Origin of the sequence: Nocardia macrotermitis (assembly GCF_009604405.1) — a bacterium.
GTDB lineage: Bacteria > Actinomycetota > Actinomycetes > Mycobacteriales > Mycobacteriaceae > Nocardia > Nocardia macrotermitis.
In genome coordinates this window covers 1-57671 of the sequence record NZ_WEGK01000011.1, presented here as the reverse complement: position 1 = coordinate 57671, position 57671 = coordinate 1, and the positions used below count along the sequence as shown (strand labels likewise).

Genomic DNA, 57671 nt, shown 5'->3' with positions numbered 1-57671 from the left:
AGCATCCAGCTGATCGGGAACTCGTAGTCGAGCTCCTTCTTCAACTCGGTCACCACCTGCACCGACTTCAGCGAATTGCCGCCGAGAGCGTAGAAGTCGTCGTCGGCACCCACCCGATCCAGGTCCAGAACCTGACCGAAGGTACGCGCGACCAGCTTCTCCAACCACGACTCCGGCTCCCGGAACTCGCCGACCGGCAGCACCGGATCGGGCAGTCGCGTGCGGTCCAGCTTCCCGGAACTGGTGAGCGGCAACGCATCCAACACCGTCAGCGACGTGGGGACCATATAACTGGGCAGCTCACTCGCCGCATATGCCAGCACTGCGGTCGTATCGACTGCGCTACTCGCCACGGCATCGACCACCCTGCTCCCGGCAGCATCGACCACCCTGCTTCCGGCAGCATCAGCATTCCGGCCTCCCCCAGCATCAGCCGCCCTGCTTCCGACAGCAGCGACCACCCTGCTTCCGGCAGCGCCGACTGCACCGCGCCACGATGCGTCGACGGCTCCGACCACGTCACCCACGCTCGGCACGAGATACCCGACGAGCCGATCCCCGCCACCATTCGAACGCACTGCCGCGACCGCCCGCGCGACGCCGGGATACTCGGCGAGCACCGATTCGATCTCACCGAGCTCGATCCGCAGACCACGCAGTTTCACCTGGAAGTCGGTGCGGCCCAGGTATTCCAGCTCACCATCGCGGCGCCACCGGGCGAGGTCGCCGGTGCGATACAGCCGCTGCCCGTGTCCGAAGGGATCGGGTACGAACCGCTCGGCGCTCAGGCCCGCCCGTGAGTGATAGCCGCGCGCGAGCTGTACGCCCGCGAGGTACAGCTCTCCCGTGACGCCGGGCGGCACCGGTTGCAACCGCCCGTCGAGGACGTAGGCCCGCGCGTTCCACACCGGCGTGCCCATAGGCATACTGCCGCAGTCGGTTTCGCGCACTCGATGCGCGGTCGCGTGCACGGTGAACTCGGTCGGCCCGTACAGATTGTGCAGTTCGACACCGGGTGCCGTCCGCCGCACCGCCGCCACCACCTCGGCGCCGAACGCCTCACCGGCCACCAGCAGCGCACGCAACGAGGTCAGCGATTCCGGTGGGACCGCATCGGCGAAGGCGGCGAGCATCGACGGGACGAAGGAGGTGATCGTGACACGTTGCGCGGCAATGGTTTCAGCGAGGTACGCCGGGTCGGTGTGCCCGTCCGAGCGCGCGATCACCATCCGCGCCCCGGCCACCAATGTCGCGAACAGCTCCCACACCGAGACATCGAATGTCGCCGGAGTCTTGTGCAGCACAACGTCGTCCGGTGTCAGCGCGTAGTTCGCACACATCCATCGCACCTGGTTCACCACCGAACGCTGGGATACCGCAACACCTTTCGGACGTCCGGTAGATCCCGAGGTGAACAGCACGTAGGCGAGATTCTCCGGAAGCAACGGAACGATCCGCTCGGCATCGGTGATCGGCGCGTCATCGAATCCGGCCAGCTCGATCCCGTCCAGACCGGAAAGCTCCAGCACCGGTTCGGCAGTCGCCAGCATGTACGCGACACGCTCCTCCGGAAGATCCGGATCCACCGGCACATACCCGCCACCGGCCGCTTGCACCGCGTACATGGCGATGACCTGATCCAGCGACCGCCGCATCCGCAATGCCACCAGCGACTCCGGACCCACTCCGCGAGCGATCAGCCAACGCGCCAAACGATATACCCGAGAGCCGAATTCACCGTAGGTGAGCGATTCCGAGCCGTGGACGACGGCAGTCCGATCCGCATGCACCCGCACCGACTCGGCGAATACCGAGGCCGGAGTCTCATCCGACGCGAGCACCCGATCAGTCGAATTCCACTGCGTCAGAACATCTTCACGCTCCCGAGCAGCGAGCAGATCCACCCCGTATACCGGTTGCGCCACATCCTCCGCCACCGTGACGAGCACCCGCAGCAGCCGATCCACCATAGACCCCACCGTCGCGGCGTCGAACAGATCGCTCGCATACCGCACGCCGCCACTGATACCGGCCGGCGCACCCGAGGCGTCGTACGAATCCGACACCGTGATCTGAAGATCGAACAGCGCCACATCCACCTCGGCCGCGACACTCGACACCGCCAGCTCCGGCAGCTCGAACCGCGCCTCCGCGACGTTCTGGAACGCCAGCATCACCTGGAACAGCGGATGATGAGCATGCGAACGCACCGGATTCAGCACCTGCACCAGCCGCTCGAACGGAACATCGGAGTGCCCGAATGCGGCGAGATCGGTCTCACCCACGTGCGCGAGCAGTTCGGCGAACGTCATCGCGGGATTCAACCGCGTCCGCAGCACCAGGGTATTGACGAACATCCCGACCAGATCGTCGAGCTCAGGTTCACCGCGCCCCGCGTACGGGGTGCCGATCGCGACATCGTCGGTGTCGGCCAGCCGGGCCAGCGTCGCCGCCAACGCCGCGTGGAACACCATGAACAGCGTCGTATCGTGTTCCCGCGCGACGTGCCGCAGTCGCGCATGCAGGTCGGCATCTACGGTGATGGGCACGCTCGCACCCGCATACGACTGCGCGGGCGGACGCGGCCGGTCGGTCGGCAGTTCCAGCAGCGCGGGCAGATCCGCCAGTTCGGCTGTCCAGTAATCGATCTGGGCACTCAACAGCGATTCGGGATCATCCTCCGAGCCCAGCACCGCCCGCTGCCAGATCGCGTAGTCGGCGTACTGGACCGGCAGCGGAGTCCAGGTCGGCGCCTCACCACGGGTACGAGCGACGTACGCGGACATCATGTCTCGCGCCAGCGGAACCAATGACGCACCGTCGCAACAGATATGGTGCGCGACCACGGCCAGTACCGCGTCGTCCGGCCCGACCCGGAACAGCCGAGCCCGCACCGGAGTATCGATCGTCAGGTCGAACACGGCCGCGGCGAACTCCGACAACGACCGGACCAGTTGCGATTCCGCGGTCGTGACGACCGTCATCGGCGAAATGGCCGCCGCGGCGGGCAGCACGACCTGCGACGGCTCGCCCTCGGCATACGGATAGACCGTGCGCAGAATCTCGTGCCGGTTCAGCACATCCTCGACCGCCGCCCGCAGCGCCTCGGCATCCAATGTTCCGGACAGCCGCAATGCGATCGGAATGCTGTATGCCGCCGAATCGGGCTCGAGCCGGTTCAGGAACCACATCCGCTGCTGCGCGTACGAGAGCGGAATACGTCGGGGACGTTGCTGCGCGGTCAATGCCACCCGGCCGGTGTCGGCGTGCGCCTCGGCGCGGGCGGCGAGCCGCGCGACGGTCGGAGCCTCGAAGATCATCGCCACCGGAATGGTGGCATCCAGCGCCGCGCCGAGCCGCGCGACGACCCGGGTGGCGATCAGGCTGTTGCCACCCAGATCGAAGAAATCGTCGTCGGCACCCACCGGCCCGGTGATCCCGAGCACCTCGGCGAACACCCCGGCCACCACTTCCTCCACCGCAGAAGCCGGGGCGCGGAAGCGCTTGGCCTGCACGATGGGTTCAGGCAGCGCGGCACGATCGAGTTTCCCGTTGGGAGACAACGGAATCCGGTCGAGCACGAGCACCGCGGCGGGAACCAGATACGACGGCAGGGATTCGGCCAACGCCGCACGCAGCCGCTCGGGCGAAATATTCGCACCGGGCCGTGGCACCACATAGGACACCAGCATCTGTCCCGCACCGGTGTCGCGGGACATGGTGACCGTGTAGGCCACCTCCGCACGTGCCCGCAACGCCGCGTCGATCTCGCCCAACTCGACTCGATAGCCACGGATCTTCACCTGGAAGTCGTTGCGCCCCAGGAACTCCAGGTTCCCACTGGAATTCCACCGCACCACGTCGCCGGTGCGGTACATGCGAGATCCCGCATCCCCGAACGGATTCGCCACGAACCGTGCCGCACTCGTCGCGGTCTTGTTGAGATATCCACGCGCCAGCGCCGGTCCCGCGAGATACAGCTCTCCGGCCACACCCACCGGCACCGGACGCAACCGCGCGTCCAGGACCAGCGTCTGGAGTCCGGGCAGCGGCCCACCGATGGTCGGGCGCTCACCCGGCCGCAATCCGTCGGTCGCCGTGGCCACGATGGTGGTCTCGGTGGGACCGTACAGCACCCGGAACTGCCTGGTACCCAGTCGATCTCCGCCTGCCCAGCGGTTCACCAGATCCGCCGGGACCTGGTCGCCGCCGGACATCACGACAGCCAGATCGTCCAGATCTTCCGGATCCACCGAGGCGAGCGCGGCGGGAGTCATGAACGCGTGCGTGACCCGTTGCGTGCGCAGCAGCCGCGCCAGCTCCTCCCCACCATAGACATCCGTCGGTGCGACGACCAGCGCACCTGCTCGACCGACCGCCAGCAGGATCTCCAGCAGCGAGGCGTCGAACGACGGCGAGGCGAAGTGCAGTATCCGTGACACCTCCCCCGGCATACGCTCACCGCTCAGCCCGGCGACGAAATCGGCTGTCCCGGAATGTGTCACGCCGACACCCTTGGGCACACCTGTCGATCCGGAGGTGAACACCACATACGCCAGGTTCTCCGGCCGCAGCGGACGCAGACGCTCGGAGTCCGCGACCGTATCGCCCACCTGCGCATCGATCCGCGCCTCGACATCCGTGTCGTCCAATACGAGCCACTCCACCGTCTCGGGCATCGCGGCGCGCGCGGAGGACACCGTAATCCCCAGCACCGCAGCGGAATCCGACACCATCTGCGCGATGCGACCCGCAGGATAGGCAGGGTCGACCGGAACGTAGGTGGCACCCGTCGCGACCACCGCCCACCAGCCGACAACCGAGTCGGCCGATCGCGGAATCGCCACCAGCACGGGCGTTTCCGGTCCGGCACCATGCGATATCAACAGTCTCGCAATACGATTCGCCCGTGCGTCCAGTTGCGCGTAGGACAATGCGGTATCCCCGGCAACCAGCGCCACACCATCGCGGTTCTCCCGCACGGCTGCGGCGAACAACTCCGGCAGCACCGCGGCCCGCTCCTCGGCAGTACGCACCCCCACCCGCGAGGTCAGCGCCGAACGTTCACGCACATCCAGCCACTCGATATCCCCCACCACAACGCCCGGATCCTCGGCAACCGCCTCCAGCACGCGCATCAACCGCTGGACGATTCCCGCCGCGGTCGCCTCGTCGAACAGGTCCCGCGCATACGACATGATTCCCGAAACACCCTCTGCCGCACCGACTTCACCGGCCTCCTCGGACAACACCAGTTGCAGATCGAACTGACTCGCACCGGTGTCGACCTCCGCCCGCGAGATCCGCACACCGGGCAGCGTCACATCGACCGTCGGCATGTTCTGGAAGGCCAACACCACCTGGAACAGCGGATGCCGGGCCGCGGACCGCTCCGGATTCAGCTCCTCCACGACCCGCTCGAACGGCACATCCGCGTGCTCGAAGGCCAGTAGATCCGTCTCCCGGGCACGCATCAGCAGCTCGGCGAACGGTTCGCCGGTGTCCACCCGGGTCCGCAGCGCCAGGGTGTTCACGAACATGCCGACCAGATCGTCCAGTCCCGCTTCGCCACGGCCCGCGATCGGGGTGCCGATGACCACGTCATCGCTGCCGCCGAGTCGCCCGAGCACCACGGCCAGTGCCGCGTGCATCACCATGAACAGCGAAGTCCCTTGCGCGCGAGCCAGTTCCAGCAGTCGCCCGTGCACGCGCGCGCCGATCCGCACCGGCACCTGCCCGCCCGACAGCGACGCGACGGCCGGACGCGGACGATCCGCCGGAAGATCGATCCGGTCCGGTGCGCCCGAGAGCGCCGAGCGCCAGAACCGCAATTGTTCGGACATCAGCGAGGACGGATCGTCCGCGGCACCGAGCATATCCCGCTGCCAGCAGGCGAAGTCCACGTACTGCACGGTCAGCGGCTCCCACTCCGGGGCCCGGCCGGTGTGCCGAGCGGCGTAGGCCGTCATCACGTCCCGCGCCAGCGGCCCCATCGACTGTCCGTCGCCCGCGATGTGGTGCACCACCAGGACCAGCAGGAATTGCGGTGTGCCGCTGTCCTTCTCGGGATCGAGTTCGAACAGTGCCACCCGCATCGGCACCCGGTCGGTCACATCGAATCCACGGCGGACGAACTCGCCGACCACCTCGGGAACCGAATCTGCCCGCACGCGTACGGATTCGACCGGCACCGTGGGCTCGTCGAGGACCACCTGCCGTGCCTCGCCGGAGATTTCCGGGTAGATCGTACGCAGGACCTCGTGCCGCGCCATCACATCGGCGAGGGCATCGGACAGTGCCGTGGCGTCCAATTGTCCGGCGAGCCGCAGCATTACGGGAATGTTGTAGGCGGCCGAGTCCGGCTCGAGCCGGTTCAGGAACCACATCCGCTGCTGCGCCAGCGACAGCGGCACCGGCTCGGGCCGCGCACCGGGCAGCAGGGGTTGCCGTCGCGCACCTCCGAATGTTCCTGCCAGAGCGGCCAACCGGCCGACGGTGGGCGCCTCGAACACCGACCGCACCGGCACCCGGACGTCCAGCGCCGCACCGATCCGCGCCACCACCGTCGCCGCGCTCAGCGAATCACCACCCAGGGCGAAGAAGTCATCGTCCACACCGACCCGCTCGACATCGAGCACCTCTTCGAACGTCCGCGCCACCAACCGCTCGACATCGGACGTCGGCGCGCGGAATTCCGCTGCGGTGGCGACAGGTTCGGGCAGCCGCGCACGATCGAGCTTCCCGTTCGGGGTCAGCGGCACCTGGTCCAGCACCATCACCGCGGCGGGCACCATATAGCGCGGCAGTGTCGCGGCCAGCGCCGCGCGCAACTCCTCACCCGAGACCCAGGCCCCGGCAGCGGGCACGACGTAGGACACCAGCGCCACCGGCCGCCCGCCGTCGCGGCGCGGCACGGTGACCGCGTACCCGACATCCGCGCGCGCACCCAGCACCGCGTCGATCTCGCCCGGCTCGACCCGGGTGCCGTGTACCTTGACCTGGAAGTCGTTGCGCCCCAGGAACTCCAACTCACCACCGGCGGTACGTCGCACCAGATCACCGGTGCGATACATACGCTGTCCGGGTGCGGCGAACGGGCAGGCGACGAATCGCGCCGAACTCTGCGCGCTCCGGCCGACGTAACCATCGGCCAGCCCCGCACCGAGCAGATACAGCTCACCCACCACACCGTGCGGCACCGCCCGCAACCAGGTGTCCAACACCACGGCCGCAACGGATCCCACCGGTCTGCCGATCGTGATCGGAGCACCGGGCGCCAGCGCGTCACCGGCGGTCGCCCAGATCGTGCTCTCACTCGGCCCGTAGAGGTTGATCATGGTGCGCCCGGGAGCCCACCGCTCGACCAGGTCCGGCCCGACCGGCTCACCGGCCGTCGCCAGTACACACAGCGCGCCGAGCCCGTCGGCCGGAACGGTCGCCAGCGCCGACGGGGTCAGGACGGCGTGTGAAACATGCTCGCGCCCCAGCAGATTCGCCAGCTCGGGTCCGGCGTACACATCGGCCGGTGCGACCACCAGCCGCCCACCCGAACCGTGCGCCATCAGCAACTCGAACACCGAGGCGTCGAAGCTGGGCGAGGCGACCTGCGCGACGACCGACTTCGGGCCGGTGTGCAGGATACGACGCTGTGCCGCAACGAGATCGGCCAGTCCGCGATGACTGACCAGCACACCCTTGGGCAGTCCGGTCGACCCGGAGGTGTAACTCACCCAGGCGGTCTGGTCACGCAGAATCGGTTCACCTCGCTCGATATCGGTGATCGGCCGCGCCGCAGCGGAATTCGTGTCGTCGAGCGGCTCGTCCTGATCCAGCACCAGCCAGTCGACACCGCCCGGCAGACGATCCCGCACGGATTCATCGGTCACTCCGAGCGTGGCCGCCGCATCCGACAGCAGGAATTCGATCCGCTCGGTCGGCAGCACCGGATCGATCGGCAGGAACGCCGCGCCGGTCTTCGCCACGGCCCACAGGGTGAGCACGGCGGCGGGCGATCGCGGCAGTACCGCCGCGACAAGAGTGCCTCGGGAAGCGCCGTGCAGCAACAGGATTCGAGCCAACCGAGTGGATCGCTCATCGAGTTGCCGGTAGGTCAGGGCCAGCGTGCCGTAACGCAGCGCGATCGACTCGGGTTCATCGGCGACGGAAGCGGCGAGTATCCGGTCCAACGTGTCCGGAATCTCGTCCGCACCCCGACGCGGCGGCCACGACAGCGCCGACTCCTCGTGCAACGACAATTCACCCAGTCGCACAACAGTATTCGCGGCAATCCGGCCCAGCAAACCCACCAGTCGATCCAGGATGCACCGCGCCTGCGTGACATCGAATTCCTGATCGTGGAACCGAAGAGTGATCCGAAGCCCCCGCCCGCTCTCATCCTGGGTGGGCTCCACGATCAGACTCAGCGGATACGGCGTCGCATCCACACCGTCGAGGCCATCCACACGCAACCCCGCCGAATCGACCAGCTGCTGCAATGCCGACCGGTCGACGGGGAACGACTGGAACGTGATCGCGGTATCGAAGAGTTCGGACATCCCGACGCTGCGATGGATCTCCGGCAGCCCGATGTGATGGTGATCCAGCATGCGCGCGTGCCGCTCCTGAATGCCGATCAGCAACTCCCGCACCGTCATCGACGGTTCCAGCGGCACCCGCACGGGAATCGTGTTCAGGAACATGCCGAGCGTCTGATCGACCCGCGGCAGCTCCGGCGGCCTGCCCGACACCGACGCACCGAAGATCACATCGGTCTCCCCGGTCAGCATGCGCAGATTCAACGCCCACGCCGCGGATACCACGGTGTTGACCGTGACCGCCGCGTCGGCCGCCACCGCACGGAGTTCCTCGAAGCGATCCGCCGCGACCTCGGCCTCGATCGATCCGGCGGTGAAGGACCCCACCGCATTGCCGCGCGACACCCGCGTAGGCGAGTCCACATCCGAGAACTCCTGTGCCCATGCGGTTCTGGAGACAGAGCTGTCCTGTCGACCCAACCACGCGAGATAGTCTCGATAGGACGGTGCGGGCCCGGCGACCTCGATGTGTGCGGGAGATCCGTAGTAGTCCAACAGTTCTCGCATCAGCAGCGGCATCGACCAGCCGTCCAGGATCACGTGATGATTCGTGACCAGCAGCCGGAAAGCCCCGGAGCCCAATCGAATCAGCGTGAATCGCACGAGCGGCGGCGCCGACAGGTCGAAGCCCGCCGCCGCATCGGCCGCCGCGATGCATTCCGGCGTTCCGTGCGTTTCCGACGCACTCTCGGCGGTGAGATCGATGTCCCGGAAGGAGATCTCGGCATGCTCCAGCACGATCTGGCGCGGACCGGCCGATGTCTCGACGAATCCGGCCCGCAGGATATCGTGCCGGTCGACCACGGCCTGCGCGGCACGACGCAGCCGTTCGGCGTCGAGTTCACCGGAGAAGCTGATCGCCGTCTGCACGGTGTAGTCGTCCCCGGCCTCCGGATCGAACGTCGAATGGAAGTGCACACCGGATTGCATGGGAGACAACGGCCATACCTCGGCCAGATTGTCGTAACGCCGCTCGAGCCGATCGAGATCGTCCGGTGCGAGTTCGACGAGCGGACCATCGGCCGCCTCCACCGTCGCCGTGGCGCCGCCCGCCACGGCGGCCAGCGCGGCAACGGTCCTGGCCTCGAACACATCTCGCGGCGTGAGCAGCAACCCGGCGGACCTGGCCGACGCCACCAACCGCATCGACACGATGCTGTCCCCGCCGAGCGCGAAGAAATTGCTGTCCGCCGACACGGTCTCGAGGTGCAGTACCTCGGCGAAGAGTTCCGCGATGATCCGTTCCGCGGGTGTCGACGGCGGCCTTCCACCATCGGACTCAGGTCCGAAACCACGCTGCCGCAATGCCTTCCGGTCGACCTTGCCGGTCGGCGTGCGCGGCATGTCGTCGAGTTGGACGATCGCTGCCGGGTTCATGTACCGGGGCAAAGTCTGTGCGAGAGTCTCGGTGAGCGTCGCGACATCGACCTGTGTACCCGAGGCGGAGGTCAGGTAGCACACCAGAATCGGCTCTCCCGCAGGACCTTCCGTCACCACAGTCGCAGCGCTGGCCACATCGGAATACCGAGCCACCTGAGCATCGATCTCCCCCGGTTCGATCCGCAGACCGTGAATCTTGACCTGCTGATCCGAACGCCCGAGATACTCCAACTCCGGCCCACTGTGACCGTGCACCCAACGCACGGAATCGCCCGTACGATAGAGCCTTCCACCGCTGCTCGACCACGGATCGGCGACGAAGCGCGCACCCGTCACATCCGGTCGGCCGATGTATCCGCGAGCGAGTCCAGGCCCACGCAGATACAGCTCGCCCGCGACCCCGACTGGAACCGGCCGCAGCCACATATCGAGCACCACCGCGGACATACCGCGAATCGGCCCGCCGATGGTCACCGGCTCACCGGGCGTCAGGACATCCGAGGCCGTGGCCCAGATCGTGGCCTCACTCGGCCCGTAATGGTTCATCAGACGCCGACCGGGTGCCCACCGCCGCACGGTGTCGGGTCCGGTCGCCTCGCCGACGACCGCGAGCGTCGTCAACGACGGAATCCGGGACGGTTCCATCGTATTGAGCACCGACGGCGTGATGATCGCGTGCGAGACATGTTCCGCGCGAATAACTTCCTCCAGATCTTCGCCGCCGTACACCTCCGACGGCGCGATCACCAGACATGCGCCGCTGCCGTGCGCCATGAGCAGTTCCGACACACAGGCGTCGAATCCCGGCGACGCGACCTGCAACACCGCGGCACCGACATCCAGCCCGAACACCTCGATCTGCGCCGCGACGAGATCGGCCAGTCCGCGATGGGTGAGCTGCACCGCCTTCGGCCTGCCGGTCGATCCGGAGGTGTAGATAACGTAGGCGGCATTGTCGGCCGATATCCGGCCCATCTCCGGCAGCGGATCGGGATCTTCCAGGTCGATCGACGCATCCGCCACGAGCCAGTCCACAGTATCCGGAAGACTCTGCGCAACAACACTTGTCGTCAGACCCACAGATGTCCGCACACCGGACAGCAACTCCGCAGTCCGCGCGGCGGGATTTCCCGGATCCAACGGCAGGAACGCAGCACCGGTCCGAGCCACCGCCCAGATCGCGACAACCAATTCGGCAGATCGGGGAATTGCCAGCGCGACAACAGATTCAGCACCCACACCACGCGCGACCAACTGCTGCGCCAAGGCGTCCGCGCGCCGCGCCAACTCCCGATAGGTCCACGTAACAGCACCGGACCGCACAGCCACCGAATCCGGATAGCGCCGCGCAGTCCCCCAAAGTATCTCCCGCAGAAGCATTTCCGCCACGGCCTGATCACCACGCACCGAAAGCAGTTCCGCACCTTCGGAATCACGACACGACGACAACGCGGCAACCGTACGCCCGGGATCACGCACAATCTGCGTGAGCAACAGCTCGAACCGCTCCAGCAGCGCCCGCGCCGCATCGGCATCGAACCGATCCGTCGCGAATTTCAGTGCCACCGTGTAGGTTCCACCACCACCCGCACGCGGCGGCGTGACCTGAAGACTCAACGGATACGGCGTCGCATCGTGCGCATCGATACCGACCAACCGCAACCCTGCGGCACCGAGGTTACGGGTCAACAACTCCCGATCCACCGGGTACGACTCGAGCACCGTCGCGGTGTCGAACATGTCGGCAATCCCGGTGACCCGCTGCAACTCGGCCAGCCCGATATGCTGATGATCCACCATCGCGGCCTGCTCGGACTGCACCCGAACCAGCAGGTCGGACACGGTTTCCCCGGGGTCGAGCCGCACCCGCACGGGCAGTGTGTTGACCAGCAGCCCGACCATCCGCTCCACATCCGGAATCTCCGGCGGACGCTGCGACACGGTGTTCCCGAACACCACATCGGTCCGCCCGGTCAGCACTGCGATCAGCAGCGCCCACGCCACCTGCAACGACGTATTGGCCGTAACACCGTGCGAGCGACCGAGATCCAGAATCGCGGCCGTGGTCGCGGCATCCAGATTCAGGGCGACCTCGTCATTGTCCTCGGACCGCCCGGGACCGCCCGCCACCCGGGTCGGGCTCTCGATCCCGGCGAGCATCTCCCGCCACGCGGCGACGGTCGCGTCCTGATCTCGCTCCCCCAACCACCGCAGATACTCCCGATACGAGCGCGGCGGCGCGAGTTCGCTGGTGTCACAGTCCGATACATACAGCGCGAGCAACTCGTGGATCAACAGCGGCATCGACCAGCCGTCCAGCACGAGATGATGATTGGTGACCAGCAGTCGATACTCACCCGCCCCGACACGCACCAGATGGAACCGGATCAGCGGCGGTCGGGCCGGATCGAACGCGCCCGCCTCCGAGGCTGCCAGCCGTCGCAACACATCGTCCCGCTCGACGGAGTCCGAGATCTCCGCGACACCCGTCTCCTGCCATTCGACCACACTGTCGTCGATCACGATCTGCCTTGGCCCCGAAGCACTTTCGACGAACGCCGTGCGCAAGCTGTCGTGCCGTCCGATGAGCACCTGCGCCGCCCGACGCATCCGCTCACCGTCCACATCCCCGGTGAAGGTGAGCGCGGCCTGCACGATGTAACCGTCCACGCCGTCATCGGCATACATCGAGTGGAACAGCAACCCGGACTGCAACGCGGTCAACGGCCACACATCGCTCATCGACGGGTACTCCCGCAGCCAGCCGTCGATATCGTCCTGCGACACCTCCACCAGCGGGAAATCCGACGGCGTGAACCCCGGCGTGCTGCCGGACCGCACATGATCCGCCAACGCACCCAGCGCCTGCGCCCACAGCCCGGCGAGTTCGCGGACCTGTTCCTGCGGCAGGATCCGCGACGCGAAATCCCAGGTCACATCGAGATGCAGACCATCGGGCCCCGCCTCGGCGATCGCGTTGACGTCCAGTACCGCCGCCAACGCCATCGCCGGATCACTCGTCCCGGTGAGCGCGGTGAATTCGGTGCTGGGCGTCCAGGGACCGGACAGTTCGGTGGCGCCCACCCGCCCGAGATAGTTGAAGCTGATCTGCGGTTCGGGCAGACCCGCCAGCTCGGCGCGCCCGCGCGGGTCGAGGCTGCGCAGCATGTCGAAGCCGATGCCGTTGTCGGGCACCGCGCGCAGCTGTTCCTTCACCTGCTTCAACGCCAGTCCCACGATCTCGCCGCCCGCGAGCGCGTCATCGGGGTCGACACCCTCGAACCCGAGCCGGATCGGATACCGCGTGGTGAACCAGCCCACGGTCGCGCCGAGATCCGCACCCGGCACGGCCTGTTCCTCACGACCGTGCGCCTCGAGCGAGATCAACTCGTCCGACACGGCCATACCGTGCCGTCGACGCCACGCACCCAACGCCAATGCCAACGCCGCCAACAGCGGATCGTTTGCGCCACAGTGGAAACGACGTGGGATCGCGGTCAGCACCGCATCCGCGATCTCCGCCGGAATCCGCTGCCGCACCCGACCCGACGAGCCACCGTCATCGAGGCCCGGATCCAGCCGACGCGAACCCAGCAACTGATCACCCTGTCCGACAACACCTTTCCACAGTTCGAGCTCACCGGCCCGACTCGACGCCTGTTCGACCAGACCGTGCGCCCACCGCCGGAACGACGTCGTGGTCGGACCGAAATCCGTTTCACCACCGGATATCTGGGACCAAGCCGTTGCGAGATCGGTCAGCAGGATCCGCCACGACACCGCGTCGACCGCGAGGTGATGGATCACCAGCCACAGCAGATCGGGACCCGACTCGTCGCGCAGCCGAACCGCCTGTACCAGAACACCTTCCGCCGGATCCAGCCGATCCGCGGCCTGCTGGAGATGCCGATCGACCTCCACCGCATCCCGACGTCCGAGCCGCACCTCCACGAGCACGGACTCCGCGTCGACCGCACCCCGCTCGCGCACCTCCACGAACCGCTCACCCGACTCCGCACCCAACACCGCCCGCAACATGTCGTGCCGATCGAGCACCACCTGCAACGCCCGCACCAGCCCCGCCCGATCGGCCTGCTCCGGCAACTCCACCAGCGCCGCCTGCCCGAATCGGTCGTAATGCCCCCGACGAAGCATCGCGCGCACGATCGGCGACAGCGGCATCGTCCCGACCCCACCACCGGGCAACTCCGAGAGGCGGGGCGCGTCCCCGACCTCGGTCGCGGCGGCGGCCAAACCCTCGACGGTCTTGTGCGCGAACACATCCTGCGTCGAGAACCCCAGCCCCAGGGCCTTGGCCCGCGCCACCAAGCGGATCGACAGAATGCTGTCACCACCCAGGGCGAAGAAACTGTCCTGCGCACCGACCCGCGGCACACCCAGCACCTCGGCGAACACTCCCGCCAGTACCTTCTCCCGAGCGGTCTGCGGAGCCCGCCCCTGCGGCGCGGTCCCGAATTCGGGCTTGGGCAGCGCCCGCCGATCGAGCTTGCCGAACGCGTTCACCGGCAGACTCTCCAGCGGCAGGATCACCGCCGGAACCATATGCGGCGGAAGGGATTCCCGCGCGAAACGCTGAATCTCGACCACATCGATCCGGCTACCCTCGACGGGCACCACATAGGACGCGAGCACCGTCGTGCCGACATTGTTGCGCACCGGCACCGTCACCGACAGATCCACATCCCGATGCGTGGTGAGGGTGTCGTCGATCTCGCTCGGTTCGATCCGGTAGCCACGGATCTTGACCTGAAAATCGCTGCGCCCCATCAGTTCCAGCGCCAGCTCGGCGCTCGAACCGGTCCAGCGCGCGATATCGCCGGTGCGATACATCCGCTCCCCGGCCGCGCCGTACGGGTCGGCGACGAACCGGGCGGCGGTCTCAGCGGTCAGACGGCTGTATCCCCGGGCCAGACCGGGCCCGGCCAGATACAACTCGCCGACCGTCCCCTTGGGCACCGGCTGCAACGCCCGATCCAGCACCATCGCCGAGACACCGCGAATGGGCCCGCCGACCGTGTGCGCCCGGTCTGCGCGCAGCATCGCGCCGACGGCGGTCACGGTGGCCTCGGTGGGCCCGTACTCGTTGTACATGGCCAGCGACCGGGTCCACCGCTCGATGACGTGCGGTGCGCACACATCCCCGCCGACCACCACGACCCGCAGATCGGACAGCCGATTCGGGTCCACGGTCGCCAGCATCGTCGGCGTCAACGTCAGGTGGGTGACGTGCTCGTCGGCCAGCAGTTGCGTCAGCGGCTCGCCGCCGGTCACGTCCGGTGGCACCACGACCAGCGTGGCCCCGTTCGCGAAGCAGGTCAGGAACTGTTCCAGCGAGGCATCGAAACTGGGCGAAAGCGCATAGGACACACGGGATTCCGCATCGATGCCATAGGCCGAGGCACGATCGGTGATCAGGTTCGCCAGACCCCCGTGCGTGACCTGCACCCCCTTCGGTAATCCGGTCGACCCCGAAGTGTAGGTCATGTACGCGATATTCGACGGCCGCAGCGGCCGCACCCGCTCCCGATCGCTGATCGGTCCGGCCGCGGCCCGCGCGCAGTCGCGCACGGTCGCCGAATCATCCAGCGCCACCTGATGAATCGCCGCCGGAAGCCGATCGGCCAGCGGCCCCACGGTGATCACCACCTCCGCGCCGCTGTCCTGGATCATGTGCGCGATCCGCTTGGCCGGATACTCCGGCGACAACTGCACGAACTCGGCCCCGCACTTGGCGATCGCCCAGGTCGCCACGACCGATTCGGACGAGCGGCGCAGCAGGATGGCCACCGCGGTGTCCGGCCCGCAGCCCAGCGCGATCAGATGCCTGGCCAGCCGGGAGGAGTTCGCGTCCAGTTCGCCGTAGGTCAGCGAGCGGCTGGCCGAGGCGAGCGCGGTCGCGCCGGGGTCGTGGGCCGCGCTCTCGCTCAGGATGTCCGGAAGTAGCCGGGTTTCGACCCCTTTTCGACCGCGCACGGGCAGCAACTCGGCCCGTTCGTCCGGTTCGAGCAGCGGAATCCGCCCGATCGGGAACTGTTCACCCCCGGCGAGGAATTCGCGTAGAAAGCCGAGAAAACGGTGATGATGTCCGGCCAGTTCGGCGGCGGTATAGGCGCTCGGATTTCCCTGGAAGTCGATATGGGTGCTACTGCGGCCAGCACCCGGATAGATATTGATGAAAAGATCGGCGGTGGGTCCCGAGGTGAGTACATTCAGACGCCCGGTCGTATTACCGAGAATTATCTCGTTCTCGACCATCATGATATTCACGGCCGGACCGAACGAGGCGGTCTGGTCACGCGCGATACCCATATCGTGGAATATGTCCTCCTGGCGATATCGCTGCCGCCGCAGCGCACTGGTCAATTCGCTCTGCACCGCACCGATCAATTCGCCGACAGCCGTGCCCGCGACCCGCACCCGCAGCGGCACCACATTCGCCACCATGCCGCCCGAACGCCGCAGTATCGCCGAATGCCGGCCCGAGACCGGCAGGCTCAGCAGCACCTCGTCGCTGTCGGTCATCCGCGCCAGATACGCCGCGAACGCCGCGACGATGACCGGCGTGACACTGGTGCCGCGCGCCAGCACCACCTCGTCCAGCAGTTGCGCGGTCCGCTCCGGCAGCGGCGTGCTGACCAGCGCCGGATGGATGGTCGGCTGGTCCACGCGATCGGCCAGACTCACCACCGGCGGCGCGTCGGCGAGATGTTCGGTCCAGTAGGCGCGGTCGTTCTCGAAACGTGTCGAATCCCGGTAGGCGAGATCCTGTTCGACGACCTTGTCCAGATCCTGGGCCGTGCACGGCGGGGCCTGTTCGCCGCGATTCCACGCGTTGTAGAGCTCGGTGATCCGGTGCAACATCGTCACCGCGGCGAATCCGTCCAGCGCGATATGGTGCGCGCGCTGATACCACAGGAAATGGTTCTCGCCGACCTGATACACCACACTCGTCATCAGATCGTCGCGCAGCAGATCCAATGGGGCCGAATAATCTTCGGTCATCATTCGGCGTGCGACGCCGACCGGATCCGGGTCCGCGCGCAGATCCACCACATGCGCCCGCGCGCCCTGTTCGGTATCGACGTACTGCCGCGGTTCACCGTCGACCTCCACCAATTTCAGGTGGCCGGAACCGAATTCGCGCCCGGCGGTCTCACACGCCTCGACTAGTAATTCGGCGCGCAACTCGCCGACGATCTCGACGTATTGCGCCACCGAGATCGGCGAGGACGCCGCGAGGTGCTGGGCGAACCAGATTCCGCGCTGCGCCGCAGTCAGCGGACCGGCCTCGGGGACGGGCAATCGTGCGGCCGGGTCCGCGCCGTTGGCCGGGGCGCCGTCGGCGGGAAATACGGGCCGTGCACGGTTCGACGACATCGACCGATACGAACGTCCGGCGATGCCACTGTTCGATTGGGGCATGGTGAACTCCACTGTTTCCCTCCCCGCGCACAGACAGGCTGGCTATGTCTCTGCAATTCCTCAGACGCGGGTTCGGTCGATGTTTGCAATTTGATAACCATGACCGAGCCCCGCACTGCCGAAGTAGAGCCCCTCATGATCTGCGTCCGCTCCGATCGGCGTATGCCGACGGCCCCGATGCCCGGACGAATTAGTCACATGTCCATCGTGTGATCAGTACCGACGCGCTCACAGGGACTTAAGTCACAATCGCACAGTGCCGTTCGCCCTCCAATTTTCAGGATATCCAGATAATAGCCATAGTCTCTATAAGGCAATTCCACCGTCTGACCGTGCGATCTTGCGACACCCGAGCTGATCGAATCAGCTAAGACCCGGCTAAAGGAATCATGAGAATGGCTAACGACAGACCACCGGCACAACATGCGATATTCGGCCACGAAGCCTCATCCTGACCATGAGATCCAGACTCGGCGGAATATGCGAATTTCGGCCAGGGTCACATTCCGGTATCGAAAATGCCTGCGTGTTAACGCATTACCGATGGTGGCCGCGCTCGACAGTTGACAACCGCCGGCTCGAGCGCGGCCGAACAATCTTCACAAACCGGCCGGGGTGAACTCGTGTGCGTTGCGCGGGCAGGTGGTCCGCCCGAACAGGTAGGTCAGGCGACGGGCCAGCACCGGCTGACGTGCGGTGACGGCGAGCGTGTGCAGGCGGTGCGCGAGTCCGGTGAGCCGGGCCGGGCTGGCCGGGACGAGGTCGGTCTCGTCGACGTCGTCGGCTAGCGAATCATCGTCCCAGCAGGTGAAAACGCCGTGCGCGCCGATCGCCACATACATCACCGCGGAACATTCCGGACATTTGGTTTCGAATTCCCCGGCGAGCAGTTCGGCGAGTCGGCGCGACCATTCCGTCTCGCCCTCGAAGGCGAGCATGCTGCGCATCCGGTAGACGAAAACATCCGATTCATGATCCTCGTCCGGATATTTCCTCGCCAGATCCGCGCGGACCAGAACCAGTAGTGCCGCGATATCCGCCGCGTATCGCTCGCGCGCGTCGCCGGCGTGCGGGTCGGCCCGCGCGAGCAGATCGGCCGCCAGTTCGATCGCCCGCATCCGGGTCAGCGGACTCCCCTGCCCGGCCAGCGCCGCGAGCGCGGGTAGTGCCGCACACGCGTGCTCACCGATATGCCGGTAGTACAACTCGTCGCGGAGGTCGGACCACACCGCCGAATTCGCGCCGTTGGTGGACAGTTCGGCGAGCAGGGCAACCGCTTGTGGGCGAAGGGGATTCGACACAGGCCCATCAAACCAGTCGCACCGGCTCTCGTGCCCCCAGGAGTGGATATTCGTCTCCGGCGGGCGCATTTCCGGACCCCTTCGCGCCGAACCGTCCTGATACGGTGTAAAACGGATGTCCAGAACAGTGTCCACGAGGTGCGGCTGCCGCCGCTCGCAGCGTGAGGCCCATCCCAGCGCGGATGACACCTGCTGCAGGCCGGAAGGAGTGCCGCGATCATGTCCGACAACTCACCCGAATCGGTGCCCGTCTCCCCGTCCACGCCGGTGCTCGTGGGCGTCGGCCAGGCTTCGGAACGACCCGGTGACGACGAGTATCAGGCCAGGTCCGCCGCCGATCTGGCCGCCGATGCCGTGCGCGCCGCGCTCACCGACACCACGGCGGATCCCGCCGCACTGGCCGCCGCGCTCGACATCGTCGCGGCCGTGCGCGCATTCGACTGTTCGAGTCCGTATGCCACCGCGGCGCTCGGCGCGCCCGACAACGTGCCGCGGGCGATCGCGCGTCGGATCGGGGCCGACCCGGCGCGGGCGATCCTGGGCCCGACCGGCGGGCAGAGTCCGCAGCAGCTGCTCAACGAGTTGTGCGGGGAGATCGCCGAGGGCAGGTGCGGTGCGGCGGTTCTCGTTGGGGCGGAGACGATCTCGACCGTGCGGCAGCTGGCCGGTCTGCCGCCCGCCGAACGTCCCGACTTCACCGAGCACGACGACGGTCCGCTCGAGGATCGCGGATACGCCATCGAGGGGATGACGCCGTTCTACGCAGTCCGGCATCACCTGGTCGAGCCCGCGGTCAGCTACGCGATGCTGGAGAACGCGCGGCGCGGGCGGCGCGGGGATTCGCGGGCGGACTACGCGCGGGCGATGGGTGAGTTGTTCGGCCGGTTCAGCGCGGTCGCCGCGGGCAATCCGCATGCGGCCGCGCCGATCGAACGTGATGCGGGCGAGCTCGTGCGGGTGGATGAGCGCAATCGGCTCATCACCGATATCTACCCGCGGTTCCTGGTCGCCCGTGATCAGGTGAACCAGGCCGCCGCGGTGTTGATGACGTCCACGGAAACCGCTGACCGGCTGGGGATTCCGCAATCGCGGCGGGTGTATCTGCACGGGTACGCCGATCTCGCCGAACGCGAGTTGCTGGTTCGTCCCGAGCTCGATCGCAGTCCGGCGGCCGTGGCGGCGGTGCGGCACGCGCTGGATATGGCCGCTGTCGGCCTCGACGAGCTGGCGACCCTGGATCTGTACAGCTGCTTCCCGATCGCGGTGTTCAATCTGTGCGACGGTCTGGGGCTGGATCCAGCCGATCCGCGTGGGCTGACCGTTACCGGTGGGCTGCCGTTCTTCGGTGGGCCGGGGAACAACTACAGTACCCACGCCATCGCCGAAACCGTTGCGCGGCTGCGTGATCGGCCCGGCGAGTTCGGGCTGGTCGCCGCGAACGGCGGTGTGCTGAGCAAACATTCGGCGGGTGTCTATTCGACCACTCCGGTTCCGTGGCGGGTGCGGTCCACGAAATCCCTGCAAGCGGAACTGAACGACGCGGCGGGTGTGCCGCTCGCGTATCGCCCCGACGGGTGGGGGACGGTCGAAAGTTTCGTTGTCCGTTACGGTTCCGGCGGTGCCGCGCGCGCGACCGTGGTGGGTCGGCTGGACGACGGTCGCCGATTCCTGGCAACGCCGTTGGACGCGGCGACCACCGCTGTCCTGACCGAGGCCGAACAGCCTGTCGGTCGAAGGGTTTTCGTCCGCGGCGGCGATACCGGCAACCTCGTGGCATTGACCCGCGAGGCCATGGATACCGCACTCGCCCAAGGCGTTCCGACCCTGCGCGACGAGTACGGCACCGTCTCGATCGCGACCTCCGGACACGTCCTCGAGGTGACGATCGATCGCGCCGACGACGACAACACCCTCACCGGCGACACCTATCGTGAACTCGGCGAAATCCTCACCGCCTTCGCCCACGACGACGATCTGCGCGTCGCCATCCTCACCGGCGCGGGCAGCGAAGCGTTCTCCCTCGGCGCGGACCTGCGCGGCATCCGCTCACCACTGCAACTGATGCTCCAGCCGCACAACGGATTCGACGCCTCACCCCTGGACGCCACCCCGGCCAAACCGGTCATCGCCGCGATCAACGGCCGCGCCGACGGCGACGGTCTGGCCCTCGCCCTGTCCTGCCACCTGTGCGTAGCCGACGAGACCGCCACCTTCGCGGTCCCCGACACCGCCCTCGGCCTGCCCCCGTCCACCACGATCCTGCTCCGCCTCCCGGACCTCGTCGGCCGCGCCCTGGCCCACGACATGATCCTCACCGGCCGCCGCATAGACGCCACCGAAGCCCTCACCGCCGGACTGATCACCCGCACCGCACCCCAGGGCAAGGCCTTGGACCTGGCCCGGGAGATGGCCGCCGACATCGTCGCCCGCTCCCCCATCGCCACCCGAACGGCCCTGGCCTTCCTGGCCCACACCACCTCTGTCCCCAACCGCGAAACCACCGCCCCACACACCGCCACCCTCGCCGACGCCCTGGTAGCCCACCGCGACCCCCTCGACGGCTTGAATGCCTACCACCAAGGCCGAAAACCACACTGGCGCAACGCATAACCTGATCCCGACGCCCCGAGTCGGCGCGACGGCATCCTCATGTCCGCACTGACCCGGCCGGATGAACAACCCGGCCAATCCGTCCGACCTGTAATGCAGAACCCAGTGCGGCCGCGGATGATTCAGTCGGTAGCGACCGCTGCCTCGTAGGCGCGAAGGGTTGTGATGACCAACGCGCGCTGCTCGGCGGTCAGCGGGCCCAACGCGGCGCGCCAGCCCCGGTCCGCGCCACCGAGCCAGGACGCTACCGCTGTTCGGTGGGATTCGGCGATGGAGACGAGGGTTCGGCGGCGGTCGTTGTCGTCGGGGCGGCGGGCCAGGACTCCCTGGCGGCTCAGGTCGCTGATCATCAGGCTCGCGGTGGTGGGGGCGACCTCGAGTCGGGACGCGAGTTCGTTGACCGTGAGCGGGCCGTCCAGCAGCACGTAGGTCAGCAGCGAGAGGTGGCGCGGGGCGAGGTCGAAGGATCGGAGGGCTTCGGGGACCGGGAGGCGTTTCGCGCGGCCGACCAGCCGCGGCATGAGCAGCACCATGGCTCGGACGCCGTCGTCCAGGGACAGACCGTCGTGCATTGACACAGCCTCATCTCCTTAATTACCTTTGTTCTCAAAGCTATATCGAGGTGAACACGACCGATCGTCCCACGCGGACAGCCGGTCGCACCCCTTACATGGAGGGATGGATGAGTGACCGAAGCAGCCGCACGCCTCCGGGCGCTGACCATCGGATTGGACCCGCGAGCCATGGACTACAGCGGTCTCCCCGATCTCGACGAGGCACAACTCACCGCCAGGGTCGACGCCGCCAACGCCGCCCTGCGGAACACCGAATTCGACATCACCCCGTGCCTGATCGACGCCTCCCCGGCCGCGGCCGAAGCCGAGATCCGCGAACTGCTCTCGAACCAGTCGTTCGACCTGGTCATGATCGGCGGCGCGGTGCGGGCACTCCCCCAGCACACTCTGCTTTTCGAACGCATCGTCAACATCCTCGCCGCCAGGGCACCACGAATCCGATTCTGCTTCAACACTTCTCCCGAGACCACCCTCGACGCCCTCCGCCGGATATCCACGCCGGCGACCCCCGCTTCCTGACCACCCGCACACCCCCTACCAGGATCAACATCGGACACACTGTTCGATTCGCCGCAATTGCTTACTCTTTAAGCACCGACTGGAACGAGTGTCACCAGTCGGTCTGACCGTCTCGAACGGTGGTTGGTGGATCGGATGGGCCGGGGAGGCAATCCCGTGGTGAGTGAACAGACGACGGTGGAAACAGCGCTGGTCGCGATGCGATCGGAGTACGACGCGCTGGTGGATCAGGGCGAACGGTGGTCGTTGCGAACACTGTTCAGCACGCCGGATCGCGATATCGATGACTATTGCCGGGATTTCCGGCCCAACAGATTCGGCGAGTACGCGCTCGCCGAGGTGGAGAACTTCTGCCGACGACATCGGATCTGGCTGGATTCCGGTGGCGCACACTACAACAGCATGACGCCGTACCTACATCCCAACGCAGTGACCGCCGACCGGATGACGATCATCGGCATCTTCAACGCAATCCTGTTCTGGCTCAACGACACCGTCGGCCGGGAGAAGTTCGCGCACCTGTCCGCGGCCGAGCAGTTACGCGCGGCCCACACCGCGGGCCGATTACGTGACATGCTCGAAACCCGAAGTCCGGCAGCGGATCCGACCCCCGAAGAGGTCGCGACCGCCGAATTCCTCGACCTGCTGGCCCGCGACGCCGAACCGGCCTGGCTGGACCAGTTCCTCGGCTCCACGGCCGAACATCTGCGCACCGCCATCCGCGATCAGAACACCGATGCGCGTGGCGATCTGCTCAGCGTCACCGACTACATCGATCTGCGCTCGGAGGTCTCGGGCATGTATCCCGCGATCGCGATGTGCGAGTTCGGCCGCGACGACTATCTGCCCTGGGATCTGGTCCGCGCCGACGGCCAGGACGAAAAGCTGCGCAGACTCCGGAAACTCACCGCCGAGATCGGCGCCCTGATGAACGACGTGTTCTCCTTCGAGAAGGAGTGCATCGCCGACGGCGCGGATTTCAATCTGATCCCGGTGTGGCTGCTGAACACCCCGGGCGCGACCCTGTCCGACGCCGTGCACGGCTCGGCGCGGATCGTGCGCGATCGGCTCACCGAGTTCTATCTGCTGAGCGATCAGGTCCTGGCCGCCTACGCCGACACCGACCTCCCCGCCGCCGAATCGGTCGCCGCGCACCTGCGTGACCTGGTCGGATGCGTGCAGGCGACGTGGGCCTGGCAGATCGTCACCCCCCGCTACAAGGGGGTCTCGATCTTCGAGGAGAACCATGCCGCATGATCATTCACACCGGTCGGAAATATTCCGCACAAGAGCTTTGGGCGGATTTGATCTAGTGTGAAGGGCGAGCTTGTGCAAAATCGGCGAGGGGTATGCCGATCTTGCGTCGAACAGTGAGGGGGTGCTGGAGAGTATGGACCGAAATGCCCTGGTCGCGGCCTGGTGGCGGGAGTTGTCCGCCACCGGCGAGGGACCCGCGGAGCCCGAGGTGGCACGTGGGCTGCTGACGCGGCTGGTCGATGCTCTCGCCTCCGTCTTCCTGGCGCGGGAGTTCGACGCCACCGCCGCCAACGGGATCGGAGAGGCCCTGGCCGATGCGGGTTGGACCGATGCCACGGTTCCGATCCGCACCGTCCAGGTCCTGCAACCCCTGATCGAGGGCTGTGCGCGGCCCGGCGCGGGCGCCCGGTTCGCCCTCATCACCGCCGCCCTCGCGCAGGGACATCAGATGGGTCTGACCCGCCAGCAGCTCCGTAAAGACCAGAATGCCCGGTTTCGAATCGTCTTCGACAGCGCCGATATCGCGATCGCCATCGGCGACACCGACGGCACCCTGGTCGACACCAATCGCGGCCTCGCCCAGATGATCGGCGTGCCGGTCGAGCAGTTGCGCGGCATCTCCATCTACGACTTCGCCCACCCCGACGACCAGGAGGAGATCCGCGCCCTGATCTTCGACAAGCTGGTCCCCGCCGGGGAGGGCTCGGTCAAACTGGAACGTCGCCTGCTGCGCAAGGACGGCACCGTGGGCTGGGTGGCGTTCTCGATCACCTACGTCCAGGGCACCGAGGGGCACGGGGATTATCTGCTCGCGGTCGGCGAGGACGTGACCGAACGTCATCGACTACAGCAGGAACTCCATTGGCAGGCCCGGCACGACCCGCTCACCGGCCTGCCCAACCGTCGCTGCCTGCTCGAGCGCATCGAGTCCGCCTCCTCCGAGGTGGGTGACGACGACCAGGTCGGGCTGTGTTTCGTCGATCTGGACAGATTCAAACCGATCAACGACATGTACGGCCACGGCACCGGCGACCGGGTGCTCACCGAGGTGGCCGCCCGCTTCGGTGACAGTGTGCGCGAACAGGATTGCCTGATCGCCCGCATCGGCGGCGACGAATTCGTGGCGCTGATCCCGCCCCCGGCCGAGAACGACGTGGTCACCACGATCGTCGACCAGCTGCAATCCTCGCTGCTGGAACCGATCTCGGTGGACGGGCATCAACTGCACGTCTCGGCGAGCATCGGCGCGATCGTGACGCCGCTGGCGGGTTCGGACGCGGAGTCGCTGCTCGATTCCGCCGACACCGTGCTGTATCTGGCGAAGGCGAACCACAAGGGCCGCTCGGTCCTGCGCACCTCGCACCGGACCACCGACCGGCACGTCCGCCCGCCCGAGTCCTCGGCGCTGGGCCGCAACACCGACCCGCAACCCTGAGGCCGAAACCCGCAGGGCCGCAACGGCACTTCACCCGCTGATCGCGGCGACCATACGCAACGGCAGCCACCGCAGCGCCAGCCCGATCGGAACCCACGGCCACGCAGGCACTTTCGCCGTCGCCGATTCCCGTTCGATCGCGCGGACCATCGCGCGCACGCCCTTCTCGGTCGAAACCTGTAGCGGCGCACGGCCACCCGCGGCGGTCATATCCGTGGCGATGAATCCGGGGAACAGGGTCGTGACCGCGATCGGCGTGCGCAGCGTGTCGGCGCGGATTCCCTCGGCCAGGGTGGCGGCCCCGGCCTTCGAGGCGGCGTAGGCGGTCCGGTTGCCGGGCATCCCGCGCAACGCGCTCATCGAGGACACGACTACCAGATGACCGGCGTCGTGCGCGCGGAAGATCTCCATCGCCGCCTCGCACTGGGCCAGTACGGCGATGAAGTTGGTGGTGGCGGTCTGGGCGTTGGCATCGAAACGTCCCGAACCGATCGGCTGCCCCTTACCCAGCCCGGCGTTGACCACGACGCGATCCAATCCGCCCAGCTCCTCGGCGAATTCGCGGAATACGGTGAACACCCGCGCGTGCTCGTTGACGTCGAGCTGGGCGATCGAGACGGTGATCCCGGGATGCGCGGCGAGCAGTTCCGCGCGCAACTGCTCGAGCCGATCCAGCCGCCGCGCGCACAACGCCAGATTCCTTCCCCGCGCGGCGAATTCGCGGGCCAGCTGCGCGCCCAGGCCCGAACTCGCGCCGGTGATCAGGATATTTCTGCGTTCGGGCATGGGCAGTCTTCCTTCCGTTCGCGTACTGGTTCGCCTCGGCACGCGCAGTGCGACGGCGGGCCGAATCTACCTCGAGCGCGCCGTGGTTCGAGGTATCCGCGGTGGCGGTCGTGACCGGCCACAACGCTCGCACCGGACAGCGACCCGGCGGCCGATTCACGCGCCGGGTGAGATGATGCGTTATATTTCGTCTCATAATATCTTTTTCTCGGCAAGGAGGCTGCGGAATCGTGAATCCGGACAACCAGGCTGCCGTCGCGACGGCGACCACCGAGGCTCCCGAGACCCCGGCGATTCCGGGCGCGCCGCTCGGCCCCGGCTCGCTGACCTGGAAGTACGCGGGCGACTGGCGCAACATGCTGTTCCTGGGCCGCACGGGCATCCTGCAGAACATGCACCCCGCGGTAGGCGCTGCGCTGCAACAGCATTCGAACTTCTTCGACAATCCGTGGGATCGGCTGGTGCGCTCGGTGCCGCAGATCCAGGGCATGATCTACGACGCGGACAACGAGGCCCAGGCCGCGCGGGTGCGCGATTATCACAAGCCGCTCAAGGGAATCGACCCGCAGGGCAGGCGGTATCACGCGCTACACCCGGACGTGTACTGGTGGACGCACGCCACGTTCATCGAGCTCAACATCGCGATCAACGACTACTTCGGCACCCCGCTGACCGACGCGCAGAAGGATCAGCTGATCGCCGAGGGCGTCACCTGGTGGCGCATGTACGGACTGTCCGATCGGGTGCTGGTCTCGAATTACGCGGAGTTCCAGGAGTATTGGAAAAAGACCATCGACGAGGTGCTCGAGCGCAACCCCACCACCGATTTCGCGATGGACCTGAGCCGCACCAGGATTCCGGCGCTGCCCGGGGTTCCCGAGGCGCTGTGGTCGGTCATCTGGCGACCGGTGATGGCGTTCAACCTGTGGCTCGCCAACGGCCTGATGCCCGAACACGCCCGCCGGACCCTGGGCATGCGGTGGCGCGGTGCGGATCAGGTCGCGTTCGGCGCGTTCTGCACGGCGATCCGATGGGGTTGGCCGCTGCTGCCGGAGCGGTTGCGGTACATGCCCCGCGCGTATGCGGGCGTCGCGCGGGTGCGCGGGGCCTGACCTCACGCCAGGACGTGCGGTAGTCCGGCGCGGTAGCGGGCCGCGTCGAGTTGTTTGAACGGTTCGAGTTCGGACGGTTCGACCAGCGGGAAGATTCCGGCGCGCGGGCCGGGATCGCCCGCGGCGTCCATGATCGCGTTGGCGGCCGCGCGGCCGGATTCGTTCGCGCCCTCCATGGTCGCCAGGTCGATGTGGCTGCGCACGTGATCGCCGCCGAAGAACAGGTTTCCGATCGCGCAGTGCGCCTCGGGACGATGGTTGTACGAGCCGATCGTGTTGACCAGCAAGGGTGTTTCGTTGTGCGTGACGCCCCCGGACCAGGTGACGCCCGGGTCCAGATGCCAGGACGCCAGATCCTCGTCACGCAACCAGTTGGTCGAGGTGTTCAGCCACGTCTTGAGCTGTGCCCAGCATTCGTCGGCCACCTCCTGAGCGCTGCACTGCCGGGCCGGTTTGCCGTACAGGATGCCGGGCGAATCCCAGTCCGACACATCGGCACTCAGACATTCCACGACCCGGCCGTCACCGTATTTCGCCGCGAAATTCCCGCGCCACATCGGCGCCTGCCGCAGCGCGGTGATCGCCCACGGGGTGCCGAGCGCGGCGATATGCCCTTCGGGCAGATCGGTGGCCCGGGTCAGATAGAACTGGATGCCGACCATCCAGTCGGTGATCAGCTGCCGCATCCCCGCCAGCGACGGATCCGCTTCCAGCACAGGGCCGTTCAGCAGGGAGACCGCCTTGTCGACCGGCATCGCGCACACGTACCAATCGGCCGTGACCGTCCCGACCCCGGCGACCTCGACACCGGTGATCCGCCGGCCCCGAACCTCCAATCGTGTTGCGCGAGCGCCCATCACGAACCGCACGCCACGCGAACGCAGATACGCCACCCACGGGTCGATCCACACTTCGTCGGTGGGCCCGTCGAGAATTCGATCCGCGCCGCCCTGATACTGCGGATACAGCCCGGTCCCGGCCAGCACCAGCGCCTGGCCGATGGTGCCGATCGTGCGCGCCGAGCTCAGATGCGGTTTGGCCGCGACGGTGATGCGGGTCAGCGCGGCGACCAGGTAGTCCCGGTACGCCTGGGACTTGCCCTGCGCCTGCAGCATGTTCTCCCACGAAATGTATTCGAACTCACCGAATTTCCGCTCGGTGCAGGTGGTGAACCACATGGCCATCTGTCTGCCGAAGAAGGCCAGTTCGGCGGGCGGAAGCTCGGGGATGAACGAAAATGCGGACACCACAGAGGATTCCACCAGTTGCGGGGTGAGCAGGGTCAGTCCGCGCAAGCCCACGGGCGCGAAGATCGGTGGCCGGTCCCGGAATCCCACGACGGCGGATTCCACGCGAATCAGGTTGTCCCGCACACCATTCGGATTTCCCGGGAACGGAATCCGGGACATGGTGTCGGGCACGTGCTGATAGCAACCGGGGAAGAACCGGAATCCGTGCTCGCCCGGCAGATCCGCGCGCCCGCCGCGACCGGTGCCGGGCACACCCATACTGCGCGCCTTACCGCCCAGATACGACGGCTCGTACACGGTCACCCGATAGCCGCGTTCGGCGAGTTCGTGCGCGGCGGACAGCCCCGACATCCCACCGCCGAAGATCGCCACCTCCCGCCCGGGGGTGCTCACCCGCGCCGCGATCGGCCGCGCCGAGGCACCGGGCGGATGTGCGGCGGCCACCGCGGCTCCGGCGAGCACAGCGCCGCGCAATACCGTGCGGCGGGCAACACCTGTCGAGGTCGAATCCGATTGGTCGCGATGGTCTTTCATGCCAAACTCCGGTGTTCGGTCGCGGCGCTGGGCCGTGTGGTGAAAGCAGTCGGTCAGCCGGTGGCGTTGCGCCCCGACGAGCCGAAACAGGTCCGTGCGGAGGCCGTCGAGCCTCCCCGGTCACTATGTCTCGGACACTATGTCCGATGTTGCGATGGTAAGCCGCCTCCCCCGGCCCTGTCCGCGAAATCGCGAGGCCGGGCGCGCGGTGTGCACAATGGATCGCATGGGCCGCGCGATCTGGCTCATCGTCTACGGCGACCCAAACCGCCCACTCCCCCACTGACTCACCCGAATCACCACGCGCTCAATGGTTCTGGCCGTAACTCGCCGATCAGTACACCGGCCTCGAAACGGCTGCTGCCACACGTGTTCCACGTAATCACCACGCGCTCAATGGTTTTCGTCCATGAGATCCGTGACGGGAGTACCGGACAGGAGGGCGTCCAGGCCGTTGAGCATGGTGGGGCATTCTCGGGCGGGGTGGTCGGTGGGGCACTGGATGGCGTGGGTGAGGAAGGTCTGGGCGGTGCGGGCCTGGGCTATCGCGTGTTCGAGGGCGGCTATCTGGCGTTCGAGGGCCTCGCGCCATTGGGAGCCGGGGGCGTCGAGGACGGCGGCGGCGGTGTCCAGGGGCAGGGCGAGGGCGTGGGCCACCTTGATGAAGGCCAGGCGGCGGAGTTGTTCCTGGTCGTACATGCGTTTGCCGCCGCGGCGGGCGGCGGGGTGCACCAGGCCGCGTTCGTCGTAGTAGCGCAGCGCCGAGGGGGCCATGCCCAGTTTCGCGGCGGCCTCCCCGATCGGGATCAGGTCCATGGCGACATTTGACCTCCAGTCGGCTTGAACTTGCAAGGTGGTGGCAGTAACCGTTCGCGAGGAGGACGTTCGATGAATCCAGCTCAGGCTCTGCCCGTCAACCATCACGCCGACAGTCCCGGACGCCCTGGACTCGCCGGAATCGCGTCGGGCGCACTCATGTTCGCCGCCGGTGGGCGACGCGCCCGCACGATCGTGGAGGCCGCCGGGATACGCGCGGACGACCGGGTCGCTGATATCGGCTGCGGCTCGGGTGTAGTGGTGCGAGCGGCCGCCCAACGCGGCGCTCAGGTGACCGGAATCGATCCGTCACCTGCGATATTGCGATTTGCCCGGTTACTCGTGCGCGATCGGTCGATCCGCTGGGCCGAGGGCGCCGCGGAACGACTGCCGCTCGCGGATTCCTCGACCACGGTGGCGTTGGCCGTGGCGACGGTGCATCACTGGCCCGATGTCACCACCGCACTGACCGAGACCCGGCGGGTGATGGTGCCGGGCGGCCGATTCGTGGCCGCCGAACGGCATTCCCCGATCGGCGCGACCGGGATCGCCTCACACGGCTGGACCGGCGATCAGGCACGAACCTTCGCCGAACTGTGCCGCGCGGCAGGCTTCACGGATTCACGCGTCGAACGAATCAACGTGGGGCGCAACGATATCTGGGTCGTGCACAGCACCCGCCCCTGACCTACCGGACCAGCCGAGCACGGTCCCCGCGAGCCGCGATTCGATACGTGAGAGCAGATCGACGGTCCGGAACGGCTTGCGCACGAAATCCGACGCACCGCAGGCGAGGGCCAGTTCGGCGGCCTCGGGATCGGATTCGGTCGATACAGCCAGAATCGGGGCCGAGACCATTTCCCGCAACCTCCGGCACACGTCCGGCCCGGGCAGGTCCGGCAGGTCCAGATCCAGCAGCACCAGATCCGGATGCCACTGCAGCGCGGCGGCGAGCACCTGACGTCCGGTGACGGTGCGCATGGACTGATAACCGGCGTGTTCGAGCACCAAGACGACCATTTCCGCCGCGGCCGGATTACCTTCGGCCACAAGCACTCTGGCCACCACGAGTTTCCCGCCACTCAGCGGGACGGAAGTATCGCGCACTGACGACATCGGATGCGGGTATCGGTTCATGGCACAGTCCTCGCTTACGGGATCCCCCGACCCCTCTGCTGCTCCGCGTCGCGATCGACCTCGCCGGGACTGCTGCCCCACGATGCCGGTTGAACGACCGCCGGACCTCGACGCTATGCCCACTAGCAACTGTTCAGCAATGAAAGTGCGAAGAAATCTCGTCCGTATCGTCGATTGCGACCGTTTCGTGACCTTCCATCGACCTGACGTTCACCGGAGACCAACGCCGGTTTACCCGACCGAAACCTCCGTGATCGAACAGCAACGCACCCGCAGACCTGTGCCGCACTCGTCACCATCCGCGACCGACATCGGCGGTATTCAGCGCCGCACCGCGAGTGCCCGGGACACGTTCGCCCTCGATCCGGATGTCAGCCGCGACCTCTTCGATCCGGCGTAGATCGTCGGTCATAAGCTCGACGTCGAGTGGGGCCCGGCTGACTCCTCGATGGACAGGGTGACCCGACTACTTCCCCGCGACGAACGCGATCGTCGCAGAATCCGACTGTCACGATCCGCAGGGACCGACATTCACCTCGGTCAATACCTTTGCGCCACTACGAATGTCGGCGAGCTGCGACGCGGTGAGGATGCCGATCGAATGCTCGCCGGTGAGGTCCGGGACAGATGATTTCGGATTCGATACGAACACCACCGAGGCGTAGCAACCATCCGGGCGTCGGCCGGTCGCTACCGCATAGTCGATGCCGCGATCTCTGGTTTCATCCCATTCCGGTACGGATGATGGCGGAGGTACGGCCACCAACTGGATAGTTGGCACCGAAACAGCCCGCACCGGATTCGGTTTCGGCGCAGGACCGATGAAATACACAGTTGCCGTCGGAAGATTATCCCCGTCCGATACGTCCACGATCGCGGTACGAACGGCCCCGGAAACCGTCACAGCCTCCGCGATCCGCCTGGCCTCCCCCGTCCGAAAACGCCATTGCTGAAACCGATGCCAGCCGAAAACCAGAAGTCCGACCACAACCGACAGAACCAGAACCGCAAGCACCCACCGACGCCAACGCTGCTCAGCGAATATCCGAACACTCACCGATATGCTCCACTTCCACACAAGATCTTATCGGCCAGTTTGTAGACATTCAGCGTACTCTTGCCATGTTCGATTTCGCTCGCCGTGAACGAATCCTGTTGAGTAGCAACGGACTGCGAACGCTCCGTGATCCCATAAGCGTTATAACTGGATCCCAAGAACTGATCCAATGGCTGCCCCGCCCGCACATTCGGTGCGGCCTGTGATGCTCCATCTTCATTCAGCATCTTCAGGTTGTAGGCTGCGGCCTTGATCGCTAGATCGTCGTTTCCGACCAGGTCGGACCACTGTTTCCCCTTGAACTGGTCCGGATACTTGGCCTTTACCTCATTGAACGGTCTCTCCTTCTGGTTCGTCAGACCGATGGAGTTTCCCGCACCTTGCTTGCTGAGACCGAGCTTCGAGGCTTCCAAACGTGCTTTGTCCCAGAGCACGCCGGCTTCGGCGCCGTTGGGATTGGGATGGTAGGTCGACGGATTCTCGAGGTCCTTGTAGAGGTTGGTTTCCAAACCGGTGCGGAGCGGAGCACCCTCTTGCAGGACCATGGAAAGCACCATACGCGGGTCGACACCTGCTTCGTTTCCGTATTGGACCGAGAGCACAGCCCATTTCTTCATTTGGGGGCCGTATTGGTCCAGCGCGGCGAGATCGGCGGCAGTCAGCGTGGAAGCCGGGGTGTACCAGGTTGCGATCGTGTCCATTTCACCGTTGAGGGTGGTGTTCGCGTTCCGGTCTCCGGATTCGACCAGGAGGGGTAGTTCCGACAGTGCCTTCAGTTTCGGATAACTGCCGAGCGCACCGGAGCCCGTGAAATCGTCCGTGGAGGCGACTGTCCCGCTCAGCACAGTGGCCAACCGGGAGTTGTGGAAAGTGGTGTTGAGAATGTCGTCGGCGTTGAAGATGTCGACCTGGCTGAGGTTCGCCGCCACCGAGACGTGCACCGAGGTGTCGTCGGTTCGCGCTGTTATATCGACACCAGGGTGAGCCGGAAACGCGGTGGCGGCCGCGGTGGCGATGCCGTTCCGTACCTCGGCGAGGTCGTCGTGGTGTTCACGCAGACTGATCGCGAGAGTCTTTGCGACAGAACAGATCTGCTCGGCTCCGCTGCACAGCGCGTCCAATGCCTCCGTGACGGCAGGGACCTCCGGCGCCCGCACGCTGTCGAATGTCGCACGCGCGGCTCTGATGATCGCGGGTGAGTCGGACAGCTCGCGACTCGAGGCCAAGGCGTTCCAGGCAGTCGCGACAGCGTTGAGGGTGCCGAGACGGCCGTTCGGCGCACCGGTCCACGAACTCGGGGACCCGCCCGCAGGCTCGATCACGACACCGGCGCCATTGTCACCCTGCGGATCCGGAATCTCGGGAAAATCCTTCGCGGCGACCGGGCTCACGGATCCGAGAGTGGGCAGCGCCGGGGCCGACCCCTTGTCCTTACTGCGGTTCGCCTTGTATTCCGCTGCGTCCCAGTTGTATCCGGCGATGCTGAGAATGTCACCGAAGTGTGCCAGGGCCGCCGCGTACGCGAGGATCACCGTCCGCACATCGGCGGACTGTTGGTGGACGGTGGAGTTCCAGCTCGCCACCGCCGGGTAGTTGCCGCCCATGCCCGCGCTACCACGCAGCCCCGGCACGAGGTCGCGTGCGATCGCAGTATTGATATCGGCGGTCAGCGTGATGAGCTTCTTTCCGGCCTCGTAGTACACGTTCGGATCGATGGCCAGGATCGTTCCGTCATTCGGGGCCATCGCCCACTCCGATTCTCATGACATCGACTCCCCCGCAGTGCATTCGGGTTCTCCAGCATACATCGGCTGGACCTGTCCTCCTCGGCTGGCCAAAGATGGTCAGGTGGCCGGGGTCTGCGGCTGTCGAGATGATCATGGCCTCGGCGGAGAGAGCGGCGGCAGCGCGATCTCGCAAGACACGTCGAAGCCCGGCGATGTGGGCAAGGCGGAGCGGGACGGAAATTCGGGCTGCGGAAAGTGTTGTGGGGTCGTCGAAATGGACGGGTGACCGCTGAAAGTTGGTGGCCGTCAATGGGTGCCAGTAAAGCATTGGACGGGTACGGTTGGTGGTCGCCGTTGGATTTCGTTCGGAGGCGGAATCGCTCCATTTGGTTTGGAATACTGGAACGTTCCAATTGGGGTGGAGTGCATTGGAATACGTGCGGAACGGTGGTCCCGTAATTGGAAGGGTGGGTGTTTTCAGTGTCTGATGAACCGCGCAACAGCAGTCTGCCGCGTCGGGTGCTCGGGCGTCGGCTGCGGGAGTTCCGGGAGGGGCTCAAGATGAGTCGGATGCATGCGGCTCGGTCGTGTGAGATGGGGTCGCAGACGTTGTGGCGGTTGGAGACTGGACGTTCCAGTGAGGTGAAGCGGGTGACCGTGAACCTGCTGTGCGACCTGTACGGGGTGAGCGATGAGGACCGTCAGGCCCTGCTGTGGTTGGCTGCCGAGTCCCGCAAGGACGGGTGGTGGCAATCGTTCGCCGGTGGGATCGAGCCGGAGGTGGAATTGTATGTCGGTCTCGAGGGTGCTGCTTGTCGTGTCTCGACCTGGCAGTCGCTGATTCTGCCTGGGCTGCTTCAGCTTCCGGAGTATCGGCGAGCGATCTGGGATACCCAAGGTCGACCGGTGAATATCGACAGCGAACTCGGAATCCTTGCGAAACGCCAAGAGCGGCTTGATGATCCGAACTTCACATTTTCCGCTCTGCTCAACGAATCAGTGTTGCGTCATAACATGTGCGGTAACGAAGCAATGGTGAGACAGTTGAGCCACATTCTCGAGGTAAGCAAACTGCCTAACGTGTCGATCAGGATTGTCCCCTTCACCGCACCACCGCATCTGGGCCTGCATGTCAAAGACTTTGTCTTCCTGGAGTTTCCAGAGCATCTGAATCCGATACTCACCGAACCGCCGGTAATCTATGTGGAGAGTCTGGCAGGCGTGCTCTACCTGGATAAGCCCGCTGAGATCGAATTGTTCCGGAACGCCCGGGCCGATGTCGAGCGGGTAGCCTTGAGTGAGAACGACACTCGGGGCCTCATCGAGGCGATGCAGAAGGAGTACGGCTCATGATCATCGACTTGTCGGGTGCGAGATGGTTCAAGAGCAGCCGGAGCCTCAGCGGCAAAGAGTGCGTCGAGGTGGCCCATCTCGACGAGGGCATGGTCGGCGTCCGAGACTCGAAGAACCCGACCGGCCCGGCACTGCTCTTCACCCTCTCCGACTGGGACGCGTTCACGAATCGCCTCACGAAGGGCAGTTTCGATCAGTAGAGCGATCGATTCCTCTGCGCCACAGCAGATTCGGACACCAACGCGACGCATCCCGCGAGACCAAGCGAGTCTTGTCGCCCACGACTCGTAGCGCCTGGATCCGATTCGTAAGGTGGTCGGAACGCCTACCAACCCGTTGGTGTTCGGCACCAGACCGTCAACACAGAGTAGAAGTAGTCACCGTCGATGGCGGTCTGAGGACCGTTGGACTCGGCATGGATCATGTGGGTTGATCGACCGTGTTCTGTTGTGCAGCACGACATCCGGCCCGACGAGTGGTGTCCGGTCCGGACGTTCATCGACAGTAAGAACGCCGTTGGCGCGGTTGCGGTCGAACCGGGGCAGCCCCGTTGCTAAGGTGGGGCGACTTGTTCTCGATGATCGGGGGTTGTATGCGTGCGCTGGCAGTGGCAGCTGGTGTGTGTGCAGTGTTGGCCGTGGCCGGATGCAACAAGAGCGACTCCGGGTCGTCGGCAGCATCCCCGACCAAGCTCACCGAAGCTCAACTGTGGGATCCGTGCACTCTGTCGGATAGTGCGGTCAAGGCGACAGGCGTCGATCCCAGTACGAAGAATACGAATGTGTTCGGCGTTGCTCAGGCAGGCTGGAAGGCTTGCGCTTGGAACAACGACGACTATTTCCTTGCAGTACATTCCACAGTTCACACCATGGATGAAGTCCGTTCCAATGATAGTTTCAAGAATATACATAACGTCGACGTTTCCGGTCGTGAAGCTATCAGTTACAACGACGAGTCGGATAGTTGTGGTGTAGATTTCCCGACCTCGAAAGGTGTGGTCGAAGTGATCATCCGCAAATCGGGTACGTCGAACGCTAGCATTGACTATTGCGCTATCGCCCTGAAATCGGCCGGGTCTCTGAACTCGTCTATACCGAAGTAGCCAACCATCATTGGACGCAACTCAGCCTGACAAGAAGCGGGAATCATGGGCGACGCAAACAGCATGATCGACATGAAGCAGCAGTTTACGAACTACGCAAACAGTGCGGCATCGGGCCAGCTGATAATCGAGGATGGCGTAGCAGACAAGTGCATTCAGCATTGCCAGAACTATTTGGTCGATCTGAATGCACTGAAGTTCCGTTGTTCGGAGCTGGTGCACGTCGCATCATTTGGCACACTGAAGTCAGCATCTGCTCTGGGAAATAAGTTCCACACCTTGGCTATCGGTGACACCGGGACAGGCTCTTTGAAGGAAGCAATACAAGAGCGAATTGATGTGGTAATGCAGATGGAGGAAATGTTCAAGAAAGCCAAGGATGCCTTCACGAGTTCCGATGAGGCGACCAAGGACAAGCTCCGTCAAGCTATGAATAAAATCGACAAGTAACTAGCCCAGGGGGATCGAGGGCGATGAGCCTCGGCGACTTTATCGACAGTCTGACCAGCCAGTTCAGCTCCAGCGTCTCGCCTACGCAGGGCGAGAAGGATGCTCAGACCAAAGGGGTTGCGGAACGCGACGCGGCGCAGAAAATCAGCAATAGTCTCGGACAGAACTATCACGGCGAGTACCTGCCCGAGACCGTCGCGCAACTGATGGAAAACTTTGACGGGATGTCACACGACGACATTCTCAAGTATCGCGACAGCATCGACACTCAGGGTCTGGGGCTGGGCGTGGACGCATGGAACAAAATCGCCGACGATCTCCATACGAAAGCGACTCTGTTCCAAGGGGCGATCGAGGGACAGATAAACGACGGCTGGACCGGCGCCACCGCTGATTCCGCGAAGACAAGCGTTCGCAAGTACGCCGATGACGTCGACTCCCTCAAAAACGCCGCACTAATCGTCGGCAGCAAGGTCAGTGACGCCGCCGCAACGTTGACGCAGGTCAAGAACCAGCTTCCCGACAAAGCGAAGAGTACCAGCACCTCGGTTGCGGGAATTCTCACCGACGCGGTTGCGAATGCGGTGCTTCCCGGAGCGGGAGTCGCAACCACCATCGGTCATCACATGACCGATAAGGGCAGGGAAAGCAACGCCCAGTCAGAGGCGCGTGACGTCATGAATCAGGTATACGCTAAATATCTCCCTGACGCGGATAAACAGGTCCCAAAAATGCCCGGCGCGACGAAGTCGGACAATAATTCCGGCGGCGCTTCGGGGCCGACCGGTCCGTCGCAGAGCGGCACCGGCACGAGTACGTACAATTCCCCTTCGACCACGTACGGTCCGTCGAACAGTTCGGGTGCGTCGAGTTACAGCCCGAGCGCCAGTAGTTCGGCTACCAGCTACAACCTGTCCGGTACGAGTACGAATAGTTCGACCAGTCCGTCGAGCCTGAATCTGCCCGATGCGACCACGGGTCTGAGTTCGAGTTCCTCGCCGACGAGCACCGCCGGGTACAGCCCGTCGGGTTCGGGCACGGCGGGGACCACGGGCATGGGTGGGTTCAATTCCGGTGGCGGCTTGGGTTCGAGCATCCCGGGTACCACGAACGGTACGACCACCGCGGCGACCGCGGCCAACGCGGCGAACAAGTCCACCTCCGGCCTGGGCAGCAATATGATGCCGCACGGCCAGAAGAAGGACGGCGAGGGGGACAAGGAGCACAAGACCGCCGATTACCTGCGGGGCGTGCAGGAAGAGTTGCTCGGCCCCGAGGAGCGTCTGCTGCCGGGCGGTGTGATCGGCGGCGACTACGAAGCATGACCGTCCAACCACGGCGCAGGGCCGATGTGCGGTATCGGCGATCGAAATCGGTTCCGCCCCTTGCTAGAGTCGACTGGCTCGCCGAGAAGGTCGGCGAGCTTGTTCATGTGTGATGGGGGCGGGCGATGACCACAGGTACCGCGAACGCGTGGGTGCTGTCGCAGCTGGAGTTCTACACCGCGTGGCAGGCGGTGGGGCGGGATCGGACGCCGTTTCCGATCGAATCCCGGCTCACAGCCGAGTATCGGACCGATCTGGATCGCGAATGCAAGGTCGCCGCAAGGAAACTCGTCGATCTGACGCGGGCCGACGACGGTCTGTATCGGGCATTGCAAGCCCTCGCGCAGCCACAGGTGCACGTGATGATGTTCGGGTACCGGCTGGACGGGCGTGAGCGGATGGTGCGCATGCACGCCGGGATCGATGCCGGGGGCGTCGGCGGCGTGCTGGTGCAGGAGCCGGGGCCCGATCGCGAACTCGACGCGGCCGGGAATATTCGGGTCTACCTGCAAGGTCCCGGTGGCGCGGCCGCCCGCATGGTGTCGCTGCTGCCGGACGTGCCGCCGGGCAAGGCACACGGAGTGTCGATCAATCGGCTGGATCTCGCGCCCTCGGAGACATGGAGCGCGAACGCTCACCGCAGCCCCCGGGCACAAGCCGTGAAGTTCCTCCGCAAGCCGTACCGCACCTATGTCGAGATCAAGGTGGATCGCGGTGCGGCACTGGATGGTTGGCAGGACACCGGCGACTATCTGCGGGTAGTCGATTTCGTCGAGGAGGGCCGCTACCTGATCACCCTCGGCGATCGAGTCGAGGCAACACCGTTGACCGCGGACAAACTACGCGCCTCGATACAGCAGCTGATCGACCGCGCCGCGCAGGAACAGCGTTCCTCCCCCTGGGGCTGAGAATTGGATTACGTCTACGTTGTCCAGCACGAATTGGACGATGTCTCCGCGGATGTGAAACTCATCGGGGTGTATTCCTCGATGGAATCCGCTGAGGAGGCTGTCGACAGGCTGCGTCGGAAGCCCGGGTTCATCACATCGCCCGATGGGTTCATTATCGATCGCTACAAGTTGGATCGCGACCACTGGGCCGACGGATTTGTGAGCATTTGAGTTCTGGGCAGGTCCGCTCCGACCAGGACGAGTTTCTGGCTGCAAGTGGCGCAACCACTTCCGGGTCTATGCACGCGGCGCCACGGATGGGAGTCGTTCGGTCACGATCAGGTTGCAGCCCGAACCGATTGGGCGGGAACGGATCTCACTGGCTGGCTGCGGCGGCTCGAGTGGTCGGAGCCGTATTCACACGATGTCCCCTCACCGGCTGACCTGGTCGGCGAATGTGGTCAGGTAGCCGTTGATGGTGGTGAGTGTTTGGGGGCCGTCGATACTGCCGAGAGCGAGTTGGGTGCGGATCGGGGCGGCCAGGTAGTAGCCGCTGTAGTCGCTGAAGTTGAAGTGGCGGGTGCCTTTGATCTGGGATTGGGTGATCCGGCCGGTGCTGGCCTGTAGCAGGTTGCGGGCGGTGGTCAGGGAGGAGCGGTCGTCGGCGTTCCCGGGCCGGCAGGTGCCGGTGATGCAGGAGTTCTCGCTGCCGAGCAACAGCATCGGCTTGGTCAGACCGGTGTGGACGACCGGGCCGTACTGGGTGCCGTCCAGGTCGGCCGCACCTACGCAGTGCGAATCCTCGTGGCAGGCTTCGAGTGCGGCGGCGCCGCCGAAGGAATGGCCGACGTAGAGCGTCTTCGTATCGACGTGCTGCGCTTCGAGTTTCGCGGCCCGGGCGGCGGCGAACAGGGCGTCGGCCGTCCAGTCCGCGATAAGGCGGTCACCGGCGGTTTGGGCCGGTCCGGCGTGCAGGTCGGAGGAGTCGAAGGCGGCGGGGTTGCCGGCCGGGGTGCGGTCGACGGTTCGGCCGTTCAGGACGGTGAGGTTCGCGCTGTAGGTGGGCGTGACCCCGGCGACCAGATAGCCGTGGCTGGCCAGGTTCTCCGCGATGGTGGTGTATTGCGGCGCGGCGAAGCCCAGCCCAGGTTCCAGCACGACCACCGGGAATCGCCCTGCCGCGAAGGGGACGTCGGCAATCGCGTGGCTGTGCACGTCGCCGAAACGGGTCTCCGCGATGCTCGCGATGCCGGACAGGTGCAGGCCGGACCAAGCGCCGGGGAGGTAGGGCGCAGGCGGCGCGCCGGTCTTCGCGGCCGGGTACCAGAGCCAGACCGACAGCTCGACGGGTTGGTTCGGCTCCGGGGCCAGTGGGTCGGTGCGACCGGGGTCGGTCCAGTCGGCGATGGTCCGGCCGACTGGAAACGTGCCGGTCGGAGTGGGCAGCGTGACCGGCTGCGCGGCCCGGACCGCCACGTAGCCGACATAGCCGCCGAGTGCGATCGCAAGCGTGAGAAGGGCGAGGAGAAGTCGGCGCGGCCAACGTCGTTTGCGAGCGTCCACGGCTCGCATAGTACGACCAGCATCGCCATCGAGGCGCTGAACCGCGGCCTCGAGCCGGGCAGCCTGTACGGCGTTGGCCCGGCTGGAGTCCCCCGGCCTTGTCGAGGTGGCAGCCGGGGAGGCCGAATCCCTGGACCGGCTTCACACCATACGGATCACCCCAGGCGGCCGGAAGCTGGCCGAATCCCCAGACAGGCATAAACACCATGCGGATCACTGCCGCTGCTCGGGAAATGTTTCGGGCAGAGCTACGAGCAGGTGGGGATGACCGAGAGCCCGGTGTCGCGGGCCGGAGCGTATAGGCCGGGCGTCCACGGTCGGGCTGTGGGCGTTGGTGGTGGAATGCACGGGTCCGGTTGTGCCGCAAGATGTTCGACTTGTCGCGAGTTGCACGAACGCCTCGCCCCGGACGAACTACGGGCTCTGGCACAACCGCTGCTACCGGAGTTCACCCGGGACGGCAACCGGGGTGACCGGCCGCGGGTCCCCCTCGAGTTCGCGCAGCAGCTTTTCGAGCAACGCGGTCACATCGTCGTGCCCGGCATCCACGCCGAACGCCTCCTCCATGCGCAGGAATCGCGACACACTCGACATCAGCAACACCAGAGCGGCGGGCGTATAGGTCTCGGAGTGGTAGCCGTAACCGTCCAGCACCCGGGCGACCTCTTCGAGTTGCAAGGCACGAAATCGCTTGGAGGACTTGGCGATTTCGGCGCGAATGGTTTTGCGGTGATTGGCCAACGCCACGAATTCCATGGTCAGCGAGGTGTGTGAGCGGTCGTGGATGGCCTCCCACAGCGCCCACAGCGGCTGCGGGGAGGTCAGGGCCTCGCTCTGGCGCTGGTAGCTGCGTTCGGCGCCGCGGCGGAACAGTTCGATGAACAGGGTGTCCATCGTGCCGAAGTAGTAGTACACGAGAGCCGGATTGGCCTGCGCCCGCGCCGCGACCCGACGGGTGCTCACCGCGGCGTAGCCCTCCTCGAGCATGATCTGCTCGGCCGCGTCCAGTAACGCGGCCCGCGTCGGGGAGTCCTCGGGACCCGTGCCCGGCTTCATCCGATGTCCTCCTGCGGGCGTGGGATTCGTGTGGCTCCGACGGCGATTGCTCAGCAACAGCCGAGCTGTTCGCCCAGTGTACGGGCGGTGCGGTCGGCGCCCGCGAACCGCCCGCACCGGAAGTGCCTCCACCCGAAGACTATTGACAGCTCCGAGACGCCTGCCGTATATCTTAGTCACTCGCCTAATTAGGCAGTCGACTAACAGGCTCGGAGCATCGGTTCCGAGGTGATCCGAGTGCCGCACGACGCGCGCGGCCGATCCGAGAGCGCGGGGCGTCGACCCCGCCGGACATTCGGCCGATCCGCGACGAGCGGTCGACGAACGGAGCTGCGATGAGCGATACGAACCGCGTCGATCAGGGCCGCTCGCCCGATTCGGACGCTCCGGCCGGTCGAGTGGCAGTAGTGACCGGCGGCGCATCCGGCATGGGCAGGTCGATCTGCGAATCCTTTGCGGCACATGGCTATCGGACCGTGGTCCTGGACATCGACGGACCCGGTGCGGACGAGGTCGCGGAGAAACTACGGGCCGATGGCGGCACCGCGCTCGCCCGCGCGGTGGACGTCACCGATCGGGACGCGGTGTTCGACGCGATGCGGCAGGTCCGCGCCGCATTCGGGCCGATCGACATCCTGGTCACCAGCGCGGGACTGGTCGGGTTCGCGCCGTTCACCGAGATCACGCCGCAGGACTGGCAGCGGATCATCGAGGTCAATCTGACCGGGACGTTCCACTGCGCGCAGGCCGTCATCCCGGATATGGTCGCCGCCGGGTGGGGGCGGATCGTGACGATCTCCTCCTCGAGCGCGCAGCGCGGGTCGCCCGGGATGGTGCACTACACCGCGTCCAAGGGGGCGGTCGTCGCGATGACCAAGGCGCTGGCCCGCGAATACGCGGCGTCCGGGATCACCGTGAACACGATTCCGCCGTCGGGGATCGATACGCCGATGTCGCGCCAATCGCAGCAGGCCGGAAATCTCCCCGACAACGCCACCATGGCCAAGGCGATCCCGGTCGGACACCTCGGCTCGGGTGACGACATCGCCGCCGCGTGCCTGTTCCTGTGCTCTGAGCAGGCCGGATACATCACCGGTCAGGTACTCGGCGTGAACGGCGGGTCGGTGATTTGACGGTTCCGCCGCCCGAAGGCGGGGATCTCCAGCTCAGACCGCAACCAAACCATCCACACGAAGGAGGTGATCCGATTGTCGTACATTCTCGACACCGACATGGCTCCGTTCGGCCACCCCGGCCAACCGCGGCTGACACCGTTGCCAGCCGAGCAGTGGGATGCGCGTGCACGCGAAATGCTGTGCGGGCGAGTCGGATTGGCGGACCGCTATCTGTCCGGTGCGCCCGACGCTCCCCCGATGCCCAATGTGCTGGGTCTTTTCGGGCATCACATCGAACTGGGGTCGGCGTGGCTGGCCTACAACGGCACGTTGCTCGATCGGCCCGCTATCGAACCGCGGCATCGTGAGCTGGTGATTCTGCGGATCGCGTGGTGCAGTCGCGCGCGGTACGAGTGGATGCAGCATGCGCGGCTGGCGCTGAACTGCGATATCACTGCGGCCGAGGTCGAGGCGGTGACGCGCGGGCCCGCGGATGCGAGCTGGTCGCCGGTCGAGCGGTTGTTGTTGTCCGCGACCGACGAGCTGCTCGGCGAGTACCGCGTGCGAGACCAGACGTGGTCGAGTCTGACAACACATTTCGATGCCCGGCAGCTGATCGAGATCCTGTTCGTGGCCGGGTCGTATCTGTGTCTGGCACTGGTATTCAACAGCGTTGGCCTGCAACCGGATTCGGCGATGGAACAGACGTTCGCACCCCCGGAGATCAAGGAGCAACCGTGAGGCAATGGCCCAAACCCGCCGAGGGCAGCTGGACCGAGCATTATCCGGACCTCGGCACCGGCGCGATCTCGTTCGAGGATTCGGTGTCACCGGAGTTCTTCGAACTCGAGCGGGAGGCGATCTTCAAGCGCGCCTGGCTCAATGTCGGTCGGGTGGAACAACTTCGACGCACCGGCAGCTATTTCACCAAGGAGATCGATGCCGCCCGGACCTCGATCATCGTGGTGCGGGACCGCGACGGCGGGGTCAACGCGTTCCACAACGTCTGCCGGCATCGGGGCAACAAGCTCGTGTGGACCGATGATCCGCGTGCCGAATCCGCCGGTGTCTGTAGACAATTCACGTGTAAGTACCACGGGTGGCGGTACGGGCTGGACGGTGAGCTGGAGTTCGTGCAGCAGCCGGGTGAGTTCTTCGATCTCGACGCGAAGGACTCCGGGCTCGTTCGGGTGCACTGCGGTGTCTGGAACGGGTTCATCTTCGTCAATCTCGCCGAGGAGCCGCCCCAGACATTGCGAGAGTTCCTGGGGCCCATGGTGACTGCCCTGGACGACTATCCGTTCGATCGGATGACCGAGTGGTACGAGTTCACCGCCGACAACCGCAGCAACTGGAAGCTGTTCGCCGACGCGTTCCAGGAGTACTACCACGTGCCGGGCCTGCATCCGCAGCAGATACCGAATGCGGTCCGCACCGGAAAAGGCTTCGAGTGCGCGCACTTTCAGCTCGACGGTCCGCATCGGATGGTCAGCACCGGTGGGGCGCGACGCTGGACGTTGCCGCCGGAGTTCATGTATCCGATCGAGCGGATCACCCGCAGCGGACTGGTCGGCCCGTGGGAATCACCCGAACTCGGTGATATGCCAACGGGTTTGAACCCCGGACGGGTCGAGCCGTGGGGTATCGACAACTTTCAGATCTTCCCCAATATCGAGATCCTCGTCTACCGCGGCTGGTATCTGCTCTACCGCTACTGGCCCACCTCCTACAACACACACCGGTTCGAGGGGATGCTGTGTTATCAGCCCGCGCGGACCGTGCGGGAGCGGGTGGAGCACGAGGTCTCCTCGGTGGTGTTCAAGGAGTTCGCGTTGCAGGACGCGGGGATGCTCACCGGGACGCAGACCGCGTTGGAGCAGGCGTATCGCAGCGCCGGGATCACTCGATTCCCGGTGAACGATCAGGAGATTCTGGTTCGGCATTTTCATCACGCGGTGGCCGATTGGGTCGATCGATACCGAACCGAGGTGGGTGTGCGATGACTCGGCTACCAACGGAATTCGCCGAATTCGAGCGATTCGCGCAGACCTGGTGTCTGCCAACCGAATCCGAGCGCTGGGCGTGCCGCATGGCCACGCCGATGCCGGAGTTGATCGCGTTCCACGACGCGTTCCTGCCGCGCCTGGACGAGGCCATCTCGCACTGCGACAAATATCCCCTCGACGATCTGCCCGAGGACGCGCTGAACCTGCTCTACCTGGTGTATTCGCTGATCATGGTCGCGATGGCGGTGGAGATCTTCTCCCAGCCCATGCCCACCGACAGCGCCGACGCCGAACTGCATCGCATCGGTGAGCCGACACCGTGATCCACGGAACTGTCGTGATCACCAGTGCCACTGTCGGATTCGGCGATGTGCCGGAAGGAATTCCCTCATGACGATCACCCTCGAACCACTCGGGCACGATGTCGGAGCGCGGGCGCACGGCGTCGACGGCGAGCAGCTGACGAACGATCCCGCCGCCGCCCACATCGTGCTGCGGGCGCTGGAAGCGTACGGGGTCTTGATATTTCGCGATCTGCACCTGTCGCCGCAGGATCAGGTCGCGTTCTGCCGCAGGCTCGGACGGATCGACACCGAACCCGGTCATCACCCGGTCGAGGGGATCTATCGGGTCAGCCTCGACACCGCCAAGAATTCCTCGGCGAACTATCTGCGCGCGACGTTCGACTGGCATATCGACGGCTGCACGCCGCAGGACGACGCCTGTCCGCAGATGGCGACGGTGCTGTCCGCCGAAGCCGTGGCCGAATCCGGCGGGGAGACCGAATTCGCTTCCACCTACCGGGCTTTCGATGACCTCAGTGCTGCCGAACGCGCCCGGCTGGCCGCGCTGCGGGTGGTGCATTCGCTCGAAGCCTCGCAGCGGCCGGTGACCCCGGATCCGAGTCCCGGACAGCTCGCGGCGTGGCGGCGTCGCCCGGCGCGCGAACATCCGCTGATCTGGACGCATCGTTCGGGGAGGCGGTCGCTGGTGCTGGGAGCTTCCGCCGATCACGTCGTGGGCATGGAACCCGTCGAAAGCCGTGCGCTGCTGGATGATCTGCTGCGCCGCTGCACCGCGCCCGAACGCGTCTACCGGCACGAGTGGTCGGTCGGGGACACGGTGATCTGGGACAACCGGGGCGTCATCCACCGCGCCGCGCCGTACGCGCCCGGATCACCGCGAGAAATGCTGCGCACCACCGTACTCGGCGACGAACCGATCCGATGAAGGAGTAACACCATGCCCCGTTGGCCCAAGCCCGCCGAGGGCAGCTGGACCGAGCACTATCCCGAGCTCGGCACCGCGCCGATGTCGTACGAAGATTCGATCTCACCGGAGTTCTTCGAACTCGAGCGGGAGGCGATCTTCAAGCGCGCCTGGCTCAATGTCGGTCGGGTGGAACAACTTCCGCGCACCGGCAGCTACTTCACCAAGGAGATCCACGCCGCGCACGCCTCGGTGATCGTCGTGCGCGACCGCGACGGCGGTATCAATGCCTTCCACAACGTCTGCCGTCACCGGGGCAACAAACTGGTGTGGGATACGTTGCCGCGCGAGGAGGTTTCGGGGACCTGCCGTCAGTTCACCTGCAAATATCACGGCTGGCGTTACGGATTGGACGGTGCGCTGAATTTCGTTCAGCAGCAAGAGGAATTCTTCGATCTGGATCAGAGCGAATACGGGTTGGTGCGGGTGCACTGCGAGGTGTGGTCCGGATTCGTGTTCGTGAATCTCGCGCCCGAACCTCGGCAGTCGCTGCGCGAATTCCTCGGCCCGATGATCACCGACCTGGACGGCTATCCGTTCGACGCGCTCACCGAACGTTTCGGCTACCGCTCCGAGGTCGGCGCGAACTGGAAGCTCTACATGGACGCGTTCCAGGAGTTCTATCACGCGCCGGTCCTGCACGGGAAACAGACGCCGGACAACTACTCCAATGCCGCGCAGCAGGCCGGATTCGAAGCGCCGCACTACCGGCTCGAGGGCCCGCACCGCATGGTCAGCACCTCGGGCGTGGTCACCTGGGAACTCGATCCCTCGATGCGCAAGCCGATGGAGGACATCACCCGCAGCGGACTGTTCGGGCCTTGGGACACACCGGATCTCGGGCCGCTGCCCGCCGGGGTGAATCCCGCCGGATGTGAGCCGTGGGGGCTGGACTCGTTCCAGCTGTGGCCCAATTTCGTGATCCTGATCTGGTCGAGCGGGTGGTATCTGACGTATCACTACTGGCCGACCTCGTACAACACGCACATTTTCGAGGGCAATCTGTATTTCCCGCCGTCGCGGAGCATTCGGGAGCGGGTCGCACACGAGATGGCGGCGGTGACGTTCAAGGAGTACGGGTTGCAGGACTGTTCGACATTGGAGGCGACGCAGATGATGCTGGAATCCCGTGCGGTGCAGGCATTTCCGCTGAACGATCAGGAGATTCTGTTGCGGCATCTGCACAAGGTGGCCGGCGACTGGGTTGGGGACTATCAGCGCGAGAAGGCGGAGGCGGGACGATGAGCCTGTTGCCCGAGGAATTCGCCGATCTGGAACCTTTCGCCGAAATATGGTGTCTGGCAACCGAACCCGAACGTTATGCGAAGCGTCTGGCCAGCACGGTCGCGCAGATGCAGGAGTTCTACGATGCGATCACCCCGCGTGCGGAAGCGGCGATCGGCTACTGCGACGGGTTCCCGCTGGAGGATCTGCCCGAGCAGGTGCAGAACCTGGCGTATCTGCTGTATTCGATGATCAACGTGTCGTTCCCGGTGGAGGTGTGGAGTCAGCCGTGGGTACCAGACAGTGGCACAACGACTTTGGACTGCGTGCTGGAGCCGATCCCATGAGCGGGACCGTGCACCCCGGGCGCGAGGTGCGATCGTGAGTGAGTCGAGCACGGTCCTGCGCGCCGCGCGCTGGGTGGACGTGGAATCCGGGCAGGTGCACTCCCCCGCGACCGTCGTGGTGGACGGCACGCTGATCACCGCGGTCGATCCGGTCCAGGAACCCCCGGGCGCACGGGTGGTCGATCTGGGCGATCTCACGCTGCTGCCCGGGTTGATGGATATGGAGATCAACCTGCTGATCGGCGGTCCCGACACTCCCACCGGGCTGCCGAATCCGATGCACGGCGTGCAGGACGACCCGGTCTACCGCACCCTGCGCGGCACCGTGAACGCCCGCACCACACTGCATGCCGGATTCACCACGGTGCGCAATCTGGGGCTGATGGTGAAGTCCGGCGGTTATCTGCTGGACGTCGACCTGGCCCGCGCCATCGAACAGGGCTGGGTCGAGGGGCCGCGCATCGTCGGGGCCGGGCACGCCATCACCCCGACCGGCGGCCACCTCGATCCGACGATGTTCCAGCGTCTCGCGCCGCACATCATGCCGGTGAGCGTCGAGGAGGGGCGCGCGAACGGGGTTCCGCAGGTGCGCGAATCGGTGCGGTATCAGATCAAGTACGGCGCGGGGGTGATCAAGATCTCCGCCTCGGGCGGGGTGATGTCACACGGGACTCTCGCAGGCGCACAACAGTATTCGGACGAGGAACTCGAAGCGATCGTGGACGAGGCGCACCGGGCCGGGATTCGGGTCGCCGCGCACGCGCACGGCGACGCGGGGATTCGGGCGTGCGTCCGCGCGGGGGTGGACTGCATCGAACACGGGTCGCTGGCCAGTGACGACACCATCGCGATGATGGTCGAGCACGGCACGTTTCTGGTGCCGACGAGTTATCTGTCCGAGGGGCTGGATGTCTCCAAAGCCGCTCCCGCGCTTCAGAAGAAGGCCGCCGAGGTGTTCCCACGCGCCCGGGAGACGTTGCGCAAGGCGATCCGGGCCGGAGTCAAGATCGCCTGCGGCACAGACGCTCCCGCCGTTCCGCACGGTGACAATGCGAAAGAGCTTTGGGCACTGGTGGATCGGGGTATGACGCCCGCTCAGGCGTTACGGGCCGCGACGGTGGTCAGCGCCGAGCTCATCGATGTCGATGATCGTGGACGGCTCGCGGCTGGGTTGCTTGCCGACATCATCGCTGTGCCAGGCGATCCGACCGCGGATATCACGCTGTTGCAGGACGTGCGTTTCGTCATGAAGGACGGGCGCATCGTCAAGCACAGGTAGCTGCTTGTTCGAACAGGAAGACAGACGAATGGTCGAAGGAATTCTCGACACCGAGCCTGACGCCGACTCGGCCGGAGCGGGGTATTCCTGCCTCGAATCCAAACTCACACAGTGTAATTCAGGTGGTAATCATGCCTTATCCCCAAGAGGTAGCCGTGCCTGCTCATCGGCATCTGTTCATCGGCGGCGAGTGGGTCGAACCGAGTGGTGACGGCACGATCGAGGTGATCTCGCCGCACACCGAGCGACCTGTCGGCCGGGTGCCCGAGCCCACTCGCGCAGACGTCGACCGTGCGGTTTCATTGGCGCGCAAGGCTTTCGATGAGGGGCCGTGGCCGAGACTCGATCCATCGGAACGGATCGCGATCGTGCGGCAGCTGGCCGAGCGGTATCGGCCGCGTCAGGAGGAGCTCGCACAGCTGGTCACCACCGAGATGGGTGCGCCGATCACGTTCTCCCGGTCGGCGCATGCCCGGCTGCCCGGTGCGATGATCGGCGCGTTCGCGGATGTCGCGGCTCGGCACCCGTGGCAGGAGACGCGGGCGGGCGCGTTCGGTGGCGAGGTGGCCGTGCGCCGCTCGCCCGTGGGTGTGGTCGCGGCGATCATTCCGTGGAATATGCCGATGTTCCTGACCGTCGCGAAACTCGTTCCGGCACTGCTGGCGGGCTGCGCGGTGGTGCTCAAACCCTCGCCCGAGACCGCGTTGGACGCGTACTTCACCGCGGAGCTACTGAGCGAACTCGGGTTGCCGCCCGGCCTGGTCAGCATCCTGCCCGGGGACCGTGAGATCGGGCGGTATCTGGTGTCGCACCCCGGGGTCGACAAGGTGTCGTTCACCGGTTCGACGGCTGTGGGTAGGAAGGTCGCGGCGGCGTGCGGGTCGGCGTTGCGACGGGTGAGTCTGGAGCTCGGCGGGAAGTCCGCCGCAGTCGTTCTGGACGATGCCGATCCGCAGGTTGTCGCCGAGGGGATGACGGTCGCGGGGTTGATGAACAGCGGGCAGGCGTGCGTTGCCCAGACGCGAGTTCTGGTGCCGCGCAATCGTTATCGCGAGTTCGCCGATGCGCTCGCGAGCACGGTCGAGAGTCTTCCGGTCGGTGATCCGTTCGATCCCGCGACCAGGGTCGGCCCGATGGTCTCCCAGCGTCAGCAGCAGCGCGTCCGGGGGTACATCGCTCAGGGCGTCGATGAAGGCGCGCAACTGCTCGTCGGCGGGTCCGGTCTGCCCAGCGGAATCTACAGTGGCTGGTACGTCCGCCCGACGCTGTTCACCAACGCGCACAACGCAATGCGCATCGCCCAGGAGGAGATCTTCGGCCCGGTCCTTACCCTGATCCCCCACGACGGCGACGAGGACGCGACCCGTCTGGCCAATGCCAGCGAATACGGTCTGTCGGGCTCGATCTGGAGTCCGGACATCGCCCGCGCAACCACCGTCGCCCACGGAATCCGCAGCGGCACACTGGGAATCAACGCCGCCTACAGCATGGACCCCGCCGCGCCCTTCGGCGGTGTCAAAGCCAGTGGCATCGGCCGCGAATTCGGTCCCGAAGGCTTGGACGGATTCCTCGAAACAACCTCGGTGTCCATCGCTCCCTGACCCGAGCCCGCAGCCGAAACACCCACCTACGCCGCCGAATTCGTTCCCGAGTACACGGTGGTCCGTTCGTCAGTCCGGAAGGAGACAGCGCAATGAGTGAGCTGTCGAAGCAGGTTCCGACCCCGAGCACCAATGCCGCGGCCCACAAGTCGATCCCGGCAGCGGTCGCGCCGGACACGGCAGCCGAACCGGTCACGGTAGATGCCATGGCCCAGGGCGCCGAGTCGAGCCGGGCAGCCGTCACGCCAGATACGGTGGATGCGGCAGCCGAGAGCAGCGACACCCACCCAACGGCAGCCGAACCGGTCACGGTAGATGCCATGGCCCAGGGCGCCGAGTCGAGCCGGGCAGCCGTCACGCCAGATACGGTGGATGCGGCAGCCGAGAGCAGCGACACCCACCCAACGGCAGCCGAGCCGGTCACAGCGAATGCGGCAGCCAAACCAGTCGCGGTAGCTGCCATCGCAGAGGGCGACGAGTCCGGCCGAACGGCGGTCGGGCCGGACAGGGCGGATAGGACAGCCGAGGGTCACCAAGCCAGCCGGACCGCTGTCAAACCGGTCACGGTGTGGGCTGTCATCGGCGGCGCGCTTCTCGTACTCCAGCTGTACGTCTGGATTCGGTGGATCACCGGGCCGTATTTCGCGCGGGTGCCCTCGGGGCCGGACGACCCGCCGTTGTATATGAAGATTCCGCTCGTCGCCAATGCGGCAATTGCCTGGATCGGGCTGCCGATTGCGCTCTGGTGGTTCATCATTCGGCCGTGGCGGCGGGATCGGCGGCCGTCGCTCGATGGCATCATCATGGTTTCCACGGGGCTGATGTTCTTCCAGGATCCGCTGCTCAATTATCTGAACACCTGGTGCACGTACAACACCTGGATGCCCAATCGCGGGTCGTGGTCGTCGGATATTCCGGGGTGGGTGTCGCCGGAGGTGCCGGGTCATCAGGTGGTGGAACCGCTGCTGACGAACGTGCCGGGCTACTCGTTCGGCAATCTGCTGTTCCTGATTCTCGGCTGCTGGGTGATGCGAAAAATCAAGGCGCGCTGGCCCGGAGTCAGCAACCTCCGGTTGATCGGCCTCATCTTCGGCTTCAATTTCGTCATCGATTTCATTCTGGAGGGACTGGTCTTCCTGCCGATCGGTTTCTACGTGTATCCCGGGGCGATCCGGTCCGTATCGATCAATGCCGGAACCTATTACCAGTGGCCCGTTTACGAGGGGCTGATGTGGGGCGGGGTTCTGACCGCGCTGTGCTGTCTGCGTTATTTCACCGACGAGCGCGGGCGGACCATCGCCGAGCGCGGGCTCGAACATGTTCGCGGCAGTGTGGCCAAGGTCGAGATCACCCGTGCGCTGGCGATTTTCGCGGCGGTGAGCGCGTGTTTCTTCTTCTGCTACAACCTGCCCGCGCAGTGGGTCGCCATGCATGCCGATCCGTGGCCCGCGGATGTTCAGAAGCGTTCGTACCTCAACGGGGGTATCTGCGGCGACGGTACCGATGCGCCGTGCCCCAACCCGGTGCTGCCGATGCCCACCAAACGCTCCGGCCATATCACCACCGACGGGCATCTGGTCCTGCCCGACGGGGCGCACCTCCCCACGACCGTGCCCTTCGCGCCGAGTCGGTGACTCACTTCCCCGTCCGAAGGAGGCGTTCGGCCGCGCGGCGCGCCACATCCGCGATCTCCGGGGTCCCGTTGATGCCCGCCGTGACGATCGCGCCCTCGGCCAGCAGGTAGATCGCATCGGCGACCTCGGGCCGCTCGGATTCGGTCAACGCGGTGATCTGCGCGCGGAATGCCGCCTTGTGCGCCCGAACCTCGGCGAGTACGGCAGGGGCGGAGGCACCCAGTTCGCCGTGGATGTTGATCCACGCGCAGCCCCGGAAACCATTGCCCGCGAACCAGTTTCGAAGCCAGTCGAAGACCGCGAGAATCCGCTGAGTGGGGTCGTCGAAGCGCGCGACGAAGGCGGCCAGGTCGGCTCGCCAGCGCGTGTCCCGCTGCCGCAGTACGGCGACGACGATGTCCTCCTTGGTCCGGAACATCGAGTAGATCCGTTTCAGCGACAGGCCCGACGCCTCGCGAATCCGATCCATCCCGACCGCCTGCACACCGCTGGCGTAGATCAGCGATTCGGCCGCCGCCAGCAGCAGCTCGCGGTCGTCGGCCTTCTGCTCGGCGGTGAGCGGGGCGGGCATGTCGGTCACTCCCTTTGACATCGAGAACGGTCGTTCCCTACGATAACGCACACGTTGAGAACGATCGTTCTCCCGCGTCGAGAGGAGTCGCAGTGTCCGAATCTCGCCCGCCCTTTCCGCCTTTCACACCGGAGACCGCAGCGCAGAAGGTCCAGGCCGCGGAGGACGCCTGGAACACCCGCGATCCGCAGCGGGTCGCGCTCGCGTACACCCCCGACTCGATCTGGCGGAACCGGGACGTGTTCGTGCGGGGTCGCGCCGAGATCGTGGACTTCCTGACCGCCAAGTGGGAGCGCGAACTCGACTACGCACTGCGCAAGAGCCTGTGGGGCTTCCGCGAGAACCGGATCGCCGTGCGCTTCCAGTACGAGTGGCACGATCGGGACGGCCAGTGGTGGCGCAGTTACGGCAACGAGCTGTGGGAATTCACCGAGCAGGGGCTGATGGCGCGACGGGAGGCGAGCATCAACGATCTCGCGATCACCGAGGGCGAGCGACGGATTCACGGTCCGCGGCCCGTCGAGGAGCACGGCGTGGAGATTCCCATCCGCTAGCGCTGCCGTATCAGATGCACACGCGGGCAAGGGATCCCGGACACAGCGAGCTCGATCGAGGCTGTCGACAACTGGACCGTCGAGTGGATGGGCGGCGGTTCGGCGCACGAGGTGCGCACCTGGATCGCCGCCTATGCCGCCCTCGCCGCCGGAGGGAGCTACGAGTTGGAATACCGCTTCTACGAAGCGATTCCGGAATGGATCGCCGGATTCGCCGTCACCACCGCGGCACGGCGGTAGCCACCCTCGTACGGTCAGGTGGTCCGGCCCAGCCAGGTGCGGGCCGCGACGACCATCGCCTCCACGCCCGTGCTCAAGGTGGGCTCGATCTCGGGGGCGAACTCGGGCGAATGGTTGGCGGGCACCTTATCGATACCCCCGCCCTCGACCACCTCGCTCAGGTCCAGATTCGCGAAATCTATTCCGCCCCAGAACCAATAGACGCTCGGGACGCCCGCCGACGCGCCGAAGACGCCCGCGTCCTCGCTCGCGTTCACCTGGGGCATGGGCAGTAGCCGCTGGACGCCGAAGTGTTCGGTGAAGGCGGCGACGGTGGTGTCGGTGGCGGCCGGGTCGTTGACGAGGATGGGTGCGCTGAGATTCCAGTCGAATTCCGGTTCGCGTTCGGCGCCCGACGCCGCGGCTTCGGCGCGGGCGATACGTTCGATAGCGGCGCGGACCAGGTCCCGGACCTTCTCGTCGTAGGTGCGGATGGTGATGCCGAGTTCGGCGGTGTCCGGGATGATGTTGTCCTTGGTTCCGGCTTGCAGGCGGCCGACCGTCACCACGGCGGTGTCGGCGGGCGGCACCTCGCGCGCGACGATGCCCTGCAATCTGGTCACCACGTTCGCGGCCATCAGGACCGTATCGATCGCGGCCTCGGGCCGGGAACCGTGCCCGCCGCGGCCGTGCAACGTGACCTGCACCGCGTCCATACCCGACATGACCGGGCCGCCGCGATAACCGATCATCCCGGCGGGCAGCGGCCCGACATGCTGGGCGAGCACGATATCCGGTCGCGGAAATCGCTCGAACAGCCCGTCCGCCACCATATTTCGCGCACCGCAGGCCAACTCCTCGGCCGGTTGGAACACCGCCACCACGGTCCCGGCCCACTCCTCGGTCGAATTCGCCAGCAGCGTAGCCGCACCGACCAGACACGCGGCATGCATATCGTGCCCACAGGCATGCATCACCGGCACCTCGACACCCGAATGATCCTGCGCCCGAACCGAACTCGCATACGGCAACCCGGTCTTCTCCTCGACCGGCAACGCGTCGAAATCGGCCCGCAGCAACACCACCGGCCCCTCCCCGTTCCGCAACACCCCGACCACCCCGGTGCCCCCGACCCCGGTCGTCACCTCGAACCCCAGCGGCCCGATCGCCGCGGCCACCCGCTCCGCCGTCCGAAACTCCTGCAACGACAACTCCGGATGTTCGTGCAGGTCACGATAGAAATCAGCAAGCTGCTCCCGCAGCCCGGGACTACGGTCCCACGGCAACGCCGCCATACCGGACTCCTTCCGATGGATCGGTCACGCCGACTGTACCGAGCCGCCACGCCTCGGCCCACAACTCCCACCACAAACCGAGACACCGCTCAGCAACTCACCGCGACCGATCGACAACCCCGCCCGGACCATGGCCCTGAGTGTCGGCCCGAAGCTTTCTCGGCCATGGTCGACGGGCGCGCTGCCAACGGGTTCTTTCCTGCTGGTTTCGGTGGGACCAGGTCGGCGAATGTGATTGCAGGTGAATGCTATTCGGTCCGACGTGGAGCCGGAAACGACGTCTCGGACCCCGCATCAGGCCTGAACACAGTGTCGAGGATTCGTTGGGCGTCCTCGAACGACCGACGGTCGGCAGATTCGTTGTAGGCGACGCCGGGTATCCCACCGGGCGTCGCATGCTTGTGGGTGAATCCGTGTGCTGCGTCGCCGTAGATATTGAATTGCCAGTCGGCCCGGGCGCGATCCATTTCGTCGGCGAATGCGGTGAGGTCGGCCAGCGGCACGTGCGGGTCGGTGGCACCATGGCAGACCAAGATCCTCGCCCGGACTGCCCCTGGCGCGGCGGGGTTCTGGGTCCTGAGGCTTCCATGGATGCTGACCGCGGCGCGGACCGAACTGCCAGATCGCGCCAGCTGAAGTGCGGCCATGCCGCCGAAGCAATATCCGACGACAGCGATCCGATCATGGCCGGTGATATCTGTCAGCAGAGACATAGCGGTTTCGGCACGCCGGACGAGCATCGCGGCGTCGTCGCTCAAGGTCGTGACAGTTTTCATCACGCGCTCTCTGTCACCCACGATGCCGTCGCCGTACATATCGCAGGCAAAGACGGTGTATCCGAGTCTGGCCCAACGCTGTGCCTGGTCGCGCGCGTGTTCGTCGAGGCCAGCACCACCATGGATCAGAAGAATCGCAGGACTGGGGCCGGATGCGAAATCACGGTAGAGAACGCCAGTAAGGTCGGTTTTCCCATCGCGATAGGTATGTGCATTACAGATGATCGCCATGACAACCTAGCCTAAACTAGATTTCGCGCATCATACCACAGCGAGTAATTTTTTGCAAATTCAATGTAGGTCTACACGGCCATCGTCGGGGGGCTTCGGGGTAGCGAACAGGTCGGCAGGGGGCGATAGCAGCGGGAGGGGGCCGATCGAATCTCGGTGCCCGTTGCGGGCGCTACAGGATCCGAAAGGGCCGCGATGGTCGAGCAGTTCGGTCATATGTGGGTCGGCGTGATTGCGAAACCAGATGCTCGGACCTGTCGTGCCGTCGCGTCCGAGATCTTCCCAGGCGCGCCACAGTGCATCCAGGCGGACGACGGCTTCGGCATGCCGCCACCATTCCGGGCACCATGCGGTGTCGTTCAGATCGGTGACCTGACGCCGGTACATCGAACTCAGGAAATCTTCGACGAACCGGACGACATTTTCGAACTGTGTGACGTTGTCCGATGCGATATCTTCGGCAGCGGTATCGGATATGCCGGTCGGCGCGGACAGCACGGGCAGCGGTTCGAGCGTATCTCGGTGCCCATGCCGAACACTGCAATACCGGAACGGGCCGCGGTGGTCGAAAATCCGCCGCATCTGCGGGTCGGCGTGATCCAGGAACCACAGGGTCAGACCCGGTCCGGGGTCGAGTCTGAGACGTTCCCAGGACCGCCACACGGCGTCCAGCCGCAGAACCGCCTCGGCATGCTTCCACCATTGGGGACACCATGCCATTCCATTCGGATCGCTGACCTGACGCTGGTAGACGAACCTGAGATATTCCTCGACGAACTCGCCCACATCAGCGAAGCGAGGATTTTCCGGGTAGACCCGCGCCGGATGTGCGAATCCGGCGGAATTCACCGATGACGACTCGGAAGGCTGCGTGGGTAACTGCTCCAGAAAATTCCGATGCCCGCCCTGAACACTGCAATATCCGAAAGTTCCACGTGGGTCGAACAACCGATACATCTGCGGGTCTGCGTAATCGAGAAACCACGTACTCAGGCCCGGCCGACCAACTGATCGAAAATACTCCCAAGACCGCCACAGACTGTCGAGACGCACAACCGCCTCAGGATGTGTCCACCATTGCGGGCACCACACGGTGTCACTGCGATCTTGTACCTGTCGCGCATAGACGTAGTTCAGATAATTCTGCACGAACTCGACGACGTTGCCGTAGACGCTCGGAGTCGACCGTTCGCCCATCGGCACCACCTCCCCTGCCCCGCACCGCGACCATCACGGAACCGATGCGGGCAATCGTACCCGAACCCTGTAACCTCCACGCGCCCATCGGAATTCACCGGTCAGCACGGGCAGTTCACCATCCTGCCGGACGATGAGAAGGCCGGCTTCATCACGTCCCGATCCAATGGGAGCAACGTCGAGCACGATGGCCGGATGCGAGTATCTATTCACGACAACAGTTCTCATATCCCGAAGTGCGGCTGATCCGCGGGCACGATCCGCCGCGCATCCACCAACCTCGATCACGGTCATCGAGAAATCGCGCCTCGGGCGATGAAGACCGCCGCACACCTCCTCTCACACTGAGCCTTTTTCATCCTGAGAGGGTTATGCAAAAGCCCTGCCGCACGCGCATCATCGCAGTTCAGAACCTCGGATCGCCGACTTAGGCATAAACCTCCGAGAGTGTCGGCGACCTAATGAATCAGCGCTCACACCGGCCAGCGGCGGGCACGACACCCCATCAGCGCCCCTTTCTTCCCGGCGAACCGACGGGAGCACCATCTCAGAACAGGACTCGAAGTCCGTGGCCGATCAAGTGCTCACCCGCCGACCGCTACCGGTAGCGAGTCTGCCCGATCCGTCGACCGCATGGACCCGCTGCAACTCATTAGGGTTGACGGTGTTGCAGCGCTGAATGAGTTGCCGCGCTGAATGATTGGAGCGCCTGACCATGTGGACGGCCGCCCCCCGAGCGAGGAGGCCGATTACCGCATCCACTCGCACCGGAGGGGCTTACGTACCGTTCTACCCTGCCGCGCTGAATATTTGGAGCGCCTGACCATGTGGACGGCCGCCCCTGACGAGGACGTCGATTACCGTATCCACTCGCACCGGAGGTGCTTGCGTACCGTTCTACCGTGCCACGCTGAATATTTGGAGCGCTTGACCGTGTGGACGGCCGCCCCCTAGCCTGGATCTTGCGCCGGGCCTGCGGCCCGGCGTGATCGGGTTCGGATTGGTTGTTTGCCGCTGATCAGCGGCTTTCGGGCAATCTTGGGTGGCCCGGTCGGCGGGTTGGCCGCCGGGCTCCACGGGC

The 57671-nt window shown here is 65.6% G+C and carries 40 protein-coding genes and 1 pseudogene (1 of these 41 running past the window's edge); 26 read left to right on the top strand and 15 right to left on the bottom strand.

Annotated elements, in window-relative coordinates; translation table 11 throughout:
- Both NRB20_RS24005 and NRB20_RS24000 read right to left on the bottom strand, forming a co-directional pair.
- Positions 1-17417: the 5' portion of a non-ribosomal peptide synthetase gene (locus tag NRB20_RS24005; protein WP_153412804.1), read on the bottom strand. 859 nt of this gene lie to the left of the window's left edge; the window shows 17417 of its 18276 coding nt (coding positions 1-17417); its start codon is at positions 17415-17417; its stop codon lies off the left edge, out of view.
- A 599-nt stretch (positions 17418-18016) separates the two neighbouring features.
- A complete protein-coding gene (locus NRB20_RS24000; RefSeq protein WP_153412802.1) occupies positions 18017-18718 on the bottom strand; it encodes a hypothetical protein in 702 nt (233 codons plus the stop codon).
- A 219-nt stretch (positions 18719-18937) separates the two neighbouring features.
- On the opposite strand from NRB20_RS24000, the gene NRB20_RS23995 reads away from it, so the two are divergent.
- A complete protein-coding gene (locus NRB20_RS23995) occupies positions 18938-21328 on the top strand; it encodes an acetyl-CoA acetyltransferase (RefSeq protein ID WP_153412800.1) in 2391 nt (796 codons plus the stop codon).
- A gap of 122 nt (positions 21329-21450) precedes the next feature.
- Here NRB20_RS23995 and NRB20_RS23990 read toward each other — a convergent pair whose 3' ends face one another.
- Positions 21451-21900, bottom strand: a complete 450-nt coding sequence (locus tag NRB20_RS23990; RefSeq protein ID WP_153413148.1) for a MarR family winged helix-turn-helix transcriptional regulator — start codon at positions 21898-21900, stop codon at positions 21451-21453.
- Between the two features lie 114 nt (positions 21901-22014).
- Here NRB20_RS23990 and NRB20_RS23985 point away from each other — a divergent pair, with 114 nt between their 5' ends.
- The 3 genes from NRB20_RS23985 (at position 22015) to NRB20_RS23975 (ending at position 25114) form a co-directional block, all read left to right on the top strand.
- The gene (locus tag NRB20_RS23985; protein ID WP_227833815.1) at positions 22015-22422 is read left to right on the top strand and encodes a hypothetical protein; all 408 of its coding nucleotides are present in this window, start codon (positions 22015-22017) and stop codon (positions 22420-22422) included.
- A gap of 159 nt (positions 22423-22581) precedes the next feature.
- Positions 22582-23679: a terpene synthase family protein gene (locus NRB20_RS23980; protein ID WP_319945322.1), complete on the top strand. Its 1098-nt coding sequence runs from the start codon at positions 22582-22584 to the stop codon at positions 23677-23679.
- 121 nt (positions 23680-23800) lie between these two features.
- Positions 23801-25114 carry a sensor domain-containing diguanylate cyclase gene (locus tag NRB20_RS23975; protein WP_319945321.1) on the top strand — a complete coding sequence of 438 codons (1314 nt, stop codon included), beginning with the start codon at positions 23801-23803 and terminating at the stop codon, positions 25112-25114.
- A 30-nt stretch (positions 25115-25144) separates the two neighbouring features.
- On the opposite strand, the gene NRB20_RS23970 is transcribed toward NRB20_RS23975, so the two are convergent.
- On the bottom strand, positions 25145-25900 hold the full coding sequence (locus NRB20_RS23970) for an SDR family oxidoreductase (RefSeq protein WP_153412796.1): 756 nt from the start codon (positions 25898-25900) through the stop codon (positions 25145-25147).
- Positions 25901-26130: 230 nt separating this feature from the next.
- On the opposite strand from NRB20_RS23970, the gene NRB20_RS23965 reads away from it, so the two are divergent.
- Positions 26131-27012 carry an oxygenase MpaB family protein gene (locus tag NRB20_RS23965; RefSeq protein ID WP_319945320.1) on the top strand — a complete coding sequence of 294 codons (882 nt, stop codon included), beginning with the start codon at positions 26131-26133 and terminating at the stop codon, positions 27010-27012.
- Between the two features lie 2 nt (positions 27013-27014).
- On the opposite strand, the gene NRB20_RS23960 is transcribed toward NRB20_RS23965, so the two are convergent.
- Together NRB20_RS23960 and NRB20_RS23955 are read right to left on the bottom strand one after the other, a co-directional pair.
- A complete protein-coding gene (locus NRB20_RS23960; protein WP_153412794.1) occupies positions 27015-28796 on the bottom strand; it encodes a hydroxysqualene dehydroxylase in 1782 nt (593 codons plus the stop codon).
- A gap of 393 nt (positions 28797-29189) precedes the next feature.
- The gene (locus tag NRB20_RS23955; RefSeq protein WP_153412792.1) at positions 29190-29612 is read right to left on the bottom strand and encodes a helix-turn-helix domain-containing protein; all 423 of its coding nucleotides are present in this window, start codon (positions 29610-29612) and stop codon (positions 29190-29192) included.
- 72 nt (positions 29613-29684) lie between these two features.
- Here NRB20_RS23955 and NRB20_RS23950 point away from each other — a divergent pair, with 72 nt between their 5' ends.
- Positions 29685-30299 (top strand): class I SAM-dependent methyltransferase, encoded by a 615-nt coding sequence (locus NRB20_RS23950; protein ID WP_153412790.1) that lies wholly within the window; start codon positions 29685-29687, stop codon positions 30297-30299.
- Here the strand turns inward: NRB20_RS23950 and NRB20_RS23945 are convergent.
- Positions 30234-30719, bottom strand: a complete 486-nt coding sequence (locus NRB20_RS23945) for a response regulator (RefSeq protein WP_194289987.1) — start codon at positions 30717-30719, stop codon at positions 30234-30236. The genes NRB20_RS23950 and NRB20_RS23945 overlap by 66 nt on opposite strands.
- A gap of 280 nt (positions 30720-30999) precedes the next feature.
- Between NRB20_RS23945 and NRB20_RS23940 the strand changes: the two genes are divergently transcribed.
- Positions 31000-31149 (top strand): hypothetical protein, encoded by a 150-nt coding sequence (locus NRB20_RS23940; RefSeq protein ID WP_153412786.1) that lies wholly within the window; start codon positions 31000-31002, stop codon positions 31147-31149.
- Positions 31150-31257: 108 nt separating this feature from the next.
- Here the strand turns inward: NRB20_RS23940 and NRB20_RS23935 are convergent, their stop codons facing one another.
- Both NRB20_RS23935 and NRB20_RS23930 read right to left on the bottom strand, forming a co-directional pair.
- Positions 31258-31764 carry a hypothetical protein gene (locus NRB20_RS23935; protein WP_153412784.1) on the bottom strand — a complete coding sequence of 169 codons (507 nt, stop codon included), beginning with the start codon at positions 31762-31764 and terminating at the stop codon, positions 31258-31260.
- Between the two features lie 38 nt (positions 31765-31802).
- Complete coding sequence (locus NRB20_RS23930; protein ID WP_153412782.1) at positions 31803-33551, bottom strand: hypothetical protein; 1749 nt, start codon at positions 33549-33551, stop codon at positions 31803-31805.
- Between the two features lie 453 nt (positions 33552-34004).
- Here NRB20_RS23930 and NRB20_RS23925 point away from each other — a divergent pair, with 453 nt between their 5' ends.
- The 7 genes from NRB20_RS23925 to NRB20_RS39785 all read left to right on the top strand — a co-directional run bounded on the left by NRB20_RS23925 (position 34005) and on the right by NRB20_RS39785 (position 38884).
- Complete coding sequence (locus NRB20_RS23925) at positions 34005-34886, top strand: helix-turn-helix domain-containing protein (RefSeq protein WP_319945319.1); 882 nt, start codon at positions 34005-34007, stop codon at positions 34884-34886.
- Positions 34883-35086 carry a DUF397 domain-containing protein gene (locus NRB20_RS23920; protein WP_153412778.1) on the top strand — a complete coding sequence of 68 codons (204 nt, stop codon included), beginning with the start codon at positions 34883-34885 and terminating at the stop codon, positions 35084-35086. Before NRB20_RS23925 ends, NRB20_RS23920 begins: the two co-directional genes overlap by 4 nt.
- A gap of 392 nt (positions 35087-35478) precedes the next feature.
- Positions 35479-35988 carry a DUF3558 domain-containing protein gene (locus NRB20_RS23915; RefSeq protein WP_194289986.1) on the top strand — a complete coding sequence of 170 codons (510 nt, stop codon included), beginning with the start codon at positions 35479-35481 and terminating at the stop codon, positions 35986-35988.
- A gap of 45 nt (positions 35989-36033) precedes the next feature.
- A complete protein-coding gene (locus NRB20_RS23910) occupies positions 36034-36438 on the top strand; it encodes a hypothetical protein (protein WP_153412774.1) in 405 nt (134 codons plus the stop codon).
- Positions 36439-36461: 23 nt separating this feature from the next.
- On the top strand, positions 36462-37763 hold the full coding sequence (locus tag NRB20_RS23905) for a hypothetical protein (RefSeq protein WP_153412772.1): 1302 nt from the start codon (positions 36462-36464) through the stop codon (positions 37761-37763).
- A gap of 125 nt (positions 37764-37888) precedes the next feature.
- Positions 37889-38671, top strand: a complete 783-nt coding sequence (locus NRB20_RS23900) for an ESX secretion-associated protein EspG (protein WP_153412770.1) — start codon at positions 37889-37891, stop codon at positions 38669-38671.
- A 3-nt stretch (positions 38672-38674) separates the two neighbouring features.
- Entirely contained in the window at positions 38675-38884 is a 210-nt protein-coding gene (locus NRB20_RS39785; protein WP_454786547.1) for a DUF7336 domain-containing protein, read from the top strand.
- Between the two features lie 201 nt (positions 38885-39085).
- Here the strand turns inward: NRB20_RS39785 and NRB20_RS23895 are convergent, their stop codons facing one another.
- Both NRB20_RS23895 and NRB20_RS23890 read right to left on the bottom strand, forming a co-directional pair.
- Positions 39086-40216 (bottom strand): alpha/beta hydrolase, encoded by a 1131-nt coding sequence (locus NRB20_RS23895; protein ID WP_319945318.1) that lies wholly within the window; start codon positions 40214-40216, stop codon positions 39086-39088.
- Positions 40217-40654: 438 nt separating this feature from the next.
- On the bottom strand, positions 40655-41272 hold the full coding sequence (locus NRB20_RS23890; protein WP_153412766.1) for a TetR/AcrR family transcriptional regulator: 618 nt from the start codon (positions 41270-41272) through the stop codon (positions 40655-40657).
- A gap of 335 nt (positions 41273-41607) precedes the next feature.
- Here NRB20_RS23890 and NRB20_RS23885 point away from each other — a divergent pair, with 335 nt between their 5' ends.
- The 10 genes from NRB20_RS23885 (at position 41608) to NRB20_RS23840 (ending at position 51747) form a co-directional block, all read left to right on the top strand.
- Positions 41608-42405 carry an SDR family NAD(P)-dependent oxidoreductase gene (locus tag NRB20_RS23885; protein WP_153412764.1) on the top strand — a complete coding sequence of 266 codons (798 nt, stop codon included), beginning with the start codon at positions 41608-41610 and terminating at the stop codon, positions 42403-42405.
- 75 nt (positions 42406-42480) lie between these two features.
- Complete coding sequence (locus tag NRB20_RS23880; protein WP_153412762.1) at positions 42481-43128, top strand: carboxymuconolactone decarboxylase family protein; 648 nt, start codon at positions 42481-42483, stop codon at positions 43126-43128.
- A complete protein-coding gene (locus tag NRB20_RS23875; protein ID WP_319945317.1) occupies positions 43125-44390 on the top strand; it encodes an aromatic ring-hydroxylating oxygenase subunit alpha in 1266 nt (421 codons plus the stop codon). The genes NRB20_RS23880 and NRB20_RS23875 overlap by 4 nt, the downstream gene beginning before the upstream one ends.
- Positions 44387-44716 carry a hypothetical protein gene (locus NRB20_RS23870; RefSeq protein WP_153412760.1) on the top strand — a complete coding sequence of 110 codons (330 nt, stop codon included), beginning with the start codon at positions 44387-44389 and terminating at the stop codon, positions 44714-44716. Before NRB20_RS23875 ends, NRB20_RS23870 begins: the two co-directional genes overlap by 4 nt.
- 67 nt (positions 44717-44783) lie before the next feature.
- Positions 44784-45623, top strand: coding sequence for a TauD/TfdA dioxygenase family protein (locus tag NRB20_RS23865; RefSeq protein ID WP_153412759.1), 840 nt, complete (start codon positions 44784-44786; stop codon positions 45621-45623).
- A gap of 12 nt (positions 45624-45635) precedes the next feature.
- Positions 45636-46907 carry an aromatic ring-hydroxylating oxygenase subunit alpha gene (locus NRB20_RS23860; protein WP_153412757.1) on the top strand — a complete coding sequence of 424 codons (1272 nt, stop codon included), beginning with the start codon at positions 45636-45638 and terminating at the stop codon, positions 46905-46907.
- Positions 46904-47233 carry a hypothetical protein gene (locus NRB20_RS23855; RefSeq protein WP_153412755.1) on the top strand — a complete coding sequence of 110 codons (330 nt, stop codon included), beginning with the start codon at positions 46904-46906 and terminating at the stop codon, positions 47231-47233. Before NRB20_RS23860 ends, NRB20_RS23855 begins: the two co-directional genes overlap by 4 nt.
- Before the next feature lie 34 nt (positions 47234-47267).
- The gene (locus NRB20_RS23850; protein WP_319945316.1) at positions 47268-48512 is read left to right on the top strand and encodes a metal-dependent hydrolase family protein; all 1245 of its coding nucleotides are present in this window, start codon (positions 47268-47270) and stop codon (positions 48510-48512) included.
- A 131-nt stretch (positions 48513-48643) separates the two neighbouring features.
- Positions 48644-50113 carry an aldehyde dehydrogenase gene (locus NRB20_RS23845; protein WP_153412753.1) on the top strand — a complete coding sequence of 490 codons (1470 nt, stop codon included), beginning with the start codon at positions 48644-48646 and terminating at the stop codon, positions 50111-50113.
- Between the two features lie 461 nt (positions 50114-50574).
- Positions 50575-51747: a spirocyclase AveC family protein gene (locus NRB20_RS23840; protein WP_319945367.1), complete on the top strand. Its 1173-nt coding sequence runs from the start codon at positions 50575-50577 to the stop codon at positions 51745-51747.
- A 1-nt stretch (position 51748) separates the two neighbouring features.
- Here NRB20_RS23840 and NRB20_RS23835 read toward each other — a convergent pair whose 3' ends face one another.
- A complete protein-coding gene (locus tag NRB20_RS23835) occupies positions 51749-52339 on the bottom strand; it encodes a TetR/AcrR family transcriptional regulator (protein ID WP_227833812.1) in 591 nt (196 codons plus the stop codon).
- A gap of 71 nt (positions 52340-52410) precedes the next feature.
- Between NRB20_RS23835 and NRB20_RS23830 the strand changes: the two genes are divergently transcribed.
- On the top strand, positions 52411-52872 hold the full coding sequence (locus NRB20_RS23830) for a nuclear transport factor 2 family protein (RefSeq protein WP_319945315.1): 462 nt from the start codon (positions 52411-52413) through the stop codon (positions 52870-52872).
- 57 nt (positions 52873-52929) lie between these two features.
- A pseudogene (gene mhpB / locus NRB20_RS23825) lies at positions 52930-53112 on the top strand (3-carboxyethylcatechol 2,3-dioxygenase); the annotation flags it as partial.
- Positions 53113-53126: 14 nt separating this feature from the next.
- Here the strand turns inward: mhpB and NRB20_RS23820 are convergent.
- The 3 genes from NRB20_RS23820 to NRB20_RS38360 all read right to left on the bottom strand — a co-directional run bounded on the left by NRB20_RS23820 (position 53127) and on the right by NRB20_RS38360 (position 56590).
- A complete protein-coding gene (locus NRB20_RS23820; RefSeq protein ID WP_153412750.1) occupies positions 53127-54386 on the bottom strand; it encodes an amidohydrolase in 1260 nt (419 codons plus the stop codon).
- 248 nt (positions 54387-54634) lie between these two features.
- Positions 54635-55393, bottom strand: a complete 759-nt coding sequence (locus NRB20_RS23815; RefSeq protein ID WP_153412748.1) for a dienelactone hydrolase family protein — start codon at positions 55391-55393, stop codon at positions 54635-54637.
- Between the two features lie 60 nt (positions 55394-55453).
- Positions 55454-56590, bottom strand: a complete 1137-nt coding sequence (locus NRB20_RS38360) for a DUF4913 domain-containing protein (protein ID WP_227833811.1) — start codon at positions 56588-56590, stop codon at positions 55454-55456.
- Positions 56591-57671 lie beyond the last annotated feature (1081 nt).

Bases quoted from the DNA above. Each gene is read 5' to 3' on its own strand.
- NRB20_RS23995 (WP_153412800.1), top strand. From the start codon at position 18,938: ATGTCCGACAACTCACCCGAATCGGTGCCCGTCTCCCCGTCCACGCCG.
- NRB20_RS23990 (WP_153413148.1), bottom strand. From the start codon at position 21,900: ATGCACGACGGTCTGTCCCTGGACGACGGCGTCCGAGCCATGGTGCTG.
- NRB20_RS23970 (WP_153412796.1), bottom strand. From the start codon at position 25,900: ATGCCCGAACGCAGAAATATCCTGATCACCGGCGCGAGTTCGGGCCTG.
- NRB20_RS23960 (WP_153412794.1), bottom strand. From the start codon at position 28,796: ATGAAAGACCATCGCGACCAATCGGATTCGACCTCGACAGGTGTTGCC.
- NRB20_RS23955 (WP_153412792.1), bottom strand. From the start codon at position 29,612: ATGGACCTGATCCCGATCGGGGAGGCCGCCGCGAAACTGGGCATGGCC.
- NRB20_RS23950 (WP_153412790.1), top strand. From the start codon at position 29,685: ATGAATCCAGCTCAGGCTCTGCCCGTCAACCATCACGCCGACAGTCCC.
- NRB20_RS23930 (WP_153412782.1), bottom strand. From the start codon at position 33,551: ATGGCCCCGAATGACGGAACGATCCTGGCCATCGATCCGAACGTGTAC.
- NRB20_RS23920 (WP_153412778.1), top strand. From the start codon at position 34,883: ATGATCATCGACTTGTCGGGTGCGAGATGGTTCAAGAGCAGCCGGAGC.
- NRB20_RS23915 (WP_194289986.1), top strand. From the start codon at position 35,479: ATGCGTGCGCTGGCAGTGGCAGCTGGTGTGTGTGCAGTGTTGGCCGTG.
- NRB20_RS23910 (WP_153412774.1), top strand. From the start codon at position 36,034: ATGGGCGACGCAAACAGCATGATCGACATGAAGCAGCAGTTTACGAAC.
- NRB20_RS23905 (WP_153412772.1), top strand. From the start codon at position 36,462: ATGAGCCTCGGCGACTTTATCGACAGTCTGACCAGCCAGTTCAGCTCC.
- NRB20_RS23900 (WP_153412770.1), top strand. From the start codon at position 37,889: ATGACCACAGGTACCGCGAACGCGTGGGTGCTGTCGCAGCTGGAGTTC.
- NRB20_RS23890 (WP_153412766.1), bottom strand. From the start codon at position 41,272: ATGAAGCCGGGCACGGGTCCCGAGGACTCCCCGACGCGGGCCGCGTTA.
- NRB20_RS23885 (WP_153412764.1), top strand. From the start codon at position 41,608: ATGAGCGATACGAACCGCGTCGATCAGGGCCGCTCGCCCGATTCGGAC.
- NRB20_RS23870 (WP_153412760.1), top strand. From the start codon at position 44,387: ATGACTCGGCTACCAACGGAATTCGCCGAATTCGAGCGATTCGCGCAG.
- NRB20_RS23865 (WP_153412759.1), top strand. From the start codon at position 44,784: ATGACGATCACCCTCGAACCACTCGGGCACGATGTCGGAGCGCGGGCG.
- NRB20_RS23860 (WP_153412757.1), top strand. From the start codon at position 45,636: ATGCCCCGTTGGCCCAAGCCCGCCGAGGGCAGCTGGACCGAGCACTAT.
- NRB20_RS23855 (WP_153412755.1), top strand. From the start codon at position 46,904: ATGAGCCTGTTGCCCGAGGAATTCGCCGATCTGGAACCTTTCGCCGAA.
- NRB20_RS23845 (WP_153412753.1), top strand. From the start codon at position 48,644: ATGCCTTATCCCCAAGAGGTAGCCGTGCCTGCTCATCGGCATCTGTTC.
- NRB20_RS23835 (WP_227833812.1), bottom strand. From the start codon at position 52,339: ATGTCAAAGGGAGTGACCGACATGCCCGCCCCGCTCACCGCCGAGCAG.
- NRB20_RS23820 (WP_153412750.1), bottom strand. From the start codon at position 54,386: ATGGCGGCGTTGCCGTGGGACCGTAGTCCCGGGCTGCGGGAGCAGCTT.
- NRB20_RS23815 (WP_153412748.1), bottom strand. From the start codon at position 55,393: ATGGCGATCATCTGTAATGCACATACCTATCGCGATGGGAAAACCGAC.
- NRB20_RS38360 (WP_227833811.1), bottom strand. From the start codon at position 56,590: ATGGGCGAACGGTCGACTCCGAGCGTCTACGGCAACGTCGTCGAGTTC.